This is a genomic window from Delftia sp. WSY_16, assembly GCF_043104415.1.
In the GTDB taxonomy this organism is placed as follows: domain Bacteria; phylum Pseudomonadota; class Gammaproteobacteria; order Burkholderiales; family Burkholderiaceae_C; genus Comamonas; species Comamonas tsuruhatensis.
In genome coordinates this window covers 1,011,122-1,066,583 of record NZ_JBICKS010000040.1, presented here as the reverse complement: position 1 = coordinate 1,066,583, position 55,462 = coordinate 1,011,122, and the positions used below count along the sequence as shown (strand labels likewise).

General features: G+C 67.5%; 51 protein-coding genes (2 of these 51 cut by a window edge). 24 read left to right on the top strand and 27 right to left on the bottom strand.

The window, feature by feature from the left end; all coding sequences use genetic code 11:
• The 5 genes from ACF8O7_RS24525 to ACF8O7_RS24505 form a co-directional block, all read left to right on the top strand.
• Positions 1-507, top strand: partial view of a shikimate dehydrogenase family protein gene (locus tag ACF8O7_RS24525; RefSeq protein WP_392444488.1) — the 3' portion only. 327 nt of this gene lie to the left of the window's left edge; only the last 507 of its 834 coding nucleotides appear in the window; the start codon falls outside the window, past its left edge; it ends in the stop codon at positions 505-507.
• 91 nt (positions 508-598) lie between these two features.
• Positions 599-1,750 carry a porin gene (locus ACF8O7_RS24520; RefSeq protein WP_209802046.1) on the top strand — a complete coding sequence of 384 codons (1,152 nt, stop codon included), beginning with the start codon at positions 599-601 and terminating at the stop codon, positions 1,748-1,750.
• Positions 1,751-1,761: 11 nt separating this feature from the next.
• Positions 1,762-2,820 carry a Gfo/Idh/MocA family protein gene (locus ACF8O7_RS24515; protein ID WP_392444486.1) on the top strand — a complete coding sequence of 353 codons (1,059 nt, stop codon included), beginning with the start codon at positions 1,762-1,764 and terminating at the stop codon, positions 2,818-2,820.
• A 56-nt stretch (positions 2,821-2,876) separates the two neighbouring features.
• Positions 2,877-3,314 carry a type II 3-dehydroquinate dehydratase gene (gene aroQ, locus ACF8O7_RS24510; RefSeq protein ID WP_151020559.1) on the top strand — a complete coding sequence of 146 codons (438 nt, stop codon included), beginning with the start codon at positions 2,877-2,879 and terminating at the stop codon, positions 3,312-3,314.
• 84 nt (positions 3,315-3,398) lie between these two features.
• On the top strand, positions 3,399-4,652 hold the full coding sequence (locus ACF8O7_RS24505) for an MFS transporter (protein ID WP_392444484.1): 1,254 nt from the start codon (positions 3,399-3,401) through the stop codon (positions 4,650-4,652).
• A 6-nt stretch (positions 4,653-4,658) separates the two neighbouring features.
• On the opposite strand, the gene ACF8O7_RS24500 is transcribed toward ACF8O7_RS24505, so the two are convergent.
• Entirely contained in the window at positions 4,659-5,315 is a 657-nt protein-coding gene (locus ACF8O7_RS24500; RefSeq protein WP_012206234.1) for a GntR family transcriptional regulator, read from the bottom strand.
• Positions 5,316-5,503: 188 nt separating this feature from the next.
• On the opposite strand from ACF8O7_RS24500, the gene ACF8O7_RS24495 reads away from it, so the two are divergent.
• From ACF8O7_RS24495 to ACF8O7_RS24485, 3 genes are read left to right on the top strand one after another with little or no spacing between them, the layout of a single operon-like run.
• Complete coding sequence (locus ACF8O7_RS24495) at positions 5,504-6,382, top strand: NAD(P)-binding domain-containing protein (protein WP_392444482.1); 879 nt, start codon at positions 5,504-5,506, stop codon at positions 6,380-6,382.
• Positions 6,383-6,429: 47 nt separating this feature from the next.
• Positions 6,430-7,416 (top strand): tripartite tricarboxylate transporter substrate binding protein, encoded by a 987-nt coding sequence (locus ACF8O7_RS24490; protein ID WP_016450417.1) that lies wholly within the window; start codon positions 6,430-6,432, stop codon positions 7,414-7,416.
• A gap of 40 nt (positions 7,417-7,456) precedes the next feature.
• The gene (locus ACF8O7_RS24485) at positions 7,457-8,131 is read left to right on the top strand and encodes an RraA family protein (protein ID WP_034395703.1); all 675 of its coding nucleotides are present in this window, start codon (positions 7,457-7,459) and stop codon (positions 8,129-8,131) included.
• A 55-nt stretch (positions 8,132-8,186) separates the two neighbouring features.
• Here the strand turns inward: ACF8O7_RS24485 and ACF8O7_RS24480 are convergent, their stop codons facing one another.
• A complete protein-coding gene (locus ACF8O7_RS24480; RefSeq protein WP_017404661.1) occupies positions 8,187-8,525 on the bottom strand; it encodes a DUF6616 family protein in 339 nt (112 codons plus the stop codon).
• A gap of 213 nt (positions 8,526-8,738) precedes the next feature.
• On the opposite strand from ACF8O7_RS24480, the gene ACF8O7_RS24475 reads away from it, so the two are divergent.
• Both ACF8O7_RS24475 and ACF8O7_RS24470 read left to right on the top strand, forming a co-directional pair.
• A complete protein-coding gene (locus tag ACF8O7_RS24475) occupies positions 8,739-10,229 on the top strand; it encodes a M17 family metallopeptidase (protein WP_126312965.1) in 1,491 nt (496 codons plus the stop codon).
• Between the two features lie 115 nt (positions 10,230-10,344).
• A complete protein-coding gene (locus ACF8O7_RS24470; protein WP_016451452.1) occupies positions 10,345-12,015 on the top strand; it encodes an ABC transporter substrate-binding protein in 1,671 nt (556 codons plus the stop codon).
• A gap of 2 nt (positions 12,016-12,017) precedes the next feature.
• Here ACF8O7_RS24470 and dmeF read toward each other — a convergent pair whose 3' ends face one another.
• Complete coding sequence (gene dmeF, locus ACF8O7_RS24465; RefSeq protein WP_016450413.1) at positions 12,018-13,046, bottom strand: CDF family Co(II)/Ni(II) efflux transporter DmeF; 1,029 nt, start codon at positions 13,044-13,046, stop codon at positions 12,018-12,020.
• A 45-nt stretch (positions 13,047-13,091) separates the two neighbouring features.
• Between dmeF and ACF8O7_RS24460 the strand changes: the two genes are divergently transcribed.
• On the top strand, positions 13,092-13,367 hold the full coding sequence (locus ACF8O7_RS24460) for a metal/formaldehyde-sensitive transcriptional repressor (RefSeq protein ID WP_026062191.1): 276 nt from the start codon (positions 13,092-13,094) through the stop codon (positions 13,365-13,367).
• A gap of 197 nt (positions 13,368-13,564) precedes the next feature.
• Positions 13,565-19,642, top strand: coding sequence for a DUF4011 domain-containing protein (locus ACF8O7_RS24455; protein ID WP_392444479.1), 6,078 nt, complete (start codon positions 13,565-13,567; stop codon positions 19,640-19,642).
• Between the two features lie 138 nt (positions 19,643-19,780).
• Here the strand turns inward: ACF8O7_RS24455 and ppk2 are convergent, their stop codons facing one another.
• A complete protein-coding gene (gene ppk2, locus ACF8O7_RS24450) occupies positions 19,781-20,701 on the bottom strand; it encodes a polyphosphate kinase 2 (protein WP_017404332.1) in 921 nt (306 codons plus the stop codon).
• Between the two features lie 114 nt (positions 20,702-20,815).
• On the bottom strand, positions 20,816-21,790 hold the full coding sequence (gene corA, locus ACF8O7_RS24445; RefSeq protein ID WP_392444477.1) for a magnesium/cobalt transporter CorA: 975 nt from the start codon (positions 21,788-21,790) through the stop codon (positions 20,816-20,818).
• Between the two features lie 181 nt (positions 21,791-21,971).
• Between corA and ACF8O7_RS24440 the strand changes: the two genes are divergently transcribed.
• Positions 21,972-22,865 carry an amino acid ABC transporter substrate-binding protein gene (locus ACF8O7_RS24440; RefSeq protein ID WP_392418947.1) on the top strand — a complete coding sequence of 298 codons (894 nt, stop codon included), beginning with the start codon at positions 21,972-21,974 and terminating at the stop codon, positions 22,863-22,865.
• An 88-nt stretch (positions 22,866-22,953) separates the two neighbouring features.
• Here ACF8O7_RS24440 and ACF8O7_RS24435 read toward each other — a convergent pair whose 3' ends face one another.
• Both ACF8O7_RS24435 and ACF8O7_RS24430 read right to left on the bottom strand, forming a co-directional pair.
• Complete coding sequence (locus ACF8O7_RS24435; protein WP_012206218.1) at positions 22,954-23,259, bottom strand: NIPSNAP family protein; 306 nt, start codon at positions 23,257-23,259, stop codon at positions 22,954-22,956.
• Positions 23,260-23,285: 26 nt separating this feature from the next.
• Positions 23,286-24,842 carry a methyl-accepting chemotaxis protein gene (locus ACF8O7_RS24430; protein ID WP_392444475.1) on the bottom strand — a complete coding sequence of 519 codons (1,557 nt, stop codon included), beginning with the start codon at positions 24,840-24,842 and terminating at the stop codon, positions 23,286-23,288.
• A gap of 123 nt (positions 24,843-24,965) precedes the next feature.
• On the opposite strand from ACF8O7_RS24430, the gene ACF8O7_RS24425 reads away from it, so the two are divergent.
• Positions 24,966-25,229, top strand: a complete 264-nt coding sequence (locus ACF8O7_RS24425) for a VF530 family DNA-binding protein (protein ID WP_191625470.1) — start codon at positions 24,966-24,968, stop codon at positions 25,227-25,229.
• 134 nt (positions 25,230-25,363) lie between these two features.
• Here ACF8O7_RS24425 and ACF8O7_RS24420 read toward each other — a convergent pair whose 3' ends face one another.
• Positions 25,364-26,239: a LysR family transcriptional regulator gene (locus tag ACF8O7_RS24420; protein ID WP_016446407.1), complete on the bottom strand. Its 876-nt coding sequence runs from the start codon at positions 26,237-26,239 to the stop codon at positions 25,364-25,366.
• Positions 26,240-26,361: 122 nt separating this feature from the next.
• Here ACF8O7_RS24420 and ACF8O7_RS24415 point away from each other — a divergent pair, with 122 nt between their 5' ends.
• The gene (locus tag ACF8O7_RS24415; protein WP_133073925.1) at positions 26,362-27,375 is read left to right on the top strand and encodes an NAD(P)H-quinone oxidoreductase; all 1,014 of its coding nucleotides are present in this window, start codon (positions 26,362-26,364) and stop codon (positions 27,373-27,375) included.
• Between the two features lie 29 nt (positions 27,376-27,404).
• On the opposite strand, the gene ACF8O7_RS24410 is transcribed toward ACF8O7_RS24415, so the two are convergent.
• The 4 genes from ACF8O7_RS24410 to ACF8O7_RS24395 all read right to left on the bottom strand — a co-directional run bounded on the left by ACF8O7_RS24410 (position 27,405) and on the right by ACF8O7_RS24395 (position 30,550).
• Positions 27,405-28,079, bottom strand: a complete 675-nt coding sequence (locus tag ACF8O7_RS24410) for a hypothetical protein (protein WP_034366750.1) — start codon at positions 28,077-28,079, stop codon at positions 27,405-27,407.
• Positions 28,080-28,083: 4 nt separating this feature from the next.
• Entirely contained in the window at positions 28,084-28,602 is a 519-nt protein-coding gene (locus ACF8O7_RS24405) for a carboxymuconolactone decarboxylase family protein (protein ID WP_392444472.1), read from the bottom strand.
• 11 nt (positions 28,603-28,613) lie between these two features.
• Positions 28,614-29,618: a tripartite tricarboxylate transporter substrate binding protein gene (locus ACF8O7_RS24400; protein WP_160853821.1), complete on the bottom strand. Its 1,005-nt coding sequence runs from the start codon at positions 29,616-29,618 to the stop codon at positions 28,614-28,616.
• Between the two features lie 77 nt (positions 29,619-29,695).
• On the bottom strand, positions 29,696-30,550 hold the full coding sequence (locus ACF8O7_RS24395) for an amidohydrolase family protein (RefSeq protein WP_392444470.1): 855 nt from the start codon (positions 30,548-30,550) through the stop codon (positions 29,696-29,698).
• A gap of 124 nt (positions 30,551-30,674) precedes the next feature.
• Here ACF8O7_RS24395 and ACF8O7_RS24390 point away from each other — a divergent pair, with 124 nt between their 5' ends.
• Positions 30,675-31,568 carry a LysR family transcriptional regulator gene (locus tag ACF8O7_RS24390; protein ID WP_016446401.1) on the top strand — a complete coding sequence of 298 codons (894 nt, stop codon included), beginning with the start codon at positions 30,675-30,677 and terminating at the stop codon, positions 31,566-31,568.
• A 43-nt stretch (positions 31,569-31,611) separates the two neighbouring features.
• Here ACF8O7_RS24390 and ACF8O7_RS24385 read toward each other — a convergent pair whose 3' ends face one another.
• Positions 31,612-32,250 carry a LysE family translocator gene (locus ACF8O7_RS24385; RefSeq protein WP_016451462.1) on the bottom strand — a complete coding sequence of 213 codons (639 nt, stop codon included), beginning with the start codon at positions 32,248-32,250 and terminating at the stop codon, positions 31,612-31,614.
• Positions 32,247-33,617 carry an MFS transporter gene (locus tag ACF8O7_RS24380; RefSeq protein ID WP_392444468.1) on the bottom strand — a complete coding sequence of 457 codons (1,371 nt, stop codon included), beginning with the start codon at positions 33,615-33,617 and terminating at the stop codon, positions 32,247-32,249. The genes ACF8O7_RS24385 and ACF8O7_RS24380 overlap by 4 nt, the downstream gene beginning before the upstream one ends.
• 89 nt (positions 33,618-33,706) lie before the next feature.
• Between ACF8O7_RS24380 and ACF8O7_RS24375 the strand changes: the two genes are divergently transcribed.
• Positions 33,707-34,642, top strand: a complete 936-nt coding sequence (locus ACF8O7_RS24375) for a LysR substrate-binding domain-containing protein (RefSeq protein ID WP_016446398.1) — start codon at positions 33,707-33,709, stop codon at positions 34,640-34,642.
• 2 nt (positions 34,643-34,644) lie between these two features.
• Here ACF8O7_RS24375 and ACF8O7_RS24370 read toward each other — a convergent pair whose 3' ends face one another.
• From ACF8O7_RS24370 to ACF8O7_RS24350, 5 genes are all read right to left on the bottom strand, one after another.
• Positions 34,645-35,019 carry a cytochrome c gene (locus tag ACF8O7_RS24370; protein WP_016446397.1) on the bottom strand — a complete coding sequence of 125 codons (375 nt, stop codon included), beginning with the start codon at positions 35,017-35,019 and terminating at the stop codon, positions 34,645-34,647.
• Positions 35,020-35,139: 120 nt separating this feature from the next.
• On the bottom strand, positions 35,140-35,547 hold the full coding sequence (locus tag ACF8O7_RS24365; RefSeq protein WP_016446396.1) for a PRC-barrel domain-containing protein: 408 nt from the start codon (positions 35,545-35,547) through the stop codon (positions 35,140-35,142).
• A 177-nt stretch (positions 35,548-35,724) separates the two neighbouring features.
• Positions 35,725-37,509, bottom strand: a complete 1,785-nt coding sequence (locus tag ACF8O7_RS24360) for a bifunctional diguanylate cyclase/phosphodiesterase (protein WP_133074062.1) — start codon at positions 37,507-37,509, stop codon at positions 35,725-35,727.
• 60 nt (positions 37,510-37,569) lie between these two features.
• Entirely contained in the window at positions 37,570-38,043 is a 474-nt protein-coding gene (locus tag ACF8O7_RS24355) for a BLUF domain-containing protein (RefSeq protein WP_223275322.1), read from the bottom strand.
• A 149-nt stretch (positions 38,044-38,192) separates the two neighbouring features.
• Positions 38,193-39,095, bottom strand: coding sequence for a LysR family transcriptional regulator (locus ACF8O7_RS24350; protein ID WP_392444466.1), 903 nt, complete (start codon positions 39,093-39,095; stop codon positions 38,193-38,195).
• 128 nt (positions 39,096-39,223) lie between these two features.
• Between ACF8O7_RS24350 and ACF8O7_RS24345 the strand changes: the two genes are divergently transcribed.
• On the top strand, positions 39,224-40,735 hold the full coding sequence (locus ACF8O7_RS24345; RefSeq protein ID WP_392444464.1) for an MFS transporter: 1,512 nt from the start codon (positions 39,224-39,226) through the stop codon (positions 40,733-40,735).
• On the opposite strand, the gene ACF8O7_RS24340 is transcribed toward ACF8O7_RS24345, so the two are convergent.
• On the bottom strand, positions 40,716-42,098 hold the full coding sequence (locus tag ACF8O7_RS24340; protein ID WP_209802024.1) for a PLP-dependent aminotransferase family protein: 1,383 nt from the start codon (positions 42,096-42,098) through the stop codon (positions 40,716-40,718). The genes ACF8O7_RS24345 and ACF8O7_RS24340 overlap by 20 nt on opposite strands.
• A 173-nt stretch (positions 42,099-42,271) precedes the next feature.
• Between ACF8O7_RS24340 and ACF8O7_RS24335 the strand changes: the two genes are divergently transcribed.
• Complete coding sequence (locus tag ACF8O7_RS24335) at positions 42,272-42,508, top strand: hypothetical protein (RefSeq protein ID WP_016446390.1); 237 nt, start codon at positions 42,272-42,274, stop codon at positions 42,506-42,508.
• A 19-nt stretch (positions 42,509-42,527) separates the two neighbouring features.
• Here the strand turns inward: ACF8O7_RS24335 and ACF8O7_RS24330 are convergent, their stop codons facing one another.
• The 4 genes from ACF8O7_RS24330 to ACF8O7_RS24315 all read right to left on the bottom strand — a co-directional run bounded on the left by ACF8O7_RS24330 (position 42,528) and on the right by ACF8O7_RS24315 (position 46,302).
• Positions 42,528-43,328, bottom strand: coding sequence for an amino acid ABC transporter permease (locus ACF8O7_RS24330; protein ID WP_016451468.1), 801 nt, complete (start codon positions 43,326-43,328; stop codon positions 42,528-42,530).
• Complete coding sequence (locus tag ACF8O7_RS24325; RefSeq protein ID WP_034348097.1) at positions 43,325-43,987, bottom strand: amino acid ABC transporter permease; 663 nt, start codon at positions 43,985-43,987, stop codon at positions 43,325-43,327. Before ACF8O7_RS24325 ends, ACF8O7_RS24330 begins: the two co-directional genes overlap by 4 nt.
• Before the next feature lie 3 nt (positions 43,988-43,990).
• On the bottom strand, positions 43,991-44,893 hold the full coding sequence (locus ACF8O7_RS24320; protein ID WP_016446387.1) for a glutamate ABC transporter substrate-binding protein: 903 nt from the start codon (positions 44,891-44,893) through the stop codon (positions 43,991-43,993).
• A 98-nt stretch (positions 44,894-44,991) separates the two neighbouring features.
• Complete coding sequence (locus ACF8O7_RS24315) at positions 44,992-46,302, bottom strand: flavin-dependent oxidoreductase (protein ID WP_392444461.1); 1,311 nt, start codon at positions 46,300-46,302, stop codon at positions 44,992-44,994.
• 70 nt (positions 46,303-46,372) lie between these two features.
• Here ACF8O7_RS24315 and ACF8O7_RS24310 point away from each other — a divergent pair, with 70 nt between their 5' ends.
• The 3 genes from ACF8O7_RS24310 (at position 46,373) to ACF8O7_RS24300 (ending at position 48,788) form a co-directional block, all read left to right on the top strand.
• The gene (locus ACF8O7_RS24310; RefSeq protein WP_343740100.1) at positions 46,373-46,978 is read left to right on the top strand and encodes a TetR/AcrR family transcriptional regulator; all 606 of its coding nucleotides are present in this window, start codon (positions 46,373-46,375) and stop codon (positions 46,976-46,978) included.
• Positions 46,979-47,051: 73 nt separating this feature from the next.
• Positions 47,052-48,053, top strand: coding sequence for an NADP-dependent oxidoreductase (locus tag ACF8O7_RS24305; RefSeq protein ID WP_392444459.1), 1,002 nt, complete (start codon positions 47,052-47,054; stop codon positions 48,051-48,053).
• A 30-nt stretch (positions 48,054-48,083) separates the two neighbouring features.
• On the top strand, positions 48,084-48,788 hold the full coding sequence (locus tag ACF8O7_RS24300; protein WP_016446383.1) for an SDR family oxidoreductase: 705 nt from the start codon (positions 48,084-48,086) through the stop codon (positions 48,786-48,788).
• Positions 48,789-48,822: 34 nt separating this feature from the next.
• On the opposite strand, the gene ACF8O7_RS24295 is transcribed toward ACF8O7_RS24300, so the two are convergent.
• Positions 48,823-49,122: a hypothetical protein gene (locus ACF8O7_RS24295; RefSeq protein ID WP_016446382.1), complete on the bottom strand. Its 300-nt coding sequence runs from the start codon at positions 49,120-49,122 to the stop codon at positions 48,823-48,825.
• 503 nt (positions 49,123-49,625) lie between these two features.
• Between ACF8O7_RS24295 and ACF8O7_RS24290 the strand changes: the two genes are divergently transcribed.
• Both ACF8O7_RS24290 and ACF8O7_RS24285 read left to right on the top strand, forming a co-directional pair.
• Positions 49,626-53,126, top strand: coding sequence for an IPTL-CTERM sorting domain-containing protein (locus ACF8O7_RS24290; protein ID WP_280048005.1), 3,501 nt, complete (start codon positions 49,626-49,628; stop codon positions 53,124-53,126).
• Positions 53,127-53,255: 129 nt separating this feature from the next.
• Positions 53,256-53,735: a GNAT family N-acetyltransferase gene (locus tag ACF8O7_RS24285; protein ID WP_280048004.1), complete on the top strand. Its 480-nt coding sequence runs from the start codon at positions 53,256-53,258 to the stop codon at positions 53,733-53,735.
• 36 nt (positions 53,736-53,771) lie between these two features.
• Here ACF8O7_RS24285 and ACF8O7_RS24280 read toward each other — a convergent pair whose 3' ends face one another.
• Together ACF8O7_RS24280 and ACF8O7_RS24275 are read right to left on the bottom strand one after the other, a co-directional pair.
• A complete protein-coding gene (locus ACF8O7_RS24280) occupies positions 53,772-54,212 on the bottom strand; it encodes a hypothetical protein (protein WP_392444456.1) in 441 nt (146 codons plus the stop codon).
• 205 nt (positions 54,213-54,417) lie between these two features.
• Positions 54,418-55,462: the 3' portion of a HEAT repeat domain-containing protein gene (locus tag ACF8O7_RS24275; RefSeq protein WP_392444454.1), read on the bottom strand. 941 nt of this gene lie beyond the right edge of the window; only the last 1,045 of its 1,986 coding nucleotides appear in the window; its start codon lies off the right edge, out of view; its stop codon occupies positions 54,418-54,420.

Here is a 55,462-nt window from a genome sequence, read left to right as displayed (position 1 = left end):
GCGGGCTTTGTGCGCGGCGTGCTGCGCAAGGGGCGGCAGTTGCAGGGCGCGCGGGTGCTGATTTCCGGGGCGGGTGGCGTGGGCTCGGCGATTGCCGCCTCGCTTGCGGCAGCCGGCGTGGGCGAGCTGATGCTGTTCGACACGCGGGACGAGAGCGCGCAGGCCCTGGCCGGTCGGCTCGCTGCCTACTACCCGAGGATGAAGGTGGGCACGGGCTCCAGGGACCCGCAGGGCTTTGACGTGGTCGTCAACGCCACGCCGCTGGGCATGAAGGACGATGACCCGCTGCCGTTCGATGTGCAGCGCATCGCGCCCACCACCTTTGTGGGCGAGGTGGTGATGAAGTCCGAGTTCACGCCGCTGCTGCGCGCCGTGCGCGACAAGGGCTGCGACTTCCAGGTAGGCACGGACATGCTGTTCGAGATGATTCCCGCCTACCTCGAATTCTTCGGCTTCGGCAGCGCCACGCCCGACCAGCTGCGCGCCACCGCCCACATCTCCTACTGATCCAGCCGACAGACAACCGGCCCTGGATGCGTCCGGGGCAGGGCGCAGCCACGCCCGAAAAAGCATTTTTCACAGAGAAGGAGACAAGACCATGCAACAGCAAATGCACCAGACACCGCGAGTGCCGCAGCGCGGGGCCCTTCGCATCCTGGCCCTGGCCACCGTGCTGGGCGCCTGGGGCGCGGGCGCCCAGGCCCAGTCCTCGGTCACCATCTACGGCAGCGTGGACCAGTACATCAACCACATGCGCAGCAGCTCGGGCGCATCCATGACCACGCTGGAGGACGGTGCCCTGCTGCGCAGCCGCCTGGGCTTTCGCGGTCAGGAAGACCTGGGTGGCGGCCTGTACGCGAAGTTCCAGCTGGAGATGGGCATCAACGCCGACAACGGCACGCAGGCCGACAGCACGCGCGGCTTCGACCGCCAAAGCTGGGTGGGCCTGGGCGGCGGCTGGGGCGAGGTGCGGCTGGGCCGGCAGAACACCGTGATCTTCGGGCGCGGCGACTACATCGACTTCACCTCGCGCACCTTGGGATCGATGGTCAACAACTTTGGCGTGCCCTCGCGCTTCGACAACGACATCTCCTACACCTCGCCGCGCATGGCCGGCTTCCTGTTCGAGGCCCACTACACCATGGCCGAGACCGGTGCTCCAGCGCGCCAGGCCATCTACCAGCTGGGCCTGGACTACCTGAACGGTCCCTACCGCGTCGGCTATGCCGGGCTGTATGCGCGTGCGCCGCAGAGCGCGGCCTATACCGACGCGGTCCGCTACGACAACCTCTACGCCAACTACGACTACGGCAAGGGCAAGGTCCAGCTGGCCTTTGTGCGGTCCAACAACAGCACGGCGGGCTCGGCGGGCAACAACACGGGCACGGTGCTGGGCAATGTGGGCGGGCTGGTGGCGGGCACGAATGCCGATGTGCGCCGCTTCTACCGCGTCTGGCAGCTGTCGGCCGACTACCGCGTGACGCCGCAGCTGCGCGTGGGCGCACTGTGGGGCCGCATACAGGATGGCTCGGACAGCGGGCGCGGCGCATCGGGCGGGGCCATCGCGGCCTACTACGACCTGTCCAGGCGCACCATGCTCTACGCGGTGGCCGAGCAGTTGAAGAACGACCGCAATGCGGGCTTTAGGCTGGCGGCCTCGGGCGGCATGAAGCCCAACTTCACATCGGCCGACGACGTCAACGGCCGCACCATCAAGGGCGTGCAGCTGGGCGTGCTGCACCGCTTCTGAGGGGGCATGCCATGGCACAGCTGCACCCGCTTCGCATTGCCGTGGCCGGCGCCGGCGCGATCGGCCAGGCCCATATCGCCGCCATCGGGGCCCAGGCGGATTGCCACCTGTCCGCCATCGTGGACCCGGCGCCCGCAGCCCGGGAGCTTGCCCAAAGGGCCGGGGTGCCGCTGTGGCGCGACCTGGGCGAGCTGATCGCCCATGACCGGCCCGACGCCGTGGTGCTGGCCACGCCCAACCGCCTGCATGCCCCGCAGGCGGCCCAGTGCATGCATGCGCGCCTGCCCGTGCTGCTGGAAAAACCCGTGACCGCCACCGTGGCCGAGGCCCAGCGGCTGGCCGCGCTGGCCGATCGCTGCGGCGCCCGGCTGCTGGTGGGCCACCACCGCGCCCACAGCCCGATCATGGCGCGGGCCGCAGCCCTCATCGCCCAGGGGCGGCTGGGCCGCCTGGTGGCCGTGACCGGTGCGGCCCTGTTCTACAAGCCGGACGCCTATTTCGAGGAAGGCTCCTGGCGTCGCGAGGCCGGGGGCGGCCCCATCCTGCTCAACATGATCCACGAGGTCCACAACCTGCGCATGCTGTGCGGCGACATCGTGGCCGTGCAGGCCTTCGCCTCGCATGCCACGCGCGGTTTTGCCGTGGAAGACACGGTGGCCATCAACCTGCGCTTTGCCAGCGGTGCGCTGGGCAGCTTTGTGCTTTCGGACACGGCCGCCAGCGCGCGCAGCTGGGAGCAGACCTCGCAGGAGAACAAGGCCTATGCCAGCTATGAGGACGAAGACTGCTACCTGGTGGCGGGCACCTTCGGCTCGCTGGCCATACCGAGCATGCGGCTCAAGACCTATGCATCGGCCGGCCAGCGCTCCTGGAATGAGCCCTTCGACCTGGATGTGGCCGCCGTGGAGCGCTCGGACCCGCTGGTGCGCCAGATGGCCCACTTCGCCCAGGTGGCGCGCGGGCAGGCTGAGCCGCTGGTCAGCGTGCACGACGGCCTGCGCAACCTGCAGATCACCGAGGCCATTGCAGAGGCTGCCCGCATGGGCGCCGCCATCGACACCACGGCGTGACCCGGACATCACCGGCGCGCCATCCTCCATCCATGACATCAAGCCACGGAGCCTCCATGAAAAAGATCCTGATGCTGCACGGCATCAACCACAACATGTTCGGCCAGCGCGACCCCGCCCAATACGGCACGGTCACGCTGGCCGAGATCGACGCCTCGCTGCGCAGCCTGGGCAGCCAGCTGGGCTGCGAGGTGGACAGCTTCCAGACCAATTGCGAAGGCGCCATGTGCGAGCGCATCCACCAGGGCTTTCGGGACGGCGTCGATGGCGTGCTCATCAACGCCGGTGCCTGGACGCACTACAGCTACGGCATCCGCGACGCGCTGGCCATGCTCACCGTGCCCGTGGTGGAGATCCACATGAGCAACATCCATGCGCGCGAGCCCTTCCGCCACCACTCGGTGTTTGCCGACATCGTCCGGGGCCAGATCTGCGGCTTCGGCGCGGACAGCTACCTGCTGGGCCTGCGGGCCGCGCTGTCCGCCGTCGCATAGGATGCCTGGCGCGCAACTGGCCATGTATCTCCCTTGGAACTGCCTCGCTCGACGCGCGGCATGCCGTGACCAGGCTTCATTGAGATGAACTTCGCTGATCCCGGCCCGCGCCGCTCCGTTTCCTTTCTCCTGCTGCTGCCGCTGCTGCTGGCCGCGCAGCCGGTCGCCACCGATGGCTATCTGCCGGCGTTGCCCGAGATCGCGCGCGACCTGGGCTCGGCCAGCAGCAGCCTGACCGTGTTCATGCTGGCCTTCGGTGTCGCCCAGCTGGTGTGCGGACCGCTGGCCGACCGCTTCGGGCGCCGGCCCGTTCTGCTGACGGGTTTGGCCTGCTACACGGCAGCGGCGGCAGGCTGTGCGCTGGCGGGCAGCGCGGACGCACTGGTGGCCTGGCGCGCCGTGCAGGGCGCGGCCATGGCGGCCATCCTGGTGTGCGCACGGGCTGCGGTGCGCGACCTGTATCCGGCCCATGAAGGTCCGCGCATCATGGCCCGCGGCCTGATGGGCCTGGGGCTGGTGGCCCTGGTGGCGCCGATTGCCGGTGCATGGGCAGTCCAGGCCGCCGGCTGGCGCTGGGTGCTGGGGGCGATGGGCGTCTACTCGCTGGCTTTGCTGGCACTGTGCTGGCGCATGTTCAGCGAGTCGCGGCAAGCGCCGGCGGAGTCTGCCCCGGTCCTCGCATCCGTACCCGTATCCGTATCCGCTGGCGGTGTGCGCCAGGTGTTCGCCGACCCCAGCTTTTGCGCCTGGACGGCGCTGGCCGCAACCACCTACGGCGGCATCTTCTGCTTTTTGCTACTGTCGCCGATGGTGTACGTCGACCTGTTCGGCCTGTCGCCCGTGCTCTACGGCTGGATTCCAGCAGGCGGCTCGCTGGTCTACATCCTCGGCATCACATGGTGCCGGCGCCTGCTGTCGCGCCACGGGCCGGTGCGCACGGTGCAGCTGGGCGCTTCGCTCAGTCTGCTGGGGCCGTGCATCCAGATAGCCGGCTGCGTGCTGGCGCCGAACTCGCCCTTTCCATTGTTGCTAGGGCACGCGGTATACGCGTTGGGCCATGGCCTGCACCAGCCTTGCGGCCAGGCGGGCGCGGTGGGTGGCCTGCCGCCGCAGCTGGCCGGGCGGGCCGTGTCGTGTTCGGGCTTCGCGATCATGTGCGTGGCCTTCTGCGCCGGCCAGCTGGCGGCGCAATTTGTCGATCCGACCATGCGCCACGGTGCCTGGCCGATGGTGCTGCCCATGGCGCTGGCAGGCGTTGTGCTGGTCCTCATCGCCTTTGTCTGGCTGCCGCGGCTGTACCGGGTGCAGTCAGCGCAAAGGGTTCAGCCCCGGTCATGACACCGCTCATGCATCCGCGCGGTATTCCCCTCGATGCTTCATGAATCGGTGGTAGGACATGCGCAGGTGCAGCTGCATCACCTGGCGTGCCAGCTCCCCATCCCTGGCACGTATGGCGATCACCAGGTCGCAGTGGTGGTGCAGGCTTTGCACCAGCTCTTCGGGCGTGTAGATGTAGAACGACCGCTTGATGATCGGCATGTCGATCATCGTCGCCAGCATGGTCTTGAGGCGCGGCGAGCCCGATGCCTCGATCAGCGCGTGGTGAAAATCCCGGTTGGCTGACTGCACCTCGCCAATGCCGTCGTGGCCAGCGGCAATGCCGGCCTCCATGCGCTGGTTGCTGGCCTCCAGCTCATCGGCCAGCCCCTCGCCGCCGCGCGTGGCCGCGAGGAACGAGGCGTACGGCTCCAGCAGCATGCGCAGCTGGAAGGTCTCCTCCACATCCCAATCGCTCCACTCCGACACGCGGATACCCTGGCCCGCGCCATCGGTGGCCAGGCCATCTTCCACCAGGCGGTGCAGCGCATTGCGCACCGGTGTGCGGCTCAGTCCCAGGTCGCGGGCAATGGGCTCCTCCTTGAGCTGTTCGCCGGGTCGGTAGTGGCCGCCGATGAGCCGCTGCCGCAGAACCTCGTACGCCTTGTCTTTCACGTTTTGCACTGTGTTTGCACCAAGTGGATGGGAGTGGTGCGCCGATTCTAGGTGACGGCGGAGGGACCCGTTTCGCTTCGCTTCATTCCGAAAAATACAAAACAAGTACAAATATTCGAAGTTCTACGGGAAATCTCTAGGAAGAAAAAGGAGATGCACTCCGTAGACTGCGATGAATGTTTTAAATTTGTATTTTTATGAAGTTCGCAATACTGGGTGGTGGAATGGTCGGCGCCTGCTACATGCAGGCCTTTTTGGAGCAGGGGCACAGCCTGGTGGGCCTGTGCGAGCTGCAGCCCAACGCTGCGGTGGCCGACGCCGTGCAGGCCGCTGGCGCGCAGGTGCATGCCGCGCCCGGCGCCTGGCTGGCCGAGGCCGACGTGGTGGTGAGCGCCGTGTTCGGCACCGTGGCGCGCAGCCTGTTCGAGGCCTGCCTGCCCCATCTGCGCGATGGCGTGGTCTATGTGGACATGACCACGGCCGACCCGCAGGAGATGCGCGAATGCGGCGAGCTGGCCCGGCGCGTCGCCCAGGGCAGGGCGGTGCACTTCGTGGACGTGGCCATCACCGGCGCGGTCAACCTGGGCGGCAGCAAGACGCCGCTGCTCGTGGCCGGTGGCAAGGCCGGTTTTGTACAGGAATTGTTCTTGCCCCTTGGCGGCTCCGTTCGCGTGGTGGGCGGGCAGCCGGGCGATGCCGCCGCGCTCAAGCTCCTGCGCAGCATCTACACCAAGGGGACCGAGGCGCTGGCCGTGGAGTGCCTGGTGACGGCCCAGCAGATGGGCCTGCGCGAGCAGCTGCATGCCGTGCTGCAGGACATCGACGAGACACCGCTGCGCACGCTGATGGAGTCCATGGTGCGCACGCACATCCCGCATTCCGCGCGCCGCCGCAACGAGGTGGCCGAGGCCCGGCAGCAGATGGCCCGCAACGGCCTGGCGCCCATCGCCTTGACCGCCGTCGAGGCGCTGTTCGCCGACACGGCCCGGGCGCATGCGGTGCAGCCCTTCACCGGCACCTCCACCGACGAGGCCATCGATTGGCTGGGCAGCCATGTGCTCGCCAGCCGCCCCTGATCAACGTATCCCTGCGCCCACCGACACCACCAAAGGAGACATCCGCAATGACGACCCCGACCCGACGCCGCCTGGCCCTCGCCGGCCTGCTGGCACTGACCGCTGCCGCCATGGCTCCGGCCCATGCCCAGGGCACCTATCCGCAGCGACCCATCAGGTTCATCGTGCCCTTTCCGGCCGGTGGCGGCACCGACAACCTCACGCGGCTGGTCGGCACCAAGCTCACCGAGGCCCATGGGTGGGCCATCGTGGTGGAGAACAAGCCCGGTGCCGGTGGCAACCTGGCTCTGGACCAGGTGGCCAAGGCCCCCGCCGACGGCCTGACCCTGGTGATGGCGCAGACCGACAACGTGGTGCTCAACCCGCTGCTGTACTCCAAGCTCACCTACAACCCCGACAAGGACCTGCGCGCCGTGGCCCTGGTCGCAGCCGGCCCGGCCGTGCTCGTGGTGAATGCCGATTCCCCGTACAAGTCCCTGGACGACATCATCCAGGCGGCGAAGAAGGAACCCGGGCGCCTGAGCTTTGCCACGCCGGGCACCGGCACCATTTCGCACCTCATCAGCGAGGCCTGGCAGAAAAGCTCGAATGTGAAGTTCACCCACGTGCCGTTTCGCGGCATGGCGCAGGCCATGCCCGACCTGCTGGGCGGGCGCATCGACATGTACATGGGCTCCATCCCCACGCTGCTGTCGCACATCCAGTCGGGCAAAGTGCGCGCCATCGGCGTGACCACCGCGAGCCGCTCCAAGCTGCTGCCCGACGTGCCGACCTACACCGAATCCGGCATCAAGGGCGTGGAGCTGGCCAGCGTGTGGGGCGTGATGGCCCCGGCCGGCACCTCCGACGCCATCGTCAGGCAGCTCAACGAAGCCATCAACAAGGTGGTGAACGCACCCGACACGGCCAGGAAGATCGCCGACTCCGGCGCCGAACTCATCACCGGCACACCGCAGGACATGGCCAGGCTCTACGCCAGCGACCGCGCACGCCTGGCACCCATCGTCAAGAGCTCTGGCACCACGCTCGATTGAGCGGCACGGCTTTCATTCCATCCACTCTGAGCACCACACCATGATCGGTCTTCAAATTCTGAAGCGGCAACGCGCTGTCAGCCTCGATATTGCCAGGCGCTATCTCGACGTGCCTGTTGCCAACGTCAGCGACTGCATGGCCCGCATGACGGCTGGCGGCGCGCGGCTGCGCCCCATGCACGGCGGCGGGCGCATGGCCGGCCCCGCGTTGACCATCAAGACCCGCCCGGGCGACAACCTCATGCTCCACAAGGCACTTCAACTGGCCAGCCCAGGTGACGTGATCGTGGTGGATGCCGGTGGCGACCTCACCAACGCACTCATCGGAGAAATCATGGTGGGAGACGCCATGCGTCGCCAGCTGGGCGGCATCGTGATCAACGGCGCGATCCGCGACGCGGCATGGATTCGTGCTGGCAGCTTCCCGGTATTCGCCGCGGGCGTCACGCACCGCGGACCCTACAAGGACGGCCCGGGCGAAATCAATGTGCCTATCGCCATTGATGGCATGGTGATCGAGCCCGGTGACCTCATGATTGGCGATGACGATGGCTTGCTGTGCGTACCGCATGCGCAGGCGCAGGCCCTGCTGGATGCAGCACTCGGGAAGCAGGTCGTTGAGGCCAGGATGGTGGCCGACATCGCTGCCGGTACCTACAGCGCGCCATGGATCGACGAGACGCTCAAGCGTCTGGGCTGCCCGATTCAGCCGTAGCGCCGGTGCGGCATCATCCATACAGCACCCATTCATCACCCATCGCCCGTCCGCCTCAGACCTCGGCCAGCGCCTTCAGATGGCTTTCCAGGCCACCGGTGCCGCTGGCCGCGTTCACATGGTCGAAGTAGCCGTACCAGCCGCTGGCCTTGATGCCCGCCAGCAGGGCATCGCGCGCGGCGGTATCGGGAAAGCGCCAGATGCCCAGGAAGCGGTGCGGGCTGGCCTGGTCCAGGCCGCGCTCGGTCTCGGCCAGGGCCAGCACCTGCACGCCCATGGCAGCCAGGCCGCCCATGGCGCTGGCAACCGCGTCCAGAAACTGCTGGCGCTGCGCGGCGGGCAGGGCCAGCCAGGCGGGGTTGGGGGAATAGAGCTCGACCAGATAGTGGGACATGGTGTTTCCTGGGGTTGAGGCGCTGTGCGCCGGGTGTGATGCTGGCATATTGTATGGTAGCTAATTATATGCTGGCACCATGGCAGACATCCTGTGCCGTCGATGGCTGTGCTCTGGCGCTGCCTTCCATCAGGGGTTTGCGCATATCCATATGCGGCAGGCTTGTTTGCGATAGCCGGGCTGGCCTTTAGGCTGGCGCGCTTTGACCACGCCATGTCCAGCCCCGTCGCAACTGTCCATTCCGATTCCCGTCCCGGCGCCTTTGCCATTTCATCCCAACCCGCCACGGCGTTGCACCTTGCCACGCCCGCCACGCTGGCGGCCGTGCTGGAGCAACTGTCCCCGGCCCAGGCCCGATGGGCGCGCGCCGCAGGCTTTGATGCGCAGCCGGGCCGCATCCTGCTGTTGCCCGGCATGCAGAGCGAAGGGCAGGGCGATGGCACTGCCCTCGCTGGCGTGCTGGTCGGCGTGGACCCGGACCAGCTGCTGTGGCAGCTGGCCGGCCTGCCGGCTGCGCTGCCGCCCGGCACCTATGCGCTCGCCGATGCGGATGAGGCTCAGAGGCCGCATCTGCTGCTGGGCTGGGCACTGGGCGCGCTGCCATCGACCCGCCAGGCGCGGCAGTCGGATGCGGCAACCGCTCCATCACTCGCTCTATCACTCGCTCGGTTGGTGGCAAGCCCCGATGAGCAGGCCGCCGTCGCGCCAATGGCCGCCGCCATTGGCGAGGTGCGGCGGCTGGTCAACCTGCCTGCCAACCAGCTGGGTCCCGAACAGCTGGCCCAGGCCGTGGCCGACCTGGCCGCGCGCCATGGCGCGCGCTACCGGCAATGGGTGGGCGACGAGCTGCCCGCCGCAGGCTTTGCCCTGGTGCACGCCGTGGGTCGGGCGGCGTCCCGGGCGGCCCAGGCGCCGCGCGTGGCCGAGCTGACCTGGGGCGATGCCGCGCTGCCCCATGTGGTGCTCATCGGCAAGGGCGTGTGCTTTGACTCCGGCGGGCTGGACCTCAAGCCCGCCGCAGGCATGCGCTGGATGAAGAAGGACATGGGCGGCGCCGCACACGCCCTGGCCCTGGCCGATCTGCTGATGCAGGCGGGCCTGCCCATCCACCTGAAGCTGCTGGTGCCTGCGGTGGAGAACGCCGTGGGTGCCGGTGCGCTGCGGCCCGGCGACATCATCGAGGCCGGTGACGGCCGGCGCGTGGAGATCGAGAACACCGATGCCGAAGGCCGGCTCCTGCTGGCCGATGCGCTGCACCACGCCATTCGCAGCGCGCCCACGCCGCCCGCGCTGCTGATCGACCTGGCCACGCTCACGGGCGCTGCGCGCACGGCGCTGGGGCCGGACCTGCCTGCGCTGTTCAGCAACCATGACGGCTGGGCCGATGCGCTGCTGGCCCAGGGCCGCGCGCAGGCCGACCCGCTGTGGCGCCTGCCCCTGTGGGCGCCGTACCGCCGCATGCTCCGTTCCGACCAGGCCGACCTGCTCAACGCCGCCAGCACGCCGCAGGGCGGCGCCATCACGGCTGCGCTGTTCCTGGAGAGCTTTGTGCCGCCCGAGCTGCCCTGGCTGCACCTGGACCTGTTCGCCTGGAATCTGGAGGAGCGCCCCGGCCGGCCCAGGGGCGGCGAAGCCCAGGGCCTGCGCGCGCTGTACGCCCTGCTGTCGCAGCGCTTTGCATCTGCGCGCAGCGCATTTGCATAGGCGCAATCGGGCTTTGCGGCGGGCTGGTGGCTCCACACAATCGGCCGTCTGGTGCAGCCGGCGCGGCACCCGCCGCCGCCTTTCTGCGATCTTGTTCCGGCTGCCAGGACACTTCATGACCCAAAGACGCTTCCTGCCTCGCCTTTCCCTGCTGCGCACCCACTTGCGCACCCTGCGAACTTCCGCACTGCTCCCCGCCCTGGCCGCAGCCTTGCTGTGCGCACCGCCCGCCCAGGCCGAAACCCTGCGCTGGGCGCGCTCCACCGACGCATCCACGCTGGACCCGCACGCGCTGAACAACGGCCCCAACCACAACCTGCTGCACCAGATCTACGAGCCGCTGATCATCCGCACGGCCGATGGCAAGCTGCTGCCCACCCTGGCCACGTCCTGGGCGCTGACTGCCGACCCCTCGGTCTGGGAGTTCAAGCTGCGCAAGGGCGTGAAGTTTCATGACGGCAGCCTGTTCACGGCCGACGACGTGCTGTTCTCGCTGCGCCGCGCGCGCTCGGCCACCTCGGACATGCGCTCGCTGCTGACCTCGATCACCGACGTGACCAAGGTCGATGCCTTCACCGTGCACATCAGGACCAACGGGCCCAACCCGCTGCTGCCGGCCAGCCTCATCAACATCCAGATCCTGAGCGCCGCCTGGGCCAAGGCCCATGGTGCCGAGCAGCCGCAGAACGCGCTGGCCAAGGAAGAGAACTACGCCACGCGCAACGCCAACGGCACGGGGCCCTACGTCATCGCCTCGCGCGAGCAGGACACGCGCACCGTGCTGCGGCAGTTTCCCGGCTACTGGGGCAAGGGGCTGTTCCCGCTGGAGATCGACGAACTGGTCTACCTGCCCATCAAGTCCCAGGCCACGCGCGTGGCGGCGCTGCTGTCGGGCGAGGTGGACTTCGTGCAGGACCTGCCCATCCAGGACATTGCGCGCCTGAGCGCCGACCCGCGCTTTCGCATCAACCAGGCCGCCGAGAACCGCACCATCTTCCTGGGCCTGAACGTGGGCGCCGCCCCGCTGTCGCATTCCGATGTGAAGGACAAGAACCCGCTGGCTGACCTGCGCGTGCGCCAGGCCTTCCAGCTGGCCATAGACCGGCAGGCCATACAGCGCGCCGTGATGCGCGGCCTGTCCGTGCCCACCAACATCATTGCGCCGCCCTTTGTGCATGGCTACGAGAAATCCTTTGGCGCCGTGGGCAAGGCCGACTTGGCCCAGGCCAGGAAGCTGCTGGCCGAGGCCGGCTATCCCAACGGCTTCGGCATCACCCTGCATTGCACGAACGACCGCTACCTGAACGACGAGGCCATCTGCCAGGCCATCGCCGGCTTTTTGGGCCGCATCGGCGTGAAGACGGCCGTGTCGTCCCGGCCGCTGGCCATCCAGACGGCGGCCATCAACAACCAGGAGACGGATTTCTACCTCTACGGCTGGGGCGTGCCCACCTATGACTCGGCCTACGTCTTCGACTACCTGGTGCACACGCGCGGCAAGAATGGCCGGGGCAACACCAATGCCACGCGCTACAGCAATGCCGAGCTGGACAGCCAGATCGTCTCCCTGGCCTCCGAGGGCGATGCGCGCAAGCGCGATGCCACCATCCACTCCATCTGGAGCACGGTGCAAAAGGAGCTGATCTACCTGCCGCTGCACGACCAGATCCAGACCTATGCCATGGTGCGCAAGTTCGACATCCCGGTGAATCCGTCGAACACGCCGTACTTCAAGCTGTTCAAGCAGCCCGGTGCGCGCCAGGCTGCGGTGGCCGGCGCGCAGTAGGCTCAGTGTGTCGCAGCCGGCTGCGGCCGGTTGACCTCCACCGTGACGTGGACCAGTTCCTCGTGCACGCCCAGCAGCTGGCGCACGGCATCGGGGTCCACGCCTGCGGGCGCGTCCAGCGCCACGATGCAGGCGTAGCGCGCCTTGCCCACGCGCCAGACATGCAGGTCGGAGATCTGCGCGGCAAACGGCGCCTGGGCGATGGCCTCACGCACCTCGCTGACCACGGGGGCGTGCATCTCGGCGTCCAGCAGCACGCGGCTGCTGTCGCGCAGCAGGCCCATGGCCCATGCCGCCACCAGCACGGCGCCGGCCAGGCCCATGGCCGGGTCCAGCCATCCCAGGCCCCAGGCCATGCCGCCGAACAGGGCGGCGATGGCCATCACCGAGGTGGCGGCATCGGCCAGCACATGCAGGTAGGCCGAGCGCAGGTTGAGATCGCCGTGGTCGTCATGGTCACCGTGGTCGCCGTGATGGCGGTCGCCCGCGTGGCCGCCGTGCGCATGCCTGCCGTGCCCGTGGTGATGTCCGTGGTCGTGACCGTGGTGATGCCCGTGCCCGCCCTTCAGCAGCCAGGCGCAGACAAGGTTGACCAGCAGGCCCAGTGCGGCCACGCCCAGTGCCTGCTCGTAATGGATGGGCGAGGGCGAGAACAGGCGCTGCACCGACTGCCAGGCCATGCCGCCCGCCACCAGCAGCAGCAAGATGGCGCTGGTGTAGCCGGCCAGCACCTCGATCTTCCAGGTGCCGAAGGCAAAGCGCGTATCGCCCGCCAATCTGCGCGCGGCCGCATAGGCGCCAGCTGAGAGCCCCAGCGCCAGCGCGTGCGATCCCATGTGCCAGCCATCGGCCAGCAGCGCCATGGAGTTGAATCCGTACCCGCCTGCGATCTCTCCGACCATCATGGCCGCCGTCAGCCCCGCAGCCAGCATGGCACGGCGCTCGCCCAGCGGGTTGCCTTCGTCGAAACGGTGTGAATGCTGCCTGGGGCTGGCGCCGCCAGCGGTCGAGAGGGATGGAATGCTGCGCATGCAGATACTGTACCCCAGTATATGCAGGCGCCTAGAATGGCCTTCATGGCACATACGATTCAGAACAAGAAGCGCTTGCTCACGCGCATCCGCCGCATCCAGGGCCAGGCCCAGGCGCTGGAGCGCGCGCTCGAGGCCGAGCACGACTGCGCGGCCATCCTCCAGCAACTGGCAGCCGTGCGCGGCGCCGTCAACGGCATGATCTTCGAGGTGCTCGAGGGCCATGTGCGCACCCATCTGGCCGATGGCACGGCCGGCGGCCAGGCCCGTGATGACGACGTGGACCTTGTGCTGTCGGTGATGCGCTCGTACATGAAGTGATTGATGAAGTGATGGCCGGCCCTGCGGATTGGCGCTCTCGGCGCGGTTTCCTGCTCTCATTTTTTGCAAACAGTGACCCCTGAAAACCGCCCATCTCGGACACGGCGCCCCATTCGCAGCGGACAATCGTCAGGCCAGGAATATGACGGGATTTCGACAGTTCCCGCCGCCTGCTGGCCAGCCAAGGACTACCGCGCATGACAGAAGACCCCCGCCGAGATTCCCCCGCAGATGCCGCCCCCGCCGCCGCCCAGGCGCCGCAGACGGCCCCGCAGCTGCGCATCGGCACCGTCGCCAAGCTCAATCTCGCCGACTTCCAGAACGCCGTGCCCGCGCTGCTGGAGCTGGCCATCGTCAACGAGGGCGAGCTGCCGCTGCAGGCGCTGAGCCTGCATCTGGCCTCGGAGCCTGCCTTCATCAAGCCGCGCACCTGGCGCCTGGAGTCGGTGGCCGCGCACAGCACCTATGCGCTGACCGACCTGGATGTGGCGCTGGACGGCGCCTTGCTCTCGCGCCTGACCGAGGCCGAGCCTGCCGTGCTGCGGCTGGAGCTGCGCAGCGGCCAGCCGGCAGAGACGGTGCTGGCCCGGCATGAACACCCGCTGGAACTGCTGGCGCGCAACCAGTGGGGCGGCCTGGGGCATTTGCCCGAGATGGTGGCGGCCTTCGTGCAACCCAACGATCCGGCCGTGGACCGCGTCCTCAAGGGCGCGGCGCAGGCGCTGGAGGCGGCGGGCAAGTCCGGCGCCATCAACGGCTATGAACAGGGGCCGCAGCGGGCCTGGGAACTGGCCTCGGCCATCTGGACTTCCGTGCTCCAGAAGAAACTCAACTACGCGCTGCCGCCGGCCAGCTTCGAGCATGCGGGCCAGAAGATACGCGGCGCGACCCAGGTGCTGGATGCGGGCCTGGCCACCTGCCTGGACCTGACGCTGCTGTTCGCCTCCTGCCTGGAGCAGGCGCACCTGAACCCGCTGCTGGTCTTCACGCGCGGCCATGCCTTCGTGGGCCTGTGGCTGGGCAGGCAGGAATTCTCGACCGCCGTGGTCGATGACATCACGGCCGTGCGCAAGCGGCTCAAGCTGCAGGAGCTGGTGGTCTTCGAGACCACGCTGGCCGCGCAAGGCCAGGCCGTGGCCTTCAGCCAGGCCATTGCCCAGGGCGCGCGCCAGCTGGCCGAAGAGCATGAGGACCAGTTCGAGCTGCTGGTGGACGTTCGGCGCGCGCGCATGCAGCGCATCCGCCCGCTGGCGCTGGCCCAGCCGCAGGACGCCGCGCCCGAGGCCGGCGAAGGACAGGCCGAGCCACGGCTCACCGTGGAGCCGCCGCCCGAACTCCTGGCGCAGGCGCAGACACGCGAAGTGCCCACCTCCCAGCTCGATCCCAAGGACAGGCTGGCGCGCTGGCAGCGCCGGCTGCTGGACCTGTCGCTGCGCAATGCGCTGCTCAACTTCAAGCCTGGCAAGAAATCGCTGCTGCTGCAGGTGGCCGCGCCCGCGCTGGAGGACACGCTGGCCCGGGGCCAGGTGCTCAAGCTGCTGCCCAGCCCCGAGCTCATGCAGGGCAAGGACCCGCGCAGCCAGCCATTGCACGAGGCGCGCAGCCTGGAAGATCTGCGCGGCGCGCACGCCGAAGAGGCGCTGCAGCGGCGCGAGGTCTTCATCGACCTGGAGCCGCTGGAGCTGGACAGCCGCTTTGTGGAGCTGTTTCGCGGCGCGCGCAACGCGCTGCAGGAAGGCGGCGCCAACACCTTGTTCGTGGCCCTGGGCTTTCTGGTCTGGAGCCGGCCCGACAAGCCCGATGTGCGCGTGCGCGCGCCGCTGATCCTGCTGCCCGTCACGCTGGAGCGCAAGAGCGCGCGCTCGGGCTTCACGCTGCAGGCGCATGAGGACGAGCCGCGCTTCAACCCCACGCTGGTCGAGATGCTGCGCCAGGACTTCCAGCTGGAGCTGGGCGTGCCCGCAGGCGACCTGCCGCGCGACGAGGCCGGGCTGGACATCACCGGCATCTGGGCCCGCGTGCGCGAGGCGATCAAGGACGTGCGCGGCTGGGAGGTCAGCGAGGACGTGGTGCTGTCCATGTTCTCCTTCGCCAAGTACCTGATGTGGAAGGACCTGGCCGAGCGCGCCGAGCAGCTGCGCAGCTCGCCCGTGGTCGCCCACCTGATCGACACGCCGCGCGAGCCCTATCGCTCGGAGATCGCCTTTCCCGACACGCGGCGGCTGGACCAGGAGTTCGCGCCGCAGCAGGTCTTCAGCCCGCTGCCGGCCGATTCATCGCAGCTGTCGGCCGTGATGGCCGCTGCGCGCGGCAAGGACTTCGTGCTCATCGGCCCGCCGGGCACGGGCAAGAGCCAGACCATTGCCAACCTGATCGCGCAATGCCTGGCCGAGGACAAGCGCGTGCTCTTCGTGGCCGAGAAAATCGCCGCGCTGGACGTGGTCTACCGCCGCCTGCGCGAAGTGGGCCTGGGCGAGTTCTGCCTGGAGCTGCACTCCAACAAGAGCCGCAAGCTCGACGTGCTGGGCCAGTTGCAGAAATCCTGGGACTCGCATGGCCAGGTGGATGCCGAGGCCTGGGCCGCCAAGGCCAGCCAGCTCGGCCGCCTGCGCGAGCAGCTGTCGGCCTATGTGGAGCGCCTGCACCGGCGCCACGCCAACGGCTGGACCATCTACCGCGCCATTGGCGCCGTGGCCGGTGGCCAGGCGCTGCCGCGCCTGGGATTTCACTGGCCCACGCCCCAGGCCCATGACGAAGCGGGCCTGGCCCTTTTGCGCGAGACTGCGGGCCGCCTGCAGGCCAATGCCCAGGCCGTGGGCGCGCAGCATCTGAAGGACGGGCCGCTGGCCACGGTGCAGGCCAGCGACTGGTCCGTGCGCTGGCAGCAGCAGATGGTGGATGCCGCCCAGGCCCTGCACGATGCAGGCCAGGGCTTTGCCGAGGCGGCGCAGCAGCTGGGCCGGCTGCTGCGCATCGAGTGGCCGGCGCTGGGGCGCCAGGCGCGCTCGGCGCTGGGCGTGATCGCGCGCGCGCTGCCTGCGGCCGCAGGCCGCAACCTGGCTTTCTGCGTGCTGCCTGACGGCGCGCGCATTGGCGAATCCCTGCAATCGGGCCTGCAGCTGCTGGCGCAGCACGGTGATCTGTCCGCACAGATGCTGGCGCCCTGGCCGGCCGAGCTGCAGGCGCGCCTGGCCCAGGCGCTGGAACTGCTGGCGCAGCGTCGGCGCCTGCAGGCCGGGCTGGGCACGCCCTGGCCCGTGGCCCTGGGCGACGAGCTGGAACGCGGCCTGCAGTGCATCGACGAGATCGCGGCGCTGCGCCAGGGCCTGTCCGTCAAGTACGGCGCGGGCGTGGGCCAGCTCAATGTCTCGCAGCTGCAGCGCGAATGGGCCAGGGCCGGCAAGTCCTTGTGGCCGCTGTCCTGGCTGGGCCGGCGCAAGGTGCGCGCGGCGCTGGAGGCCACCATCGAAGGCGCGGGCGAGCCGCGCGTGGCCGATGACCTGGCCGCCCTGGTGCGCATCCGGGGCCTGCGCGAGGAACTGGACCAGATCCAGCCCGGCGCCGCAGCCGACGGCCTGTGGGCCGGACACCGCACGCGCACCGACCATGCGCGCAGCGCCTTGAAGGCCAATGCGGCCCTGCTGGCCGCGCGCGCGCAGAAATCCTTCTCGCTCGACGGCCTGGAGGCCGTGGCCGAAGGCCATGGCGGCGAGCGCTGGGCTGCCGAAGTGCAGCGCCTGCAGGCCCTGTACCAGATCGACCGCCAGCTCGATGGCTACCTGCCGCTGGCCGATGCCAGCCACGGCCTGTGGCGCGGCCTGGAAACCGATGCCCAGGCCTTGCAGGACGCGCTGGCCTTCGAGCGCGAGCGCCTGCAACTGACGCGGCGGGGCGGCCTGATGGCATCGCACGCCGCCGTGGCCCAGGGCCGTTGTGGCGCGGCGCTGCAGCAGGCCCATGCGCAGCTGGCGGCCCGCAGCGCCATCGAGGAACAGCTGCTGGCGCTGGACGATCTGCGCTTGCGCTGCCCCGGCGTCTGGGACGGCCTGGACACGCGCCCGCAAGCCGTGGAGCATGCGCTGCGCCTGCAGGGATCGCTGCAGGCAGGGCTGACCGGGCTGGGCTGGCAGGAGGCCGAGCTGGCCCAGGCACGCCAGGCCCTGCACCAGGTGCTGGCCTTGCGCAGCGCCGAGCTGGGCGAGGGCGCCGCGGTCGGCATGGCCTGCCAGCAGTTGCTGGACAGCCTGGCCGGCCTGCACGCGGCCATAGACCCCTTCAGCGCGGCGGCAGCCCATGGCGAGCCGCAGCAGCGTGCCCTGGCCCAGCGCACGGCCGAGCAGCTGGCGGCCACGGCGGGCGGCGTGCTGGCCGGGCAGGGCGGCCTGCATGCCTGGTGCGCCTGGCGCAATGCCCAGGCCGCGGCCCGCGCGGGCGGGCTGGGTGCGCTGGCCGACGCCATCGAGTCCGGCAGCCTGGAACCGGCCCAGGCGCCCCAGGCCTTCGAGGTCAACTACGCGCGCTGGTGGCTGGCGCTGGCCGTGGACGAGGACGAGGTGCTCAAGCGCTTCGTCTCTGCCGAGCATGAGCGGCGCATTGCCGACTTCCGCGCGCTGGACGATGAATTCACCTCGGTCACGCGCCAGTGGATACGTGCGCGGCTGTGCGCGGGCCTGCCGTCGGCCGACAGCATCCAGCGCAACAGCGAGTGGGGCATCCTGCGGCGCGAGATCACCAAGAAGCGCCAGCACCTGCCGCTGCGCCAACTGCTGGAGCAGATCCCCTCGGCCGTGCTGCGCCTGACGCCCTGCCTGCTGATGAGCCCGCTGTCCATTGCCCAGTACCTGAGCGCCGAGACCAGCAACTTCGACATCGTCATCTTCGACGAGGCCTCGCAGATTCCCGTCTGGGACGCCATCGGCGCCATGGCGCGTGCCAGGCAGGTGGTCATGGTGGGCGACCCCAAGCAGCTGCCGCCCACCAGCTTCTTCGGCCGCGCCGACACCTCCGACACCTTCGACGAGGACACGCAGGGCGTGGAAGGGGACATGGAAAGCATCCTGGACGAATGCCTGGGCGCCAGCCTGCCCACGCGCAACCTGTCGTGGCACTACCGCTCGCGCCATGAAAGCCTGATCGCCTTCAGCAACCACCGCTACTACGGCGGCGGGCTGGTGACCTTTCCCTCGCCCGTCACCGATGACCGCGCCGTCAGCTTCCACGCCGTGCAGGGCCGCTATGAAAAAGGTGGCGCCCGCATCAACCAGCCCGAGGCCAAGGCCCTGGTGGCCGACCTGGTGGCGCGGCTGAAGTCGCCGGGGTTTGCGCAGTCGGGTGCCACCATCGGCGTGGTCACCTTCAACTCCGAGCAGCAAAGCCTGATCGAGGATTTGCTGGACGAAGAGCGGCGCAAGGACCCGGGGCTGGAGCCGTTTTTCTCCGAAGCGCTGCTGGAGCCCGTCTTCGTCAAGAACCTGGAAAGCGTGCAGGGCGACGAGCGGGACATCATGTACTTTTCCATCACCTACGGGCCCGATATCTCGGGCGCGGTGTCCATGAACTTCGGCCCGCTCAACCGCGACGGCGGCGAGCGGCGGCTGAACGTGGCGGTGACGCGCGCGCGGCAGGAGCTGCGCATCTTCTCCAGCCTGCGCGGCGAGCAGATGGACCTGTCGCGCACCCAGGCGGCGGGCGTGCGCGATCTCAAGCACTTCCTGGAATTTGCCGAGCGCGGCCCGCGCGCGCTGGCCGAGTCGCACCATGGCAGCCAGGGCGATTTCGACAGCCCCTTCGAGGCCAGCGTGGCCCAGGCGCTGGAGCGCAAGGGCTGGCGCGTGCACACGCAGATCGGCGCATCCTCGTTCCGCGTGGACCTGGGCGTGGTGCACCCGGACCTTGCGGGCAGCTACCTGGCGGGCGTGGAGTGCGACGGCGCCACCTACCACCGCTCGGCCACGGCGCGCGACCGCGACAAGCTGCGCGAGCAGGTGCTGCGCGGCCTGGGCTGGCAGATTCTGCGCATCTGGTCCACGGACTGGTGGGTCAACCCGGGCGGCACGCTGGAGCGCATCCACGCGGCGCTGACCGCGCTGCTGGAGCAGGACCGGCGCAAGCGTGCGGCCGAGGTTGTAGAGGTTGCCGAGGTGCCGCAGGCGGCTGCAGTCGCCAAGGCAGAGCCAGCGCCAGAGACGCCTGAGTCGTCCGAGTCCTCCGAGCCCTCCGCGTCCTCTGAGTGGCCAGAGGCATCCGTGGAGGATGGCGAGGCGCAGAAGGTCTGAAAGTCGGCCGTGCGCATGAAATGGGCACTTGCTGAAGCCAGAGACACCAAGGAAGGGCCGCCCCCGCACCGAGGGTGTCGTCCCCCTCCCCCGCAAAGCGGGTAGAGAGGGGGAAGGCGCGAAGCGCCTCAGGGGGTGTCAGTACTTGTCCGGAACGTACATGTGCTGGGGAACCGGGTTGCGCGTGTACTCCGGGTTGCGCGTGCGCTCGGGCAGCACGATGGCCGGGTGCTCTATCTCCTCGTAGGGCAGCTGCGTCAGCAGGTGGGAGATGCAGTTGAGCCGGGCCTTCTTCTTGTCCACGGCCTGCACCAGCCACCAGGGCGCCTCGGCGATGTGGGTGCGCTCCAGCATGGCTTCCTTGGCCTTGGTGTAGTCCTCCCAGCGGCGGCGGCTCTCGAAGTCCATGGGACTGAGCTTCCACTGCTTGAGCGGGTCGTGCACGCGGCCCAGAAAGCGCAGGTGCTGCTCCTCGTCGGTGATGGAGAACCAGTACTTCACCAGCGTGATGCCCGAGCGCACCAGCATCTTCTCGAACTCGGGCACGGAGCGGAAGAATTCCTCGTACTCCTCGTCGGAGCAAAAGCCCATCACACGCTCCACGCCGGCGCGGTTGTACCAGCTGCGGTCGAAGAGAACGATCTCGCCGCCCGCAGGCAGGTGGGAGACATAGCGCTGGAAATACCATTGCGTGCGCTCGCGGTCGTTGGGCGCGGGCAGGGCGGCCACGCGGCACACGCGCGGGTTCAGGCGCTGGGTGATGCGCTTGATCACGCCGCCCTTGCCGGCCGCATCGCGGCCCTCGAAGAGGATGACCACCTTTTTCCTGTGGTGCTGCACCCAGTCCTGCAGCTTGACCAGCTCGCCCTGCAGGCGCAGCAGCTCGCGGAAGTAGGTCTGGCGGCTCACGGTGTCGGCACCGTCCAGATCGTCGCCACCGCTGCCCAGGCGGGCGTCGTCTATCTCCATCTCCAGTTCTTCGTCGTAGCTGTCGAGCAGATCGCGTTCGATGCGCTGCATCAGCGAATCATGGTGGTCGGGCAGAAGTTCGTCGTACATGGTGGGGAATCCGGGCGTCCAGGAGTTGGCGCCTGGGATGGTGGCGTGGATGTGTGACGCGGCTGTGACGGTGCGGCTGGGTGAATACCCTGGCACCGCTCGCCTTCCCGCCGCCTACAGCCACCCCGCCTTGCGGAACTTGTAGTAAAGCAGGCCGCAAACACCCAGCACGAACAGCAGTGCGGCCGGATAGCCGTATTGCCACTTCAGTTCGGGCATGTTCTCGAAGTTCATGCCCCAGACGCCGAAGAAGGCCGTGCAGATGGCGAAGATACTGGCCCAGGCTGCCAGCCGCTTGGTGACTTCGTTTTCCTCGATGGACACCATGGACAGGTTCACCTGGATGGCCGTGCCCACGGTGTCGCGCATGGTGTCGATCTGGGCGTTGATGCGGCCCAGGTGATCCATCACATCGCGGAAGTAGTCCCTGGAGCCCACGCAGATCTGGGGGACGCGCCCGCCGTTGAGCTTGCCCACGGCTTCCAGCAGGGGGGCCACGGCGTGCTTGAGGTCCATGGCGCGGCCCTTGAGTTCATACAGCTGCTTGATGTTGTCGCGCGCCGCGCCCTTGGTGAAGATCTGCTGCTCGATCTGCTCCAGCTCCACCTCCAGCGCGTCGATGATGGGAAAGTAGCGGTCCACCACCGCATCCATCAGCGCATACAGCACAAAGCCCGAGCCATGGCGCAGCAGCTCGGGCTCGCTTTCGCAGCGCTCGCGCACGCCCAGGAAACCGCGCTTGCTGCGGTTGCGCACCGACAGCACGTAGTTGGAGCCCACGAAGACATCGACCTCGCCGTGGTTGAAGTGGCCGGGCCGCTCGGGCTCGGGCTCCAGCAGGTGCATCACGGCAAACAGCGAGCTGCCGTACTCCTCCAGCTTGGGCCGCTGGTGGCCGTGCAGCGCATCCTCCACGGCCAGGGCGTGCAGGCCGAACTCCTGGCGCATCTCCTCCAGCTCGGCCGGCATGGCGTCCGCCAGCGCCACCCAGACGAAGCAGCCGGGCCGCTCTATGTAGTTGCTGATGTCGGCGACAGGAATGTCCGCCAGCTTGGCCCCGTTTTCGTAGGCAACGCAGTTGATCAGCATGGGAGTTCCCTCGGTAATTCTGGTGCTGGTGATCCTGCCATAACGGGGGAGGGGGAAAAGCCAGTGCCCAAGCTGCCACCGAAACAGCCAGCAGCCCAGGTTTGCGCACCTGGTAACAATACGTGTATAACCTGTCACAACCTGCTGGGCGCCGCCCGGCGCTTGCGAGCCAAGGACTCAGATGATCTTTCGCCAGTGGGGAATCGCGTTGGGTGCGTTGGGCCTGTCGGCCTTGAGCGGTGTATCTGCAGCCGGTGTGCTGGACAAGATCCAGGCCGGTGGCGCGCTGGTGATTGCGCACCGGGAATCGTCGGTTCCCTTCTCCTACATCGACACCCGCAGCGGCAAGCCCGTCGGTTATGCGCTGGATCTGTGCCTTCGCCTGGCCGAGGCGGTGCGCAAGCAGACAGGCAGGGGGGACATGAAGGTGGAGTTCCTGATGGTCACGCCCGCCAATCGCATGGCCGTGATCGAGCAGGGCAAGGCCGACATGGAGTGCGGCTCGACCACGAACAACGCGCAGCGGCGCCAGACCGTGGCGTTCACGGTTCCCCATTTCATCACCGGCGCCCGGATGCTCGTGAAGGCCGACAGCACCATCAACGCGATGGAGGATCTCAAGGGCAAAAAGCTGGTTTCCACCAAGGGCACCAGCCCGATGGCCCTGGTGACGCAGGCCAACAGGCAGCGCCTGATGGGCATCACCATTGTGGAGGCCCCCGATCACGCGAGGGCCCTGGAGATGGTGGAGAACGGCGAAGCCGACGCGTTCGTGATGGATGACGTGCTTCTCAACGGGCTGGCCGCTGCACGGCCTGATCCACGTGCCTTGAAGGTGGTGGGCAAGTTCCTGTCCACCGAACCCCTGGCGATCATGCTGCCGAAGGCCGATACCGCGTTCAAGAAACTGGTCGATGAAGAGATGAAGCGGATCATCACCAGCCGCGAAATCCACCCCATCTACGAGAAGTGGTTCCTGCAGCCGATTCCACCCAGCTCCACGAATCTGAACCTGCCGATCAGCTACCTGCTGCGCGACTTCTGGAAGTACCCCACGGCGGACATTCTGCTGTAGGCCCGTTCAGACGCGGCGCCGGATTTGTCGAGCCGCCAGCGCTTGCCCGCTTGCCCGGTTCGAGGGGCGGCTGCGGCGCCGGGCAGATTCAGCCGAACACCGGGCGCATGAAGCTGCGCTCGTAGCTCAGGATGCAGCGCGTGTCCTCCGCGTAGCGGAAGGCGGCCTGGCACTCGGGGTCCTGCATGGACTTGATGCGGTACTCCTCGTACAGCGCCATGCTGGGGAAGCTGAACATGGCCAGCGCCACATTGTTGGCGCCTTCGGACGGCAGGAAGTAGCCGTGGTGCTTGCCGCCGAATTTCTCGACCAGAGGAATCCAGGTCTTGCCGTACTCCTCGAATTCCTTGGCCTTGAACGGGTCGATGATGTAGCGCAGGTAGCAGGTGATCATGTCTGAAAAGAGAAGGGAAGCGAAGCCTAGAGTTTGAACGATGCCGTCAGGCGGGAGAGCTTCTCCGACTCCTGCTGCAGCACCTGCGTGGCGGCCGAGGACTGCTCCACCAGTGCGGCGTTTTGCTGGGTCACGCGGTCCATGTCGGTCACGGCATGGCCCACCTGCTCGATGCCGCTGCTTTGCTCGCGGCTGGCCGAGGCGATCTCGGTCACGATGCCCGTGATGTTGCGCACCGTGGTGACCACCTCGCGCATGGTCTGGCCGGCCTGGTCTACCAGGGTGGCGCCGGCGTCCACGCTTTCCACCGAGGTCTGGATCAGCGTCTTGATCTCGCGCGCGGCCGAGGCGCTGCGCTGTGCCAGCGTGCGCACCTCGCCCGCCACCACGGCAAAGCCGCGCCCGTGCTCGCCCGCGCGCGCCGCTTCCACGGCCGCATTCAGCGCGAGGATATTGGTCTGGAAGGCAATGCCGTCGATCACGCCGATGATGTCCACCACGCGGCGCGAGGAGCTGTTGATCTCGCCCATGGTGGCCACCACCTGGTCCACCACGGAGCCGCCGCGCTCGGCCACGGAACAGGCGCCCGAGGCGATCTGGCTGGCGTGCTGGGCGTTCTCGGCGTTCTGGTGCACGGTGGCCGTGAGCTGCTCCATGGAGGCGGCGGTTTCTTCCAGCGAACTGGCCTGGCGCTCCGTGCGCTGCGACAGGTCCACGCTGCCCGTGGCGATCTCGCCGGCCGAGCGGTGGATGACGCCGGCCGTGTCATGGATGCGTGTCACCAGCTGGCGCAGCTGCTCGCTCATGCGCTGCACGGCGGCGATCACGCTGCCTTCGGGGGCCTGGGCTGCGCCCGCCAGCCCCGACTGCGACAGGTCGCCCGAGGCGATGCGGTTGGCAATCTCGGCCGCCACCGCCGGCTCGCCGCCAATGGCATTGAGCACGCTGCGCGTGGCCAGCCACGCAATCAGGGACAGCAGTGCGCCCAGCACGGCCAGCGCCGCCACCGACTTGGTGATGGTGGCGACAAAGGCCTGCTGGATGTCGTCCACATAGTCGCCAGCGATCAGGTCCCAGTTCCAGGCCGTGGAGCGCCTGGCATAGGCCAGCTTCTCGCTGGGCTCCTTGGCGCCGGGGCGGGGCCACCAGTACGTGAGGTAGCCGCTGCCCTGGGCCGACGCGCCCACGGCGGCAATGTTGCGGTACAGGTAGTTGCCCTTGGCATCCTGGAAGCCGCCCATGTTCTTGCCGTTGATGCCCGGGCTTGCGGGATTGTTCAGCACCACGGAATCCGTGGTGATGCTGGTGATGTAGCCTGCGCCGCCTGCATAGCGCAACTGGCCCACGCGGGCAATGGCGGTGGCCTTGGCTTCTTCCTCTGTCAGCTTGCCGGCCTTGGCCTCGGCGGCAATCGCCGCAATCAGGCTGTCGCCCGCATCGACGAAGTCGCGCAGCGCCTGCTGCCGGGCCTCGTAGGCCTTGTCGCGTGCCTGGTAGGCGTTGAAGAGGGTGAGCGCAAGCAGCGCGAGAAGGCAGAAAACCAGCGGTGCCAGCAGTTTCTGGCGAAGGGACAGGGCGGGCATGGTCGGGGAGTGCAGCAGAAGGCCAGGAACGCCACAATGCTACAGAAACTTACGGCATGGTTGCATGTAATTACAAATAAAGCTGCGGTCCGCAGCACTGCAAAGGCGGGCGAAAATCGCGCCATGCAAGAAACCCCGCCTCCCGCCGCCCAGCCCCGCAATCCGCTGCACGGCGTCACGCTCGAAGCCATCGTCCTTGCCCTGGAGGCCCGCTACGGCTGGGCCGGGCTTGCGCGGCAGGTTCCGGTGCGCTGCTTTGCGCTGGACCCCAGCGTCAGCTCCAGCCTGAAGTTCCTGCGCAAGACGCCCTGGGCGCGCGAGAAGGTGGAGGCGCTCTATCTGGAGATGCTGCGCAAGGACAGGCACAGGCCTGCTTCCCAAGACTGAAGGCGCAGCCGGTGGCCACCGGGCAGCCTGTCCGGTGCGCTGGCGCAGGTTCTGCCGATCATCGGCTCCCGCTGCATGCCTGCATGCCTGCATCCCTGCCGCCGTGATTGCCGCCGCCCTGGACAAGCTCGGCATCACGCAGGCTCCGCGCCCAGCGCCTGGGCCAGGAACTCGGCCGTGACGCGCACCCGGGCCGTGCGCTGCAGGTCGGGGTGCATGACCTGCCAGACCTCGTAGTCGTCCGAGCGCTGGCGCTGCGGCCAGATGCGCAGCAGGCCTTCGCGCTCGCCCATGCTCACGGGCATTTCGCCCAGGCCTATGCCGGCCGCCACGGCCTTGCGCACCAGCAGGCTGGAGTTGGCGGCCATGGCGATCCTGGCCTGTCGCGCGGGCACGTCCACCATGGTGGGAACGGGCCGCTGCTCCAGGAAGGGACCGTAGACCACGAGGTGGTGGCCGCGCAGTTCGTCCTCGGCCACGGGCTCGCCAAAGCGCGCCACATAGGCGGCACTCGCAAACAGTCCTACCGGCCATGCCGCCACGCGGCGCACCACCAGCTCTGGCGCCTCGGGGCGGACGTTGCGAAACGCGATGTCGGCCTGGCGGCGGCCCAGGTTGAGCATCTGGGTGGACACCTCCAGGTCCACGCGGATGCCGGGCCAGCGCTGCTGCAGGCGCTCGATGGCGGGCAGCAGGAATTCGGTGGCAATCGAGTCGGTGCTGGTCACGCGCACCAGGCCGGCCGGGCTGTCGTCCAGGCCTTCGATGCGCGTGCGCAGGTCCAGCGCCGCGCCCTCCATGCGTCGCGCCGCGCCCAGTGCGGCCTCGCCGGCGGCGGTCAGCAGGTAGCCGTCCCTGGCGCGCAGGAAGAGCTTGCTGCCCAGCTCGGCCTCCAGCGCGTTCAGGCGGCGGCCCACGGTGGCCTGGTCCACGCCCAGGATGCGTGCGGCCGCGCGCAGGGAAGGGGCGCGTGTCAGGGCGAGAAAGATGCGGGTGTCATCCCAGTTCATGGCGGTTGGCGTGATGCAGATTTGCAGCACTGTAGAGCGAAATCGCTGCGTTCGAGCGGCTGGCGGCAGTCGTAAGCTCGGGGCACTCGTTTCTTCAACCTGTTTTTGGACACTCTTTCGCCATGAATGACGACGCCCGCATGCAAGCCATTGTTTTCGACGATTTCGGCGGCCCCGAAGTGCTCGTGGCCCGCGACGTGGCCCGGCCCGAAGTCCGGCCCCATGACCTTCTGGTGCGCAATGCCTCCATCGGCGTGAACCGTGCCGATGTCTCGCACCGCAAGGGCGCCTATGGCCGCGCCCACTTTGGCGAATCCGACCTCATGGGCCTGGAGATCGCCGGCACGGTGGTGCAAGTGGGCGCCGAGGTGCAGGGCTTCGCCGTGGGCGACCGCGTCATGGGCATCGTGGGCGGCGGCGCCTATGCCGAGCTGTCGCGCATCGACCACCGCATGGCCATGCATGTGCCCGAGGGCCTTTCGCTGACGGATGCCGGCGCGGTGGCCGAAGTCTTCGTGACGGCGCATGAGGCGCTGTTCCACCTGGCCCAACTGCAGCCTGGCGAAGCCGTGCTCATCCACGCGGCCGGCAGCGGCGTGGGCTCGGCGGCGGTGCAGCTGGCGCATGCGGCCGGGGCGCGCGTGTTCGCCACGGCCAGCGGCGACAAGCGGGCGGCTGTCATGGGCCTTGGCGCCGACGTGTTCATCGACTACCGCAGCGAAGACTTCCAGGCCGTGGTGGCCGAGCAGACCGGCGGCCAAGGTGTGGATGTGGTGGTGGACTTCATCGGTGCCCCGTATCTGGAGCGCAACCTGCGCTCGATGGCCATGGGCGGGCGCATGGTCTGCGTGGGCCTGCTGGGCGGCGCGCTGGCGGCGGCCGTGCCCATGGACGTGCTGCTGTACAGGCACCTGAGGATCTTCGGCACGGTGATGAAGTCGCGCCCGCCCGAAGTCAAGCAGGCCATGGTCCGGCGCTTTGCCCAGCGCTGGCTGCCCGCGCTGGCGGCCGGCACCATCCGCCCCGTGATCGACAGCACCTGGCCGCTGGCCGAGGCCGCGCAGGCGCACCGGCGCATGGAGTCGGGCCAGAGCGTGGGCAAGCTGCTGCTGATTCCCGGGCAGGGCGGTCAATAGGGCACTCAATAGGGCGCTCAATAGGGCGTTCAATAGGGCGGCCAGGCCCCATCCCCCGCGTCCACGGTCGCGAACATGGTGCGCACGGTGTGCGTGAAATGCGGCCGCGTGATGTCGCTCCAGGCCGTGGCGCGCACCTGCAGCCAGGCCGGGCAGCCCAGCACGCCGGGGTTTTGCAGGTCATAGCAGGCCAGGGACAGCGGGCCGCCGTCGTGGTTCAGGTAGCGGCGTGAATGGATGTTGCCCTGCACGGCGGCCAGGCCCGGCATGTGTTCTTCGTCGTACCAGCGAAAGATCTCGGGCGCCCAGCCTTCGGCCGGGTCCATCTCCACCGTGTAGTGGGCATGGCGCTGCTGCCCGTGCGAGGCGCCGGGCCGGTCGAAGGCCAGCGTCAGCCTGGACGCCGCAAGGTTTGATGCGGCCGGCAGCATGGCCTGCGCCGCCGCCTGCACGGCAAGCACTGCAGGCCGCGAGACGCCGATGCGGCCCGGCAGCTCCACATAGACGTAGATGCGCCCCGTGCTGGCCGACCAGGCGAATCGCTGGACGGTCAGGCGCACGCCCAGGCCTGCCGCCTGGGTGAGGGCGTCGCCAAACGCAGGACCGTAGGCGCTTCTTGCGAGTGCCTTGGCGCTTGCCAGGCAGGGCGCTGCCATCGTCCATTGCAGCAGCAGGCAGTCGGCAGGTATGCGGGAATCAGCCATGCCTTCAGTGCCCGATATGGAATGCGGTGAGAAAGCGCGAGACCATGTTGTAGGCCGCGATGGTGGCCACCAGGTCCACCTGCTCCTGCGCGCTGAAGCGGGCCTGCACCTGGGCGAACAGCGCGTCGGCGACGGTGATGTCGCGCGTCATGGCATCGGTCAGGCGGATGGCAAGGTGCTCTTGCTCGGTCCACGGCGCATCCGCGGCGCAGCGGATGCTGCGGGTCGCCTCGATGGCCGCATCGCTCTTGCCCGCCTTGTGGGCATGGGGCACATGGGCATTGAATTCATAGGGCGCGCCGTTGAGCACGGCCACGCGCAGGATGACCAGCTCGCGCAGCCCTGCATCCAGGCTGCTGCGATTGCGCACGGCCGACAGCATCTGCTCCCATCCGTGGGCGATGGGCGGGCTGTTGAGCAGCACCTGGTACAGCTCGGAAATGCGGCCGCGTTCGGCCAGGATGCGCGATTCCACAGCCGCCAGTTCGGGGCAGGCTCCGGGGAGTACGGGTTGGATTCTCATGGGGGCTCGCTTCAGTCGGGGGTGATGCCGTTGGCGCGTACCACGCGGCTCCATTTGAGGGTGTCGGCCTGCAGCGCCCTGGCCAGCTCGGCCGGCGTGCTGCCCACGACTTCGGTGCCAGCGGCTTCCAGGCGGCTTTTGACCGAGGGCGTGTTCAGCGCCCGCTGCACGGCCTGGCTCATTTTTTCGGTCTCGGCCGCTGGCGTGCCCTTGGGGGCGAACAGGGCGTACCAGTTGTCCGAATCCACGCCGGTGATGCCGATCTCGGCAAAGGTCCTGACCTCGGGAAAGCGCGGGTGGCGCCGGCTGGCGGCAATGGCAACGGGCTTGAGCTTGCCGGCGGAGATCTGTCCGATCAGCCCGGGAATGTCGCCAAAGAAACCATCGACATGGCCCGCCACCACATCCGTGATGGCGGGCGCGGCGCCCTTGTAGGGAATGTGTGCGAGCTGGATGCCCGCATGCTCTTTGAGCAATTCCATGGCCAGGTGCGGCACGCTGCCCGTGCCGGACGAGGCCATGGTCAGCGGTGTACGGGCCTGGCGTGCGGCTGCCACGAACTGCGCGCCGTTGCCGTAGGGCGCCTTGGCGTTGACCACCAGCATCTCCACGTTGCTGACCACCAGCGACACCGGTGCGAGGTCGGTGGCCGGCTTGTAGCCGAGCTTGGGGTACAGCGCCGGGTTGATGGCCACGGCGCCCACGCTGGTCAGCCACAGCGTGCGCGTGTCCGGCTGTGCGCGCGATACGTATTCGGCCGCAATGGCGCCGTTGGCACCGGCCTTGTTCTCGACCACGACGATGCTGCCCAGCTCCTTGCCCAACTGCTCGGCCAGCGTGCGCGCCACGAAGTCCACCGGGCCGCCCGGCGGAAAGGCCACGACGATGCGCGTCATCTGCGGCTGCGCGGGCGCAAGCGCGGGCCATGCGGCGCAAACCAGGGCAGCAAGGGGCGCCAGGGCCGCCAGCGCCATGGACAGGCAGCGCCTGCGGCGGGTGGAAGGGATGCTTGTCATGGATGTCTCCTTTTATGGGTATCTGTGGGCAGGGCGACCGGCGATGAGCCACAGGCGACAGGCGCCTTGTGCGGTCCTCAGAACCGGTACAGCCGCTGCGGGTTGTCCACCAGCAGGGCCTGCCGCAGCGCTGGCGTGGGCGCGATGTCGGCCAGCGCATCGACCAGCAGGCCGTCGTCGGGCACATGCGTGTGGTTGGGGTGGGGCCAGTCCGTGCCCCACAGGCATTGCGTGGGAAAGCGCTCCACCAGCAGGCGCGCCAGCGGCTTGCCCTGGGCATAGGGCGGCTGGCTGTCGATGCGGTCCACGCCGCTGACCTTGACGTGGAACTGCGGCTGGTCGGCCAGCAGCTGCATCAGCGCCTGGAAATCTGCATGCCCTGCGCCCAGGCGCGCATCCACGCGCCCCATGTGGTCGATCACCACGGGCACGGCACTGGCCTGCAACTGCCGGCCCACCGTATGCACCAGGCTGCTTTCGAAATGCACCTGCAGATGCAGGCCGGCCGCGGCCAGGCGCGGGGTCAGTGCCAGAACGTCTTCAATGCAGGCGCTGGCCAGGTGCCGCATGAAGTTGAAGCGCACGCCCCGGAACCCCGCACCCGCCAGCCGCGCCAGCTCGCCATCGGACACATCGGCGGCCACCAGCGCCACGCCCAGGTAGTTGCCGCCACCGGCGGCAATCGCGTCCTGCACCGCACTGTTGTCCAGGCCGTGGCAGGCGGACTGCACGATCACGCAGCGCGACACGCCCAGGTGGCGGTGCAGTGCAAACAGCGTGTGCTTGCCCGCGTCCGCCGGGGTGAAGCTGCGCCCGGCCGCATAGGGAAACTGGGTGCCGGGACCGAACACATGCACATGGGTATCGCAGGCGCACGCAGGCAGCTGCAGCGCGGGCTTGGAGGGGGACAGGGCGTAGGTGAGTTCAGGCATGGGGCTTTGCAACAAGGCAGCGGCTTGTGGCGATTGTGGGCGGGCTTGCCGCGAATGAGGCATAGACTTGGCTGATACCTGCTATCAGCCAAAAGCATGCTGAAAGCCCTTGCCAAGGAGAACCATGGACCTGACGCGCCTGAGCTATTTCGCTGCGGTGGCCGAGGCCGGCAGCTTCAGCCGCGCCGCCGCCGCCCTGCATTTGTCGCAACCGGCCCTCAGCCGACAGGTGCTGTTGCTGGAGGGGGAGCTGGGACAGCGGCTGCTTGAGCGCACCGGGCGCGGCGTGGTGCTGACCGAGCCGGGCCAGGCGCTGCTGCAGCATGCGGCCGGCATCTTTGCGCTGGCCGCGCAGGCCGAATCGGACATGCAGGACCGGCTGCGCAGCCCGCGCGGGCGCATCAGCATCGGCCTGCCGCCCTGGGTGGCGCGCTCCATCGCCGCAGACCTGGTGCAGGGCTTTTTGCAGCAGTACCCCGACGTCACCATCTCCATCGAGGAGAACCTGAGCATCAGCCTGCGCGAATGGCTGATCGCCGGGCGCGTGGATATGGCCCTGCTGTTCGATCCCCCGCACTCGCCGCAGATCACCACGGAGACCCTGCTGCGCGAGCCACTGGTGCTGGTCAGCAGGCATGCGCTGCCCGCCAAGGTCCGCATGGCGGCGCTGTCCCAGCGCAAGCTCGTCATGGCGCGCGGCCCCAACGCGCTGCGCAAGCTGCTGGAGAGCTACACCGTGCCGCGCGGCGTGCCGCTGCACATGCTGGCCGAGGTCGATTCCGTGCACACCGTGCTCTCGCTGGTGGCCCGGGGCATGGGCGACTCCGTGCTGCCGCTGAGCGCCATCCAGGGCACGGCCTCGCCTTCGCAGCTGTCGATCGCGCAGATCATCTCGCCCGTCGTGCGCAACCGCCTGGTGCTGGCCATTCCGCGCGCACGCCCGTCCACCCGCGTCACGCGCTTTGCAGAGCAGCTGATCAAGCGGGTGGTGAGCGAGCGGCTGGGCTTGCCGGGTTGATCCGACAGCTGTTGAACGGCCAGTGCGAAGCCCTGGCCCGCACTCAGCCCAGCTTGTGCCGCGTCCTGAGCAATCCCAGGCCCAGCGCGATGAAGGTGCCGCCCACGATGCGGTTGAACAGCCTGGCGTGCGCCAGCACGTGGCCCTTGATCATGGAGATCAGCAGCACATAGCAGGCGTGCGAGATCAGGGCGCACACCGCGAACGTGGTGGTCAGCACCAGGTACTGCGTGAGCAGCGGCTCGCCCGGGATGACGAATTGCGGGAACAGCGCGGAGAAGAACAGGATGGCCTTGGGATTGGTCAGCGACACGCCCAGGCCCTGCGCCACCAGCTGCCAGTTCCCGCGTTCACGCCGGTGGGCAGGCGCCAGGCCGGCGTCGCTGCCCAGCAGCGCGTCCTTGCTGCGCCAGCGCTTGACGCCCAGCCAGATCAGGTACATGGCGCCTGCCACCTTCATGACCAGAAATGCGTGGGCCGACATGCTGAGAATGGTGCCCATGCCGATCATGGCCAGCCCGGAGACCACGAAGATGCCCACCGAGCTGCCCAGCGAACTCAGGGCCGTTCGCCTGGCGCCCACGTCCACCGAGTTGGAGATGGCCAGCAGCACAGCCGGGCCGGGAGTGAAGCACATCAGCAGCGAGACGCCGCAGAAAACAAGCCAGTGGGCGATGGTCATGGTCGGTGCGAGGAGGCCGTGGGAAGACAGCCGGTATTCTCGTTCAATAACGCCCCCTGCGTGGCCCCGGGGTTGCCGGCCGCCCCGGCCCGTGCAAACAGATGCATGGCCCAGCCCGCGCAGGCCGCCGCGCAGGCCCAGACCAGCCCCCAGCCCTGGGCCGACAGCAAGTGCGGAATGGCCAGCGGCACCAGGAAGCACACCGCGAACACCGAGGTATTGGCCATGCCCAGCGCCGTGCCCGCGCGGGCCGCGCCGGCCAGCCCGGCCAGCTGCGTGTAGGCAACGCCGTGCCAGGCGGACACGCAGATACCGCACACGCCCAGCATCACCATCAGCACCAGGCCCATGGCGGGCGACACTGCCGATGCGCCCGGATGGCTGCTCCAGCTCAGGGCCGCCATGCCCGCGAACAACGCCAGGGTGAGCTGGCAGCAGGCGCGCAGAAAGGCCGGGCGGTTCTGGCGCCTGTCAGTCCAGCGGCCGCTGCAGATGCGCAGGGCCATGGAGGCGAGCTGCACGACCGACATGACGGCCGCCGCCACGCCCAGCCCCAGGTGGGCATGGTCATGCAGAAACACCGTTCCGAACGAGAGCACGGCGAACTGCGGGGCGCACAGGATGCCGATGCCGGCGGCCATGCGCCAGGCTTGCCGATCGCGCAGGGGCCCTGGCGCGGATGGCCCGGCCCGGCCTGGCGCAGCGGCCTTGCCTGAGGCCGGTGCATGCGGTGGCTCCTGAATCCACAGCGCTGCAAACACCGCCGCCGCCAGGCACAGCGCCGCCAGCACGCCATAGACGGCGGCAAAGCCTGCATGCGTGGCCAGGCCGGTCAGCAAGGGGGCGCCAATGGCGCCGCCCAAGGGCACGGCGGTCTGGCGGATGCTCATGGCCAGGCCGCGCTCGCCTTCGGCAAACCAGCCCATGACGGCCCGGCCACTGGCACCGTTGACGCTGCCGCCCAGCAGGCCCACCAGCACCAGCCCGCCGGCCAGCAGGCCGAACGAAGGGATATGGTCCGGCGATGGCGAGGCCCAGAGCGCCATCGCCGCCAGGGCCAAGGCCGTGCCGCACAGGCCCAGCAGCAGCACTGGCCGGTCGCCCCAGCGGTCCGTCAGCAGGCCCCAGGGCAGTTCGCTGAGCGCAATGCCCAGGCCCATCAGCCCCAGCGCCAGGCCCAGCGTCTGCGTGTCCAGCGGGTAGCCCGAACGCATGAGGATGGCCGTCATGGGGATGCCGCTGAAAGCCACGGAAAACGCGGCGTTGGCGATGACGCCAGCGGCCAGCACCTTCCATCGGTGGCGGGGCGGGTGGGGGGAAGCCAAGGGGCTGGGATTGGCGCTGCGGCCGGCGGAAGAAGAGGTCATGGCCGGCAGTATGGTCAGTCCCAACCATCCTGAAAATCACATAATTTCGTATCTACAATCCAGTTTTTCAGCACGATGAAGGCTTGGCAATGACACGTGTGCTCTATGACCTGGATGTGCTGCGCACGTTTTGCACCGGCGTCGAACTGGGCAGTTTTGCCCGCGCCGCGGACAAGCTCGGCCGCTCCACCTCGGCCGTCAGCGCCCAGCTCAAGAAGCTGGAATCCCAATGCGGCACGCCCTTGCTGCGCAAGTCCGGCCGGGGGCTGGTGCTGACGGAGGCCGGAGAAACCCTGCGCGGCTACGCGCTGCGCCTGCTCGAACTCAACGACCGCGCCGTGGCGGCCGTGCGCGGCAGCGAACTGCGCGGCCTGGTGCGCCTGGGCCTGCAGGAAGACCTGGGCGAAAGCGTGCTGCCCCATGTGCTGGGGCAGTTCGCGCGCGCCCATCCCCATGTGCGCATCGAAGCCAGCGTGGCCCGCAGCGATGAACTGCGCGAGCGCATCGCCCTCGGGCAATTCGACCTGGCCCTGCTATGGGATGCGGGCGTGAACCACGCGTGCGTGCATGGGGAGCACATCATGCGGCTGCCGCTCCAGTGGATTGGCCCGGCATCCATGGACGCGGCCGACGCCGGCTGGGCACGCTGGCGCAGTGGTGCAGCGCAGGACGACGACGTGCTGCCCCTGGCCATGCTCGATGCGCCTTGCCCCTTGCGGGACATCGTGACGGCTGCGCTGGACAAGAAGGGCATGGCCTGGCGCCATGCCTTCAACAGTGCCAGCCTGTCCGCCGTCTGGGCCGCCACGGCTGCAGGCCTGGGCCTGTCCGTGCGCACGCCGTTCGGCCTGCCCGCGCACGTCAAGCCGCTGGATGCGCAGGCCCTGGGCCTGCCGGCCCTGCCGTCCATGGATCTGATCCTGGGCCGTGCCACGCTCGATGCGCCAGCGCCCGTGGACCGGCTGGCCAGCATCCTGGTCGATGCGGTGCGTGAGCATATGCGCGCGCAGAAACTCGATATATAGGGCTACTTCTTCGCAACCAGGCCACTGAAGTATTCATTGAGGTCGCGGAAATCCTTCACGGTCCAGGCATGGGGCGGCACCTTCACCCCGTTTTCCCGCAAGGTCCTGGGAATCAGGTCGCCATTGGGGCGAAGAATGACGGACGAGACGATCACGCCCGGATAGTCATGGAGCCTTTTTCTGAACGCGGCGGTCGCCAGGTCGGGGGTGGGTGGATTGCTCTTGTTGGCCAGCGGGCCCGTACCCTTGGCGTCTGCCCCGTGGCACATGGCGCATCTGGACAGGTAGAGCTGCTTTCCATTGCTGTTGTCTGCAAGGCAGGGCAATGCCTGAATGCACAGCGATATTCCCAAGGATACGGCGACGATTGTTTTCATTGACTCGCGGATATTTTTTGGTATGAATCTGATCCGCCGCGATCATATGGTCCTGCACGGCCGCCCACGAAAAAGCCCTGCAACGCAGGGCTTGTCAAAGAAGCAGGGCGCGCGCCCGGCTTACTTCTTGGCGTACTCGAATTTGGGCAGCGCCTTCAGCGCGTCCTTGGTGGCGCCGGGCAGCGTGATCTTGTTGTTTTCCACGCGGAACTGGTTCACCGGAATGGCCACGTCATGCTTGCCCATGCCCAGGAAGCCGCCGGCGCCGACGATGGCGTAGGAGACCGCCTTGTCGGGTGCGACGATCACGTCGTCGATCTTGCCCACGGCCTTGCCTTCCTCGTTGTAGACGCTCTTGCCCAGCACGGACTTCTTCAGGCTCCAGCCCGTGGCCACGGCCTGGACTTCGGTGGCCGCCACGCCCAAGGTGGTGGTGCCCGCCACGGGCTGTGCCCAGCTGGTCGAGGCCGTGGCTGCGATCAGCGCGGTTGCGATCAAACCCATCTTCAGCGTCTTGAGACCTGTCATAGAGAACTCCTGGAAAACAAAATTTGAAGCCCTCATTAGGAGCGCAGCCCGGCAGCGGCGAGATCGGAAAACCAAGCAAAGCCATGTCAGCCGATCCAGCGCCACGGTGAGGAGACTGCCTACAGTCGTCCCGCCAATTGCCTGCGCCTGCGCCCGGCATGCCATGGCCAAGGCCCTTCATTTCCCCTGTGCGTATCGATTGCGCTCTTCGACGAATTTCCTGATTTCCGATGCCTCCATGGGCCTGCTGAAATAGTAGCCCTGTATCTCATCGAACCCCAGCGAAACCAGCAGATCGAAGACTTCGGCGCTGTCAACGCCTTCTGCCACGAGGCGGTAGCCAAGGTCCGAGGCCATGGTCATGATGGATTTGAGCACGGCCAGCGCCCGTTCATTGGTATCTACGTCGCAGACCATGGAGCGGTCTATCTTCAATATCTCGGCAGGCAGATTCTTGAGTGACGCAAGATTGGAGTAGGCGGCACCAAAATCATCCAGTGCGACCTGGATTCCGAGTTTTCTGATGTGCTGAAGCGCCTGGACCGTGCCATGGCCTGTCAGCACATCGCTTTCGGTGCACTCGATCACGATATTTTCCAGGGCAACGCCATATTGACTGCACATGGCGTTGAGGTAGTCCGGAAAATCGACCTCGTCCAGATTGCGCGGCGAGACATTGATGGAGACCTGGAGGTCGAGACTTTCCGCTTTCCAGGCCGCAACCTGCGCCAGCGCCGTTTTGATCACGAACCGCGTCAGGCCATGGATCAACGGCGTGGCTTCCACCAGGGGGATGAATTCGCTGGGCGGGATTTCCCCCATTTCCGGGTGCTTCCAGCGGATGAGCGCCTCCAGCCCCTTGCAGCTGAAACTGCGGTTGTCGAATTTGGGCTGGTACACCAGCCGCAGCTGCCCCTTGTCCAGCGCATGCCCAAAGTCCCGCAATAGCCGATAGGATCTTCGCTGGCGGCTGTCCTCGTTCTCCTCATAGCGGTGAAGTGACCGATGGTTGTGGCCAGCCTGCTGCACGGACACCATGGCCTTGCGAATGACATCATCGACCTCGGCCTGGGCCAGGCGGAACCGCACCACGCCTGCCCGGGGCTGAAGTTCGAACCGGAGATCGGCACTGGTGATGGGCTTTTGCAGGTGTTTCAGCAATTGCCTGACCAGGGCCTCTTCATCTTCTTGCCTGCCCGCGCTGATGATCCAGGCAAACCTGGCCAGGCCCACGTGGTACACGGTTGCGTGCGGCCCCGTCATGTCCGTGACGGCCTTCGCAATGTCACGCAGGAGCTGCTCGACATAGTTCAAGCCCAGCGCATTGCTCATTTCCAGCAGGCTGCAATGGTTGATCGCTTCCATCAATACCAGGCTGCGTGCCTCCTGCGGGGCCACAATGCAAAGGCTGTTCAGGTCGGACTGGAGCTGCGAGCGATTGTGCAAGCCCGTGACCTCGTCTACTTTTCCAATGCTGTGATGGTATTGGATCTGAGCCTGCACTATCGCAGCCATGGCGGCCAGTTGCCGGCCTTGCTCTTCAGAGAAGGTTCTGGGTCGGGTATCGATGATGCACAGGCTGCCGATGGCATGGCCGGATTTCATGATCAGGGGAACGCCGGCATAGAACCTGATGTTCGGTGGGCCGGTTACCAGCGCATTGCCTGAGAACCTGCGGTCAAGGTGCGTGTCAGGAATCACCATGATTCCTTCGTTTCTGATGGTGTGGTCGCAGAAGGCGTCCGTGCGCAGGCTGCCGTCCATGTCCACACCTACGGGCGCCTTGAACCATTGCCTGTGCTCGTCCAGAACCGTGATGATGGCAATCGGCACCATGAACATCTGGCTGGTCAGCTGGGTGATGCGCTGAAATTCCCGTCTGGCGGTCATGTCCAGGATTTCAGCGGTCTGAAGTCCGAGCAGTTGCTCTTTCTCGGATTCGGTAGTCCAACGGGTGAGCATCGATTTCCTGCCTCAGTGAACCCACATCATGAAAATCCCGCTCCGCTTTGGCCCAAGGAATTACTGAACATCCAGCAGCGGCAACAGCTCCTGCAATTTGGCCAGCGCACCAGGGCCTTCAAGCTTGGAAATCGTGCCCAGATGTTCTGTATCTTCCACAATCACATAGGCCATGGACCACTTGGCGAAACGCCTTTGATCAATGCGCGTTTGCGGGAACATCGGCGTGAAGTTGATATGTCTTTCGTCGCGCGAGATGGACTCCACCAGCAAACCCAATTGCCGTGCCGGCCCTTCGACATACTGAAAGAAACGTTCCCCGTCGAAAACCAGCATGCCCGTTATCCCGGCCGACCCGTTGAACGAGCGTGCGGTCTTGATGATGCCCGCGATGCAGGTGGTGTCGGCCCCTGGTGCCAACTGACTGTGATAGAGGAAGCACTCCAGAGAACTCTCCTGCATAACCTCGCGCCTTTCTGTGTTGTAGGCCGGCGATGGTATGGCCTGCGCGGGACGGTCCACGTAGGTGTGCAACCCGTTGTTGCATATGTAACCATCCCGGCCTCCAGCGCCTGCTGCATCTGGCGCTGGTCAGCCTTGGTCTGCAGATGGGCTGGCCCATCTGCATGGGTATCTGCATGGGTGCATGGCAGCGGCGATGGCAGCCCGCTGGCTGCGGGCGCTCATGGCGAATCAGCCTTTGCGCAAATCTCCCGTACGCACCCGCGCAGCCAGCGGTGCGCAGCATCGGCATGCAGCCTGGGATGCCAGAGCAATGAAACCGTGATCTGCGGCATGGAGACCGGAAGGGGGAAGCTGTGCATTTGCGCGCGCAGGTTGCCGGTGTGTCGTTCGGGAACGCTGGCGATCAGGTCGCTGGCGCGGGCCAGGGCCAGCGCGCTGGAAAAGCCGCCGACGGTCGCAACGATCTGCCGCTGCAGGCCGAGCGCATTCAAGGCTTCATCAATGGGCCCCTTTTCCTGCCCCCGCCGGGACACCAGGATATGCCTGCCGCTCGCATAGCGCGCGGGTGTGATCTCGCCCTGGCTCAGCGGATGGCCCTGGCGCACGACGCCGATGAAACGGTCTCGGAACAGCGCCTGCGCGCGCACCTCCGGACCTATCGTGCTTGCGACAACGCCGGTTTCCAGGTCGACCGTCCCGTCGCGAAGCGGGCCGCTGTCCTTGTTGGTCTTTTGCACGAAGCAAAGCCGTACGCCGGGCGCTTGCTGGCCCACGCGGGCAATGAGGTCCGGTCCGAAATTCTCCACGAAGCCTTCGCTGGTGCGCAGCGTGAACGTGCGCACCATTTGTCCGAGGTCGGGCTGCCCGGCAGGGCGCAGAACAGCTTCCGTGTCCTGCACCAGCTGGCTGACCCGCTCGCGCAGCTCAAGCGCTCGCGGTGTGGGAACGAGACCCCGCCCGGCCCTGACCAGCAGCGGATCGCCGGTGGTCTCACGCAGCCGCGCCAGCGCCCGGCTCATTGCCGACGGGCTCAGCCGCAACCGCTGGGCCGCGCGCGCAACGTTTCCCTCCGCAAGGAGCACATCCAGGGTGACAAGCAGGTTGAGATCGGGCTTCGGCATGGATTGACCGTAGCACAGCGGGTAGTGACATGGCGTCAAACGCATGAATAAAGTGAGAGCAGTGCGCCTTCCGCCATGCCAGGCACGGCACTAGGCTCCTGAGAACTTGAATATGGGAGTCGCCAAAGATGAAGTCCACGTCGAAACCGATCGGTGCCGGAGCAGGTGGGGTAGGTGGGGCAGGGGCCGGCGGTGCGCAACAGGGGCCGCCGGTCCGGTGGGTGCTGGCCAGCCTTTCGCTGTCCATGCTGCTGTCCTCGCTGGGCACCAGCATCGCCAACGTGGGATTGCCCACCTTCGCGCAGGCGTTCAACGCGTCCTTCCAGCAGGTCCAGTGGATCGTCCTGGCCTATCTGCTGGCCATCACCGCCCTGACCGTCAGCGCCGGCCGGCTGGGCGATGTCCTGGGCCGCCGACGGCTGCTGCTGGCCGGCATCGTCCTGTTCACGCTGGCCTCGGTCCTTTGCGGCCTGGCTCCCAATCTCTGGCTGCTGATTGCCGCCCGGGCGGTGCAGGGCCTGGGCGCGGCCATCATGATGGCCCTCTCCATGGCGCTGGTCGCCGAGACGGTTCCGAAGGCGAGGACCGGTAGCGCGATGGGCCTGCTCGGAACGATGTCCGCGATGGGCACCACCCTCGGTCCAGCACTCGGCGGATATCTGATCGCCGGACCCGGCTGGCGGGCCATCTTCCTCATCAACCTGCCGCTGGGCGTCCTGACATTCCTTCTCGCGCATCGATACCTGCCCGTGCATCGCCAAGGGGCGCAGGCGGATCGGGCGCGCTTCGACCACCTGGGCACCTTGCTGCTCGCTCTGACGCTTGTGGCCTATGCACTCGCCATGACGCTGGGGCGCGCAAGCTTCGGTTCGCTCAACGGGGCTTTGCTGTCGGCCGCGGCCTTCGGCGTCGTGCTCTTCGCGAGGGCCCAGGCGGCAGCCGCATCGCCATTGATCCGATTGGAGCGGTTCCGCGATCCGGGCTTCAGCGCGAGCCTGGCCATGAATGCGCTCGTCTCGACGGTGATGATGGCGACGCTGGTGGTCGGGCCGTTCTATCTGTCTCGCGGGCTCGGGCTTGACGAAACCACGGTCGGGCTCGTGATGTCGGTGGGCCCGTTCATCGCCATCCTGAGCGGTGTCCCGGCCGGCCGTGTCGTCGATCGCCTGGGCGCTGCCCCCATGGTCATCGCCGGACTCATCGCCATGGCGGCGGGCGCATTCGCCCTGTCCGTGCTTGCGGCGATGTTCGGTGTTGCGGGCTACGTTGCCGCCATCGCCGTCCTGACCCCTGGCTACCAGCTGTTCCAGGCCGCCAACAACACGGCCGTCATGGCCGATGTCGCTGCGGACCAGCGTGGCGTGATGTCGGGCATGCTCGGGCTGTCGCGCAACCTCGGGCTCGTCACCGGGGCATCCGTGATGGGGATGGTGTTCGCGTTCGCGTCAGGGACGGCCGACATCGCCGCGGCGCATCCCGGGGCCATTGCCCACGCGATGCGGATCACGTTCGCAGTCGCGGCAGTGCTGGTCGTGGCTGCGCTCGCGATTGCGATTGCGGCTGCGATTGCGGCTGCGGCTGCGGCTGCGGCCGCAAGCCGCGCTCCCGCGACCGGCGCGGCTACACCACGGCAGCGCTGAACGACTCCGGCAGCCGTGCAAGCAGATGGGACAGCCGTTGAAGACCGGCGTGCAGGCGTCCACGGTCCTTGATGCTGCCCAGAGAGATGCGGATGGCATTCACGGATTCGCTGCCGGTGGCGAATGCCTGCGCGGGCGTGACGGCGATGCCCTCGCTGTCGGCGGCACGTGCCAGCTGGGCGCAAGTCCAGTACCCCGGCAGCTCCAGCCATACATGCAGGCCGTCCCCGGCGCCGCTGTACCGCCCCGCCAGGATGTCCCTGGCCATCCGGTGGCGCAGGCGCGCCTCCTTGCGCACGCCGTCCATCAATTGCCCGGCCGAACCATCGAGGATCCACTGCGTGGCCAGCGCGGCCGTCACGGGGGTGGCCATCAGCGCAAAGGACCTGAGCGCCACCAGGAAGCGCTGGCGTTCATGCGGGTCGCGCATGAGCACGAAGGCCACGCGCAGGCCGGGCGTCAGGCATTTGGACAGGGTCGAGATGTAGTACACCTGCTGCGGGGCGAATGCGGCAATGGGCGGCGGCGGGGCGTCGGCCAGCAGCCAGTAGGGGTCGTCCTCGACGATGCGCACCTGGCAGCGCCTGGCCACGCTGGCCAGCTGCTTGCGCCGGCCTTCCGACATGGTGATGGCGGTCGGGTTCTGCAGTGTCGGATTGAGGTAGACCAGCGCCGGCCTGTGCTCGCGGCAGGCCTGCTCCAGCATCTCCGGCACCATCCCCTGCCTGTCCGCCTGCACCGCCAGGATGCGCCGGCCGAACTGGGCCGCTGCGGCACGCAGGCCGGGATAGCTGGCGGGCTCCGCCAGGATCACGTCGCCCGGCGCGGTCAGCGCAAGAATCAGGGCGGCGATCGCCGCCTGCGCCCCGGGGCAGACAACGATCTGCCGGTCATCCAGACTCCCAAACATCGGCTCCAGCCATTGGGCTGCGGCCTTGCGGTCGGAGTCGCTGCCCCCGCCCAGGTGGTAGGTCATCAGCAGCTGGGCATCGGCCCTCATCAATACCTGTGACAAGCCCTGTTTGAGCATGTCGTCGAAGTCCACGCCCTCGGGCGGCGGCGGGGTGTTCATGCTCAGGTCGAGCACCGAGCTCCATTCGACCTTCGGCGCCGCGACATAGGTGCCTCGCGCGCCGCGTCCCTCCAGCAGGTGGCGCCGCCGGGCCTCGTCGTAGGCGCGGGTGATGGTCGTCAGGTCCACATCCAGCTGCGCTGCCAGCAGGCGCTGCGGAGGCAGGCGGTCACCCGGTTTCAGCGATCCGTCCGCCACCGCTGCCTGCAAGGCATCCGCAATCTGCAGAAAACGGGGGCCGCGCTGCACGGCCAGGCGCGGCAGCCAGCTTGGCAAAGAGTCATCTTGCATGGTTTTCAGCAGCGATGTTTGGGTTCATGTATGGAAATTGCTTTTGGGTAGTATGCGCCACAAGGTGTGGCAGCACCGTGCTTGCATGGCCGTCGCTGACGCTCTGCCTCTCATGTCCGGGAGGGGGCTCCCCACCGTGGACAGTGCCAAGTCATTGGCTGGAAGTTCTCAAAATGATCGATTGGATCCCCGTAGTCTTCGTCACGTTCAAGGCGCTCGTGTTCGGCACGGCCATGTTCTTCGCCATCAAGTGGCATTACGACCAAGGCAAGAAGAAGGGGGCGGATAGGCGCGAGCTGCTCATTGCGGGCGGCAAGATCGCTGCCGTCTTCACGCTGCTGCTGCTGTGCGTGCTGGCCTTCACCTTCGGCCTTGCCAGGATGCTCGGCATGGATCTGAGCCTTCCCTGAGGGCAGGCACTGGCGGGCCTCAGTGCACGGGCCGGTTCAGCCGCCTGCTCGCCCTGGATATCGCGTAGTTCACAAGGCAGTAGAGCACCGCCACCACCAGGTACACGGGCACCAGCGCGTGGTAGTTGGCAATGAGCACCTTGGCGTTCTGCATGAGCTCGCCGTAGGTGACGATGTAGCCGAAGGTGGTGTCCTTGACCACGATGACCAGTTGCGCGACCAGCGCCGGCACGATGAAGCGCACCGCCTGGGGGAAGACGACGAGCCGGAAGACCTGTACCTCGGTCAGTCCCAGGCTTCGCGCGGCATCGGTCTGGCCGCGGGGCACGGCAAGCACGCCCGCGCGGTAGACCTCGGCCACCACGGCGGCGGTGCTCAGGCCTATGGGCAGGGTCAGCATCCAGTAGGTGCTCAGCTTGATGCCGGCGGCGGGCAGCACCAGAAAGCAGACATAGATCAGCAGCAGCGTGGGCGTGCCGCGCAGGAATTCGATGACGGCGACGCTGGGCCAGCGCACGAGCCGGGGCCGCGCCAGGCGCCCCGCCAGCAGCACCAGCCCCAGGGCCAGCGCAATCACGGCGGCCATGGCCGACGATGCCAGCGTGCCGAGCAGGCCCTTGGCCAGAAAGGCCCAGGTGGTGGGCCAGGCGAAGAATTCCCAGAACCGGGCCTCGAGCTGGCCTGCCGAATGAAAGCGCAGCGCGATGCCCGCGGCCAGCGCCAGCAGCAGGGCCGCCGCGATCAGGCTGGCCACCTGCGTGACCCGCCGGGCCTGCGGGCTGGGTGCGCCAAACAGAATGTCTTCCAGAGAACGGCTCATCGCAGTATCCGCAGCTTCTTTTCCAGGATGGCGCCCGCCCAGGCGATCAGCAATCCGGTGGCCACGTACATCGCGGCGGCCACGGCGAAGGCGGCCATGCCGGCAGCGGAGTCGTTGGCGATCTTGGACACGAGCGAGGTGAGTTCCCGGCCCGCCAGCGGCACCTGGGATGCCAGCGAGGTGGACAGCATCAGCGCAATGAGCAGCGACGTCATCGGCTGCACCACCGAGCGCAGCGCCTGCGGCAGCACCACGGCCGAGATGATCTGCATGGGCCGCATGCCCAGGCTGAGCGCGGCCTCGATCTGGCTGCCGGCAATGGTGTTGATGCCCGCGCGCAGATAGTCCGCCGTGAACGCGGAACACACCAGCGCCAGGGCCAGGACCACGCTGGGCTCATAGTCGATCACGACGTTGAGATCGGGCAGCGCGAACACGATGAAGATCAGCAGCGCCACGCTGGGGATGTTGCGGAAGATCTCGACGTAGGCGGTCAGCACGAAGCGCAGCGGCGGCAGCGGAAGCAACCTGAGCACCGTGACGACCACGCCCAGCAGGAAGCCGGGCAGGAACGAGAACGCGGTGAGCTTCCAGGTCAGCAAGAGGGCCTGCCAGAAGGCAGGCCCGTGGTCGGCGAGGAGTCTGGAGACGTCACCCATCGCTCAGGGCAGGGCGGGCGGCGTGGGAACGGCCGTGCTGCCGGTGCGCTGGCCGATGGAGATGGTCCACAGCTTGGCCCAGGTGCCGTCGGCTTCGATTTTCTTCAGGAAGGCGTTGATGAAGGCCACGCCGTCCGAGCCCTTGGGCAGGCCGATGCCATAGGAATCCTGCGTGCCGAAGGGCGCGCCCGCCAGCCGCGCGTCGCCGGTGCCCAGGCTCAGGGTGTTGAGCAGCAGGGTGTAGTCGGTCACATAGGCGTCCACGCGGCCCTGGCGCAGGGAGTCCAGCGCTTCCTGGTGCGTCTGGAACTCCTGCACGACCGCCTTGGGCGCGTGCTGCGCCAGGATGGCAGGCCCCGTGGAGCCGGCCTGCGTGGCGACCTTCTTGCCGCCCAGATCGCTGTACGACTGCACGGTCTTGTTGCTTGCCTTGACCAGCACCCCGGCCTGCGAGGTGTAGTAGGGGCCGGCAAACGAGATCTTCTCGGCACGGGCAGGGGTGATGGAGTAGGTGGCAATCACCATGTCCGCCTGGTTGTTGATCAGCACCTGCTCGCGCGTGGACGAGGTGACCTGCGCGAACTGGTACTTGGAGGCATCGCCCAGGATGTAGCGCGTGAGCAGTTGGGCCAGGCCTGCGTCGAAGCCGCGGATCTTGCCGTCCTTCTCGTTGAGCAGGGAAAACAGATTGGAGGTCTGGGTGCTGCCCAGGCGCAGCGTGCCGGCCTGCTTGATCTTGCTGGCCCAGGTGCTCGATGCGATGGTCGCGGCGTCGGCGACGGGGCCTTGCGCAATCAGGGCGTCGAACGCCGCTGTGTTCAGGGGCGCGCCCTGCGCAAAGAGCGAACCGCTGCCCACGATCGCCAGTGCCACCACGGTGGATTTCAGAATGGATTGGATCGGCATGGGGTCTTCCTGCTGGGTCTGTGATGTAAATCTGGGGATGGCTGCCAGGGGCAAGGGCCGATTATGGCGACTCGCGGCCCTTGCCGCCGCACAAGGGCTCAGGCCCCGGCCACGCGCTGTCCCGGCGCAATGGTGGGGGGCGCTGCGTTGAGCGTCTCGATCGCAAAGCCGGCAGCGGCCTTGTAGCGGGCCATGAAGCCCTCGCGCTCCTCGCGTGGCAGCACCTCGTCGATGTCGTCGAAGACGCCGCCGCAGCGCTCGTCCACCAGCCCCAGCAGGCCGAAGGGGCCGGCCCCCCGGTTGCGCAGCACCAGCGCCGAGAGGTCCTTGCACAGCCTGTCGTCATAGGCGCGCAGCGCCTGCGGGCCCACGCCGTGGGCAAGGAACTGCGCACCCAGCACGCGCGCGTCCACGATGGCCTGGCTGGCGCCATTGGAGCCCACGGGGTACATCACGTGCGCCGCATCGCCCAGCAAGGCCACGCGGCCGTCCACCCAGGTGGGCACGGGGTCGCGGTCGATCATGGGGTACTCGAAGACATCCGTGGCGCCGCGCAGCATGGCTGGCACGTCCAGCCAGCCGTAGTCCCAGCCGTCGAAGTGGTGGATGAATTCCTCCAGCGCCACGCGCCGGTTCCAGTCGCCCTGCCGCCAGCCGCCCTGGTTGTCCACCGTGATCTCGGCGATCCAGTTGATGGTGGCCAGGCCCGTGACGGGGTCCGGCGGCGTGATGGGGTACAGCACCACGCGATGGCGCAGCGAGCCCACGCCCACGAAGGACGCGCCGGTGCGCACAGGCACCCCGGGCGTGGTGCCGCGCCACATGATGGCGCCGCCCCACTGTATGGGCGGCTGCGCGGGGTGCATCTGCGCGCGCACGGCCGAGTGCAGGCCATCGGCCGCCACCAGCAGCGAGCCCTGCACCTCCAGCCGCTGGCCATCGCGGGTGTCGATGAGGGCGGTCACGCCCTCGGCATCCTGCCGGTAGCCCACCACGCGCCGGCCCAGCTGCACGGCGTCGTCGCCCAGGCGCTGCCTGACGGCGTTGAACAGCATCATCTGCAGCTGCCCCCGGTGCACCGCGTACTGCGGCCAGCAGTAGCCGGCCTGCAGCCCGCGCGGCTCGGCATACACCTCGTTGCCGTTGCGCCCGACCAGCGCCCATTCCCGGGCCTGCAGGCCGATGGTGTCCAGCACATCGTTGCCGAAGCCCAGGTCATGCAGTTCCCGCACGGCGTTCGGCTGCAGGTTGATGCCCACGCCCAGCGGCTGCAGCTGCGCCACCGACTCGAACACGATGCAGGGCACGCCGATCTGGTGCAGCGTGAGGGCAGTGGCCATGCCACCGATGCCGCCGCCGGCAATGAGCACGGGGCGGGATGGATTGTGGTGTGAAGCAGCAGCAGACATGCCGGGATTGTCCATGCAATGGCTGCGGGCGGATGTCCCATCTGCGGCGCGTGCATGACGCAAACAATGTATGATGACCATCATGCGAAACACAAATTCCAGCGCCCGAGCTTCCGCCAAGGAGGCCACGCATGAGCGCATCGTCTCCGTGGCGGCGCGTGCCATCCGCCGCAGCGGCTATGGCGGCACCGGGGTGGCGGACATCATGAAGGAGGCGGGCCTGACGCATGGCGCCTTCTACGCCCATTTCGCCTCGCGCGATGCCATGCTGGCCGAAGCGGCGGGCAAGGCCTGCGCGGAGTCCTGTGCCGCCGTCGCCGACGTGGTGGCCAAGGCGCCGCCCGGCATGGCGCTGCAGGCCATGCTGGCCGCCTATCTTTCCAAGGAACATGTCCAGCGCGCCGAGTTGGGCTGCCCCCTGGCGGCCCTGGGCTCCGAGACCTCGCGCCAGGCGCCGGAGGTGCGCCGCGTGGCCACGGGCCACATCAAGGAAATGGTCGATCTCATCGCCCGCCAATCACCGGACTGGGGACAGCCCGGTGCCCACGAGCGCGCGCTCGTCACCTTGTCCACCATGGTCGGCAGCCTGCTGCTGGCACGGGCGGTGGACGATCCGGCCCTGTCCGACAACCTGCGCGAGGCAGCACTCAAGCACCTGGCGCCGGCCAACCAGTGATGGCGCATGCCCAGTGCCTGTGCCAGGATTTTTTTTGCCGTTACATATGATGATCATCATATAAAGGAAGACCATGAAGGCATTCATTCTGGAAAGCTATGGAGCGAACCGCGCCTTGCAGCTGGCAGAGGTGCCCGAGCCGCAGCTGCGTGACGACGAAGTCCTGGTCCAGGTCCATGCCGCAGGCGTGAACCAGCTGGACTCCAAGATCAAGGATGGGCAATTCAAGCTCATCCTGCCCTATCGCCTGCCCCTGATCCTGGGCCACGACGTGGCCGGCGTGGTGGTCAAGGCCGGCCCGCGCGTGCGGCAGTTCAAGCCCGGTGACGAGGTCTATGCACGCACGGACGATTTCCGGATCGGCACGTTCGCGGAGTTCGTGCCGGTCAAGGAGTCGTCGCTGGCGCCAAAACCCAAGGGGCTCACGATGGAAGAGGCCGCCTCCATCCCCCTGGTGGGCCTGACGGCCTGGCAGGCACTGGTGGAGACAGCGAAGCTGACGAAGGGGCAAAGGGTCTTCATCCAGGCCGGCTCCGGGGGCGTGGGCACGTTCGCCATCCAGCTGGCCAGGCACCTGGGCGCCACCGTTGCCACCACCACAAGCGCTGCCAACTTCGAACTGGTCAGGGGCCTGGGCGCGGATGTCGTCATCGACTACCGCACGCAGGACTTCGAGGACGTCCTGCACGACTACGACGTGGTGCTCAACAGCCAGGACGGCAAGGCGCTTGGCAAATCCCTGCGCGTGCTCAAGGGCGGCGCGAAGCTGGTCTCCATCTCCGGCCCGCCCGATCCCGCGTTTGGCAGAAACATCGCGGCGCCCGCATTCGTGCGGCTGGTGATGCGGCTGCTCAGCTCCGGCATCAGGCGCCGGGCGCGAAGCCGTGGCATCGACTACTCCTTTGTCTTCATGAAGGCCGACGGCGGCCAGCTGCGCGAGATCACCCGCCTCATCGAGGCGGGCGCCATCCGCCCGGTCGTGGACAAGGTCTTCGCATTCGAATCCACCAACGAGGCCCTTGCCTATGCCGAAGCCGGCCACGCAAAGGGCAAGGTCGTCATCAAGATCCGTTGAATCTGTTTCCCCCCACCCCTGGAGTGCTCCATGAAAATTGAAAACGCTGTTGTCCTCGTCACCGGTGCCAATCGCGGCATCGGCCTGGCCTTCGCACGCGAGCTGCTTGCCCGTGGCGCCCGCAAGGTCTACGCCGGCGCGCGCGACCCCGCCACCGTCACCCAGCCCGGCGTGCATGCCCTGCAGCTGGACGTGAACCGCCCGCAGGACGTGGCCGCCGCCGCAGCGCAGGCGTCGGACGTCACGCTGGTGATCAACAACGCCGGCATCGCGCAGCCCGGCGGATTTCTCGCGCCCGACAGCGAAGAGGTCGCCAGGCGCATCTTCGAGACCAACTTCTTCGCCGTGCTGCGCATGAGCCAGGCCTTTGCGCCGGTTCTCAAGGCCAACGGCGGCGGGGCCTTGCTCAATGTGCTGTCGGTGGCCTCCTGGGTCAATGGCGGCGAACTGGCCGCCTACTCGGCCAGCAAGTCGGCCGCCTGGTCGCTTACCAACGCCCTGCGCAGCGAGCTTGCAGGGCAGAAGACACAGGTGCTGGGCCTGCACATGGCCTATGTCGATACCGACCTCACGCGCGGGCTTGACGCACCGAAGTCCAGCCCCGAGGACATCGTCAGCCGCGCGCTGGACGGACTGGAGGCCGGGCTCGATGAAGTGCTGGCCGACGAGCTCACCCAGCAGGTCAAGCGCGGCATGACGGCGGCCCGGCCAAGCTATCTGCCGCAGGGCGCCTGAGCCTGGATGACCGCCGCAGCCCGTGGCCGGACCATCAACACAGGCCGGGCCATGAAGTGCGCGCCATGGCAGATCCGCAGCCCATGGTCTGGGCCTCGGTGCCGGCGTAGTCGGCCAGCGTGTCGGCGCTGTCGCGGATGCTTTGCAGGGCGCGGGCCACCACGTCCAGGTGGCGATGGCCCTTGGGGGTCTCCAGCCATGCCAGGGCCAACTGGGCGATGGCGGAGATTTCTGCACAGCCTTGCTGCACGAGATGGTCCACCTGGGTGAGGGCGTTGGACAGCTGCCGGGTGCTGTGGCTGTCCGTGGTGGGGGAGGGCTGGGCGGGGTTCATGCCATGTCCCTCCGCAGTTGGCCGGGCACAAAGGCCTGGCATGAGGGAGGGGCTGCGCCAAAAGACGGCGCGCAGGCGAGAGAAACGGCGTTCATTGTTCCGTGCTCCATTGCGGGTCGAATCCACAGGCCATCGCATCTGCGTTGACTGATGGATTCGGTGTACCAAGCCTCGCTTTCGGAGAGGCTGTGCCGCTATAAGACGGATGTTTTGAAGCATCAGCCCCGGGACAGGGGGCCGGGGCGGATGATAGCGCGGGAGGGGAGGGGAACGCCCCTTTTTTTGGGGGGTGAGGCTTGCGAAACGTCCAGTCAAGCGCGGCACGAACGCACAGTCAAGCCGCCAGGGCTGCGCGCCCGCAAGATGGCCGGCAGTGCGCATCCACCCGTGCCACACGCTTGCATCAACATGGCTTTCAGCGCTTGATACACAAGTGCTGAAAGCATTTTTCATGGCCGATCGCGGCTGGGTGGAACACCGCTCCACCCACCCACCCCATCGCCATGAAAACCCTTGCCCTTCGAATTGCCATGCTGCTGCTGACGGTGGCGGCTTCAGTGTCTGCTGGTGCAGTCACGGTATTCGACAACTTGGCAGCCGCCAATGACCCGTGGCTCATCCAGCACAACTCCAGCTACCACACCAAACTGTGGGTGGCCAACCGCATCCCGATTGGCAGCCAGTCGCTGCGCATCACGCAGGTGAAGATGAATCTCACCCAGATCGACCAGTTCGAGCTGCAAGTGTGCGCAACCGACGCCAGCGCCGCCACGCCGTTCGTGGACATGACGGCCTGTGCCCCCTTCACCGCCGATGCGGCCACGCCGGGCTTGCGCGTGTTCACGGGCGACCGCATCGTGGCGGCGGGCGACTTTGCCTGGGTGGTGGTGCGCAGCATCGGCCAGACCATGATCCGCCGCCAGATCACCACGGCCACCAACGACGGGCTGACCTGGTATTCAGGCGCGAGCCACAACCCGGCCTGGGTGGCCGAGCCGCAGACCTCCATCGGCATGACGGTCGAGGCCGGCTCCGTGCAGCTCGATGGCGTGTGCGGCAGTGCCAGCAGCACCACGCCTCGCCGTTATCCGCCAGACGCCTTGCTGTGCAGCGTGGGCACGACCAGCGGCGTGATGGGTGAAACCTACTCCTTCTCCTGGGTGTGCCAGAGCAGCTACGGCGGCAACCCTTCGCCGCAATGCTCCGTGCCTCGCGCCTACCTCGTTACCTCCCAGGCCACGGGCGGCGGCAGCATCGAGGCGGGGCGCGATGTAGCGGCGGGGGAGCAGGCCAGCTTCACGCTCACCACGCCACCGGGCTATACGGTGCAGGTCAGCGGCTGCGGCGGATCGCTTGCGGGCAACACCTACACCACTGCGACCATTACCGGCAATTGCACCATCAGCGCCACCTTCGCCCCGCCGCCCACCAATGGCGCGTGTGGCAGCACTGCGCCTTCGCTCACCTTGCCAACCCTCTTGTGCAGCGCCGGTTCGGCCACCAACCAGTCTGCCGCGTCCGATGCCTTCCGCTGGAATTGCGCGGGCATCAGCGGCGGCACCACGGCCGCTTGCCTGGCACCGCGCCAGTACATGGTGACAGTCAACACGGATGCGGGCATTGCCAGCGCACAGTGCACCCCGAACCCCGTGACCCATGGCTCCAGCGCCACCTGCACGGCCACGGCGCACGACCCTGTCGCCCGCCCCTTCAGCGGCTGGGGCGGCGCCTGCAGCGGCACGGGGGCTTGCCAGCCCGTGGTGCTCGGGGCCACCACCGTCTCTGCCAACACGACGCTCATCACCTACGCCATCACTACCACTGCCACCCCGGGCGGGAGCATGTCTTGCACGCCCAACCCCGTGCCCCACGGCCAGGCCGCTGGCTGCACTGCCACGCCGCAAACGGGCTTTCAGTTCACCGGCTGGACGGGCGATTGCGCGGGCACGGGTGCATGCCAGTTCACCAACGTGACCAGCGCGCACAGCGTGGGAGCCACCTTCGCGCCGATTACCTACGCCATCGCCACCCCTGCCGTCACCGGCGGCAGCGTGAACTGCACGGCCAACCCCGTGTCCCATGGGCAAGACACCATCTGCGTCGCCTCGCCCGCGATGGGCTACCACTTCACCCATTGGTCGGGCGATTGCGCGGGCACTGCCAGCGCGTGCATTCTCTACAACGTGACCAGCCCGCGCAGCGTGGGTGCCACATTTGTACTCAACACCTATTCCATCGGCATCGTCCCCGCCCCGGCCAACGGCACAGTCACCTGCACGCCCAACCCCGTCACCCACGGCCAGGATGCAAGCTGCACCGCCACGCCCGATGCGGGCTACCACTTCACCAGTTGGTCGGGCGATTGCACGGGCACGGGTGCATGCCAGTTCACCAGCGTGACCGCGTCGCGCACCGTCTCGGCCACCTTCACGCCCAACACCCACTCCATCGCCACCCCCGCCGCCGTCAACGGCACGGTCACCTGCACGCCCAACCCCGTCACCCACGGCCAGGACGCAAGCTGCACCGCCACGCCCAATGCGGGCTATCACTTCACCAGTTGGTCGGGCGATTGCACGGGCACGGGGGCATGCCAGCTCACCAACGTGACCAGCCCGCGCAGCGTGGGTGCCACCTTCGCGCTCAACACCTATTCCATCGGCATCGTCCCCGCCCCGGCCAACGGCAAGGTCACCTGCACGCCCAACCCCGTCACCCACGGCCAGGACGCAAGCTGCACCGCCACGCCCGATGCGGGCTATCACTTCACCAGTTGGTCGGGCGATTGCACGGGCACGGGGGCATGCCAGCTCACCAACGTGACCAGCCCGCGCAGCGTGGGTGCCACCTTCGCGCTCAACACATACCCCATCAGCATCACCCCCGCGACCACCAACGGCACAGTCACCTGCACGCCCAACCCCGTCACCCACGGCCAGGACGCAAGCTGCACCGCCACGCCCGATGCGGGCTATCACTTCACCAGTTGGTCAGGCGATTGCACGGGCACGGGGGCATGCCAGCTCACCAACGTGACCAGCCCGCGCAGCGTGGGTGCCACTTTCGCGCTGAACCCATACCCCATCAGCATCACCCCCGTCACCACCAACGGCACGGTCACCTGCACGCCCAACCCCGTCACCCACGGCCAGGACGCAAGCTGCACCGCCACGCCTGGTACGGGCTATCACTTCACCAGTTGGTCGGGCGATTGCGCGGGCACGGGAGCATGCCAGCTCACCAACGTGACCAGCCCGCGCAGCGTTTCGGCCACGTTCACCCACGACCCGGTCGATGCCACCTGCGGCTCAGCGGCCAACGGCGCTGTGGCCTTCAGGCCCAGCGCGAATCTGTGCGCCACGGGCACGCCAGGGACCGTGCTATCCGCTGGCGGCCAACACAAATGGCAGTGCAGCGGTGAATATGGCGGCGCAGCGCAGCAGTGCAGCGCACCGTGGCAGGGTGCGGGCGGCAACGGCAATCTGGGGGCGGTGGAGGTGGATGGAGCGAACGGCTGGGAGATCAGCAGCGCCGCCTTTGCCTCCACCTTGCCCGCGCCCTTGCCGTCCCATGTGCGTGCGGTGCACGCGCCGCTGGGCCTGGTGCTGGGGCGTGTCGCTGGCAATGCAGATGCACAGGTGACCGTGCACTTCACCACACCAGTGCCGCAGGGGGCCGTTTATTACAAATACGGCCCCAGCCCCGACGGGCTGGGCTGCACCGGCCCTGCCTGCGCGCAGCCGCACTGGTATGCGCTGCCCGGCGCGCAGTTTGCGCCCGACGGCCTGAGCGTGACCTTCACCCTGGCCGATGGCGGCGTGGGTGACAGCGATTCCGTGCCCAACCAGATCACCGACCCCGGCCTGCCCGTGCTGCTGGCCCCGCAGGCCATACCCGCGCTCGGCCCCTGGGCGCTGGCGTTGCTTTCGCTGCTGGCAGCGGGTCTGGTGGCGGTGCGTTGCCGAGCGTCGAGCAGTGGTTGCGCACCGCCGATCAGAAAGTGAAGCCTTGGCTTGCAGCGGCAGCAACCCCGCACTGTGGACTGCTGCCCCTTGGTTGACGCTCAGATAGACGGTCGGCAACCACCGTTTTGGTAGGCTTTGAATTTGATGGATAGACAACCAGATACAGGCATGAATTTGAAATTTAAGCGGCTCACTGAAGTTGATCCGGCTCACATTGTTTCGCTGAACAACAATCCAGATGTGCTGCGACAAATGCCGCTTGGAAGTGCGAATTTCGACCTGGCGAAAGCAAATGAATGGGCTCGGCAAAAGGATGCCCAGTGGCAGCAATACGGCTATGGGCCATGGGCGTTTGAAATTGACCGGCAATTTGCCGGCTGGGGCGGTTTGCAGTACGAGGAAGGTGATGCCGACCTCGCTTTGGTGCTTCACCCCAAATTCTGGGGAAGTGGCAAAGCCATCTATCAAGAGATAGTGAAACGTGCATTCACTGGCTTGGGGCTGAGCTCCATCACGATTTTGCTGCCACCTTCAAGAACCAGAATAAAAGGGATTCTCAAGCTGGGATTTCGGCCAGATGGCGCACTGGATATCGAGGGGGCTCGCTTTTTGCGCTATCGCCTGCATGCACCCGGCAAACCCGCTTGACCAGATCTTTGGGCAGCGCGTCTTGATCCCGCGCGCTCATACCTTGGCGAGGAAGGCCGCTGCATCACCCGCTTCACACTTCCAGTCTGCGAAGACCCCAACCAGATTGCACTCCACGCAGCGGCAAGCGATGTAGTACCAGCGCACGTCGTGTGTGCCTTCGTACACGGAGACGCCGGACATCAGTTCGAACGTCTCGTTCTCGCACACGCACTCGTGTGCCTCAGGGGCGGCCTCTTCAACATGTTCCGCGCTGTCGCCCATCAGGTGTTCCTGCCCGCAGTCGGTGCAGGTGCGGATGGCCACGCCGGCTTCTTCATCCGTCTGCAGCGCAAAAGTCCGGCACCCGCAATCGCATTTGGACGAGGCAAACCGGACGGCCTCATGGCGATTCGCAATGCTGTAGCTGCGCAGCTCGGCTTGGGTGTCGCCGGACGTTGTCCCGTACCAGAACTCGCCCTTCTTCGTCAGTGCCATTGATACTGTTCCCTTCTTCAAGTTGGGCTTCCCGGCAGACCTGACGCCAAGCTTTCCCGATCGTCTGGATTTTGCCTGAAGGCACGGTGAATCTTCGTCAAGGGGCCGGGCAGCTCTCAGCCTCAAGCAGCCGCACCGAATGCCGGCTCTACAGCGATGGCAGATCCAGACCGGGCGCACCGCAATCCGTGCGGGGATGTGCGTGTCAGCGTTCCCTGCGCAGCTGTCTGGCACTGGCCAACAGGAATGCGCGCGTGCCCGGCGCGCCCAGCCCATCGAGTGCGCCACCATCTTGCGCGCCCATGGCCAGCCAGGCTTGCATTGCGGCCTGCGCCACCTCCAGATGAAACTCTTTCAGCAGCAGGCGGACAAGCGGTGCCCCCGCCGCAGGGTCTGCGATCTGCCCCAGCGCCATGGCCGCTGCCTGGCGGCGGCGCGCGTTGGGGCTGCTCAGTTGATCGATCAGTGCAGGCACAACCGCCTGGTCGCCCAGACTGCCCAGACGGCCCAAGGCTTCCAATATCTCTTCGGTGGCGAGGTCGGCCTGCAGCGCCCGTATCAGGTCGGGAATCGCCTCGCGCGTGGCTGCCTTCGCCAGCGTTTCGGTGATCAGCCGGGCATCAGCCGGCGATTCGGCTTGCAGCAATGCCGCAGCCAGCGCCGCGCTGGCCTCGGCGCTGGGCGTGGCTGACAGCGACAGCATGGCGGCGTCCCGCAACGGGTTGCGGCGGACCATCAGAGGCGCCAGCAAACCGGCCCCCTGGGGGTCGCGGAACTCGGCAAGCGCCATCACGTAGCGGTGTCGCACGCTGTCGCCGGCTGCCTGGGCTGCAGCGATCAGCGCAGGCAATACGTCAGCCCCTTGCGCTGCCAGCGCTTTGCAGACGTGGTGGACGTATTCGTTGCGGATGCCGGGCATCAGCCCCAGGAGCAGGGCCTGCACCTGGGGGCCGCGAAGATTCTGGCAGGCGTACGCCACGGCGCTGGCATTCCAGTGGTGGGGGTCATCCGCCAATGCCTTCGCGAAGCCTTCGAAACCCTCTGCTGAGCCCATCAAGGCCAGCGCTTCGGCCACGCCCACGGCGTCGCCGCCGCACAGCTGGGGCAGCATGGCGCGCAGATGCTGGGCCGCTTCCTGGGGCGCGGTGCGCGCCAGCTGCAGCGCTGCGGCTCGCCGTACCTGCAGCGACGCCGTGCGCAACCCTGCACGGGGCCACTGCGACTCGCCAGGCCCTTGCAGCTGGGCCAAC

Coding starts and splice junctions, on each gene's coding strand:
- ACF8O7_RS24470 (WP_016451452.1), top strand. CDS start 10,345: ATGACCCAAAGACGCTTCCTGCCTCGCCTTTCCCTGCTGCGCACCCAC.
- ACF8O7_RS24495 (WP_392444482.1), top strand. CDS start 5,504: ATGAAGTTCGCAATACTGGGTGGTGGAATGGTCGGCGCCTGCTACATG.
- ACF8O7_RS24480 (WP_017404661.1), bottom strand. CDS start 8,525: ATGTCCCACTATCTGGTCGAGCTCTATTCCCCCAACCCCGCCTGGCTG.
- ACF8O7_RS24385 (WP_016451462.1), bottom strand. CDS start 32,250: ATGACCATCGCCCACTGGCTTGTTTTCTGCGGCGTCTCGCTGCTGATG.
- ACF8O7_RS24440 (WP_392418947.1), top strand. CDS start 21,972: ATGATCTTTCGCCAGTGGGGAATCGCGTTGGGTGCGTTGGGCCTGTCG.
- ACF8O7_RS24490 (WP_016450417.1), top strand. CDS start 6,430: ATGACGACCCCGACCCGACGCCGCCTGGCCCTCGCCGGCCTGCTGGCA.
- ACF8O7_RS24295 (WP_016446382.1), bottom strand. CDS start 49,122: ATGAACCCCGCCCAGCCCTCCCCCACCACGGACAGCCACAGCACCCGG.
- ACF8O7_RS24290 (WP_280048005.1), top strand. CDS start 49,626: ATGAAAACCCTTGCCCTTCGAATTGCCATGCTGCTGCTGACGGTGGCG.
- ACF8O7_RS24420 (WP_016446407.1), bottom strand. CDS start 26,239: ATGAACTGGGATGACACCCGCATCTTTCTCGCCCTGACACGCGCCCCT.
- ACF8O7_RS24515 (WP_392444486.1), top strand. CDS start 1,762: ATGGCACAGCTGCACCCGCTTCGCATTGCCGTGGCCGGCGCCGGCGCG.
- ACF8O7_RS24435 (WP_012206218.1), bottom strand. CDS start 23,259: ATGATCACCTGCTACCTGCGCTACATCATCGACCCGTTCAAGGCCAAG.
- ACF8O7_RS24285 (WP_280048004.1), top strand. CDS start 53,256: ATGAATTTGAAATTTAAGCGGCTCACTGAAGTTGATCCGGCTCACATT.
- ACF8O7_RS24520 (WP_209802046.1), top strand. CDS start 599: ATGCAACAGCAAATGCACCAGACACCGCGAGTGCCGCAGCGCGGGGCC.
- ACF8O7_RS24310 (WP_343740100.1), top strand. CDS start 46,373: ATGATGACCATCATGCGAAACACAAATTCCAGCGCCCGAGCTTCCGCC.
- ACF8O7_RS24390 (WP_016446401.1), top strand. CDS start 30,675: ATGGACCTGACGCGCCTGAGCTATTTCGCTGCGGTGGCCGAGGCCGGC.
- ACF8O7_RS24300 (WP_016446383.1), top strand. CDS start 48,084: ATGAAAATTGAAAACGCTGTTGTCCTCGTCACCGGTGCCAATCGCGGC.
- ppk2 (WP_017404332.1), bottom strand. CDS start 20,701: ATGTACGACGAACTTCTGCCCGACCACCATGATTCGCTGATGCAGCGC.
- aroQ (WP_151020559.1), top strand. CDS start 2,877: ATGAAAAAGATCCTGATGCTGCACGGCATCAACCACAACATGTTCGGC.
- ACF8O7_RS24485 (WP_034395703.1), top strand. CDS start 7,457: ATGATCGGTCTTCAAATTCTGAAGCGGCAACGCGCTGTCAGCCTCGAT.
- ACF8O7_RS24370 (WP_016446397.1), bottom strand. CDS start 35,019: ATGAAAACAATCGTCGCCGTATCCTTGGGAATATCGCTGTGCATTCAG.
- ACF8O7_RS24345 (WP_392444464.1), top strand. CDS start 39,224: ATGAAGTCCACGTCGAAACCGATCGGTGCCGGAGCAGGTGGGGTAGGT.
- ACF8O7_RS24325 (WP_034348097.1), bottom strand. CDS start 43,987: ATGGGTGACGTCTCCAGACTCCTCGCCGACCACGGGCCTGCCTTCTGG.
- ACF8O7_RS24330 (WP_016451468.1), bottom strand. CDS start 43,328: ATGAGCCGTTCTCTGGAAGACATTCTGTTTGGCGCACCCAGCCCGCAG.
- dmeF (WP_016450413.1), bottom strand. CDS start 13,046: ATGCGCAGCATTCCATCCCTCTCGACCGCTGGCGGCGCCAGCCCCAGG.
- ACF8O7_RS24280 (WP_392444456.1), bottom strand. CDS start 54,212: ATGGCACTGACGAAGAAGGGCGAGTTCTGGTACGGGACAACGTCCGGC.
- ACF8O7_RS24360 (WP_133074062.1), bottom strand. CDS start 37,509: ATGCTCACCCGTTGGACTACCGAATCCGAGAAAGAGCAACTGCTCGGA.
- ACF8O7_RS24320 (WP_016446387.1), bottom strand. CDS start 44,893: ATGCCGATCCAATCCATTCTGAAATCCACCGTGGTGGCACTGGCGATC.
- ACF8O7_RS24395 (WP_392444470.1), bottom strand. CDS start 30,550: ATGCCTGAACTCACCTACGCCCTGTCCCCCTCCAAGCCCGCGCTGCAG.
- corA (WP_392444477.1), bottom strand. CDS start 21,790: ATGCTGATCAACTGCGTTGCCTACGAAAACGGGGCCAAGCTGGCGGAC.
- ACF8O7_RS24405 (WP_392444472.1), bottom strand. CDS start 28,602: ATGAGAATCCAACCCGTACTCCCCGGAGCCTGCCCCGAACTGGCGGCT.
- ACF8O7_RS24415 (WP_133073925.1), top strand. CDS start 26,362: ATGAATGACGACGCCCGCATGCAAGCCATTGTTTTCGACGATTTCGGC.
- ACF8O7_RS24475 (WP_126312965.1), top strand. CDS start 8,739: ATGTCCAGCCCCGTCGCAACTGTCCATTCCGATTCCCGTCCCGGCGCC.
- ACF8O7_RS24400 (WP_160853821.1), bottom strand. CDS start 29,618: ATGACAAGCATCCCTTCCACCCGCCGCAGGCGCTGCCTGTCCATGGCG.
- ACF8O7_RS24455 (WP_392444479.1), top strand. CDS start 13,565: ATGACAGAAGACCCCCGCCGAGATTCCCCCGCAGATGCCGCCCCCGCC.
- ACF8O7_RS24505 (WP_392444484.1), top strand. CDS start 3,399: ATGAACTTCGCTGATCCCGGCCCGCGCCGCTCCGTTTCCTTTCTCCTG.
- ACF8O7_RS24410 (WP_034366750.1), bottom strand. CDS start 28,079: ATGGCTGATTCCCGCATACCTGCCGACTGCCTGCTGCTGCAATGGACG.
- ACF8O7_RS24425 (WP_191625470.1), top strand. CDS start 24,966: ATGCAAGAAACCCCGCCTCCCGCCGCCCAGCCCCGCAATCCGCTGCAC.
- ACF8O7_RS24305 (WP_392444459.1), top strand. CDS start 47,052: ATGAAGGCATTCATTCTGGAAAGCTATGGAGCGAACCGCGCCTTGCAG.
- ACF8O7_RS24380 (WP_392444468.1), bottom strand. CDS start 33,617: ATGACCTCTTCTTCCGCCGGCCGCAGCGCCAATCCCAGCCCCTTGGCT.
- ACF8O7_RS24350 (WP_392444466.1), bottom strand. CDS start 39,095: ATGCCGAAGCCCGATCTCAACCTGCTTGTCACCCTGGATGTGCTCCTT.
- ACF8O7_RS24430 (WP_392444475.1), bottom strand. CDS start 24,842: ATGCCCGCCCTGTCCCTTCGCCAGAAACTGCTGGCACCGCTGGTTTTC.
- ACF8O7_RS24340 (WP_209802024.1), bottom strand. CDS start 42,098: ATGCAAGATGACTCTTTGCCAAGCTGGCTGCCGCGCCTGGCCGTGCAG.
- ACF8O7_RS24315 (WP_392444461.1), bottom strand. CDS start 46,302: ATGTCTGCTGCTGCTTCACACCACAATCCATCCCGCCCCGTGCTCATT.
- ACF8O7_RS24375 (WP_016446398.1), top strand. CDS start 33,707: ATGACACGTGTGCTCTATGACCTGGATGTGCTGCGCACGTTTTGCACC.
- ACF8O7_RS24460 (WP_026062191.1), top strand. CDS start 13,092: ATGGCACATACGATTCAGAACAAGAAGCGCTTGCTCACGCGCATCCGC.
- ACF8O7_RS24365 (WP_016446396.1), bottom strand. CDS start 35,547: ATGACAGGTCTCAAGACGCTGAAGATGGGTTTGATCGCAACCGCGCTG.
- ACF8O7_RS24335 (WP_016446390.1), top strand. CDS start 42,272: ATGATCGATTGGATCCCCGTAGTCTTCGTCACGTTCAAGGCGCTCGTG.